42 protein-coding genes are annotated in these 52,364 nt (G+C 33.7%); 29 read left to right on the top strand and 13 right to left on the bottom strand.

Annotated features, from left to right (window positions below; genetic code table 11):
* Positions 1 to 163 precede the first annotated feature (163 nt).
* The 3 genes from ABY285_RS05295 to pheS all read right to left on the bottom strand — a co-directional run bounded on the left by ABY285_RS05295 (position 164) and on the right by pheS (position 2,826).
* The gene (locus ABY285_RS05295) at positions 164 to 1,240 is read right to left on the bottom strand and encodes a lactonase family protein (protein ID WP_372767775.1); all 1,077 of its coding nucleotides are present in this window, start codon (positions 1,238 to 1,240) and stop codon (positions 164 to 166) included.
* 15 nt (positions 1,241 to 1,255) lie between these two features.
* Positions 1,256 to 1,657, bottom strand: coding sequence for a hypothetical protein (locus ABY285_RS05290; RefSeq protein WP_372767773.1), 402 nt, complete (start codon positions 1,655 to 1,657; stop codon positions 1,256 to 1,258).
* 149 nt (positions 1,658 to 1,806) lie between these two features.
* Entirely contained in the window at positions 1,807 to 2,826 is a 1,020-nt protein-coding gene (gene pheS, locus ABY285_RS05285) for a phenylalanine--tRNA ligase subunit alpha (RefSeq protein WP_372767771.1), read from the bottom strand.
* Positions 2,827 to 3,122: 296 nt separating this feature from the next.
* Between pheS and ABY285_RS05280 the strand changes: the two genes are divergently transcribed.
* Positions 3,123 to 6,155, top strand: a complete 3,033-nt coding sequence (locus tag ABY285_RS05280; protein ID WP_372767769.1) for a PEP/pyruvate-binding domain-containing protein — start codon at positions 3,123 to 3,125, stop codon at positions 6,153 to 6,155.
* 231 nt (positions 6,156 to 6,386) lie between these two features.
* On the top strand, positions 6,387 to 7,724 hold the full coding sequence (gene gdhA, locus ABY285_RS05275) for an NADP-specific glutamate dehydrogenase (RefSeq protein ID WP_372767767.1): 1,338 nt from the start codon (positions 6,387 to 6,389) through the stop codon (positions 7,722 to 7,724).
* A gap of 67 nt (positions 7,725 to 7,791) precedes the next feature.
* Here the strand turns inward: gdhA and ABY285_RS05270 are convergent, their stop codons facing one another.
* The 3 genes from ABY285_RS05270 to ABY285_RS05260 are packed head-to-tail and all read right to left on the bottom strand — an operon-like array spanning position 7,792 to position 9,878.
* Positions 7,792 to 8,316: a hypothetical protein gene (locus ABY285_RS05270; protein WP_372767765.1), complete on the bottom strand. Its 525-nt coding sequence runs from the start codon at positions 8,314 to 8,316 to the stop codon at positions 7,792 to 7,794.
* A 10-nt stretch (positions 8,317 to 8,326) separates the two neighbouring features.
* Complete coding sequence (locus ABY285_RS05265; protein WP_372767763.1) at positions 8,327 to 8,722, bottom strand: DoxX family membrane protein; 396 nt, start codon at positions 8,720 to 8,722, stop codon at positions 8,327 to 8,329.
* Positions 8,723 to 8,738: 16 nt separating this feature from the next.
* A complete protein-coding gene (locus tag ABY285_RS05260; protein ID WP_372767761.1) occupies positions 8,739 to 9,878 on the bottom strand; it encodes an ATP-binding protein in 1,140 nt (379 codons plus the stop codon).
* Between the two features lie 220 nt (positions 9,879 to 10,098).
* Between ABY285_RS05260 and pgk the strand changes: the two genes are divergently transcribed.
* From pgk to ABY285_RS05225, 7 genes are all read left to right on the top strand, one after another.
* Positions 10,099 to 11,286, top strand: a complete 1,188-nt coding sequence (gene pgk, locus ABY285_RS05255; protein ID WP_372767759.1) for a phosphoglycerate kinase — start codon at positions 10,099 to 10,101, stop codon at positions 11,284 to 11,286.
* A gap of 340 nt (positions 11,287 to 11,626) precedes the next feature.
* Positions 11,627 to 12,664, top strand: a complete 1,038-nt coding sequence (locus tag ABY285_RS05250; RefSeq protein WP_372767757.1) for an NADP(H)-dependent aldo-keto reductase — start codon at positions 11,627 to 11,629, stop codon at positions 12,662 to 12,664.
* A 144-nt stretch (positions 12,665 to 12,808) separates the two neighbouring features.
* Positions 12,809 to 14,050 (top strand): alginate export family protein, encoded by a 1,242-nt coding sequence (locus ABY285_RS05245; RefSeq protein WP_372767754.1) that lies wholly within the window; start codon positions 12,809 to 12,811, stop codon positions 14,048 to 14,050.
* Positions 14,051 to 14,071: 21 nt separating this feature from the next.
* Positions 14,072 to 14,677 carry a cytochrome c nitrite reductase small subunit gene (gene nrfH / locus ABY285_RS05240; RefSeq protein ID WP_372767752.1) on the top strand — a complete coding sequence of 202 codons (606 nt, stop codon included), beginning with the start codon at positions 14,072 to 14,074 and terminating at the stop codon, positions 14,675 to 14,677.
* Position 14,678: 1 nt separating this feature from the next.
* A complete protein-coding gene (gene nrfA / locus ABY285_RS05235; RefSeq protein ID WP_372767750.1) occupies positions 14,679 to 16,169 on the top strand; it encodes an ammonia-forming cytochrome c nitrite reductase in 1,491 nt (496 codons plus the stop codon).
* A 175-nt stretch (positions 16,170 to 16,344) separates the two neighbouring features.
* The gene (locus tag ABY285_RS05230; RefSeq protein ID WP_372767748.1) at positions 16,345 to 17,592 is read left to right on the top strand and encodes a cytochrome c biogenesis protein ResB; all 1,248 of its coding nucleotides are present in this window, start codon (positions 16,345 to 16,347) and stop codon (positions 17,590 to 17,592) included.
* A 2-nt stretch (positions 17,593 to 17,594) separates the two neighbouring features.
* Positions 17,595 to 18,398: a cytochrome c biogenesis protein gene (locus ABY285_RS05225; RefSeq protein WP_372767745.1), complete on the top strand. Its 804-nt coding sequence runs from the start codon at positions 17,595 to 17,597 to the stop codon at positions 18,396 to 18,398.
* Here ABY285_RS05225 and trpS read toward each other — a convergent pair.
* Positions 18,395 to 19,363, bottom strand: a complete 969-nt coding sequence (gene trpS, locus ABY285_RS05220) for a tryptophan--tRNA ligase (RefSeq protein WP_372767743.1) — start codon at positions 19,361 to 19,363, stop codon at positions 18,395 to 18,397. The two genes, ABY285_RS05225 and trpS, sit on opposite strands and share 4 nt — an antisense overlap.
* Before the next feature lie 167 nt (positions 19,364 to 19,530).
* Here trpS and ABY285_RS05215 point away from each other — a divergent pair, with 167 nt between their 5' ends.
* The 7 genes from ABY285_RS05215 to ABY285_RS05185 all read left to right on the top strand — a co-directional run bounded on the left by ABY285_RS05215 (position 19,531) and on the right by ABY285_RS05185 (position 31,024).
* The gene (locus ABY285_RS05215) at positions 19,531 to 20,289 is read left to right on the top strand and encodes a lysophospholipid acyltransferase family protein (RefSeq protein ID WP_372767741.1); all 759 of its coding nucleotides are present in this window, start codon (positions 19,531 to 19,533) and stop codon (positions 20,287 to 20,289) included.
* 23 nt (positions 20,290 to 20,312) lie between these two features.
* A complete protein-coding gene (locus tag ABY285_RS05210) occupies positions 20,313 to 20,969 on the top strand; it encodes a hemolysin III family protein (protein ID WP_372767739.1) in 657 nt (218 codons plus the stop codon).
* A gap of 205 nt (positions 20,970 to 21,174) precedes the next feature.
* On the top strand, positions 21,175 to 21,915 hold the full coding sequence (locus ABY285_RS05205) for a LytR/AlgR family response regulator transcription factor (RefSeq protein WP_372767737.1): 741 nt from the start codon (positions 21,175 to 21,177) through the stop codon (positions 21,913 to 21,915).
* Entirely contained in the window at positions 21,915 to 23,246 is a 1,332-nt protein-coding gene (locus ABY285_RS05200) for a sensor histidine kinase (protein WP_372767735.1), read from the top strand. The genes ABY285_RS05205 and ABY285_RS05200 overlap by 1 nt, the downstream gene beginning before the upstream one ends.
* Positions 23,247 to 23,980: 734 nt before the next feature.
* Positions 23,981 to 24,697, top strand: coding sequence for a DNA repair protein RecO (gene recO / locus ABY285_RS05195; RefSeq protein ID WP_372767733.1), 717 nt, complete (start codon positions 23,981 to 23,983; stop codon positions 24,695 to 24,697).
* Positions 24,698 to 24,699: 2 nt separating this feature from the next.
* Positions 24,700 to 27,153 carry a TonB-dependent receptor plug domain-containing protein gene (locus ABY285_RS05190; RefSeq protein ID WP_372767731.1) on the top strand — a complete coding sequence of 818 codons (2,454 nt, stop codon included), beginning with the start codon at positions 24,700 to 24,702 and terminating at the stop codon, positions 27,151 to 27,153.
* Between the two features lie 550 nt (positions 27,154 to 27,703).
* Entirely contained in the window at positions 27,704 to 31,024 is a 3,321-nt protein-coding gene (locus ABY285_RS05185; protein ID WP_372767729.1) for a LamG-like jellyroll fold domain-containing protein, read from the top strand.
* An 85-nt stretch (positions 31,025 to 31,109) separates the two neighbouring features.
* Here ABY285_RS05185 and ABY285_RS05180 read toward each other — a convergent pair whose 3' ends face one another.
* Entirely contained in the window at positions 31,110 to 32,288 is a 1,179-nt protein-coding gene (locus ABY285_RS05180; RefSeq protein WP_372767727.1) for an acyl-CoA dehydrogenase family protein, read from the bottom strand.
* A gap of 92 nt (positions 32,289 to 32,380) precedes the next feature.
* On the opposite strand from ABY285_RS05180, the gene rnpA reads away from it, so the two are divergent.
* The 5 genes from rnpA (at position 32,381) to ABY285_RS05155 (ending at position 38,575) form a co-directional block, all read left to right on the top strand.
* Positions 32,381 to 32,767, top strand: a complete 387-nt coding sequence (gene rnpA / locus ABY285_RS05175; RefSeq protein WP_372767725.1) for a ribonuclease P protein component — start codon at positions 32,381 to 32,383, stop codon at positions 32,765 to 32,767.
* Positions 32,754 to 34,388, top strand: coding sequence for a S41 family peptidase (locus ABY285_RS05170; protein ID WP_372767723.1), 1,635 nt, complete (start codon positions 32,754 to 32,756; stop codon positions 34,386 to 34,388). The genes rnpA and ABY285_RS05170 overlap by 14 nt, the downstream gene beginning before the upstream one ends.
* 107 nt (positions 34,389 to 34,495) lie before the next feature.
* Positions 34,496 to 36,184, top strand: coding sequence for a hypothetical protein (locus ABY285_RS05165; RefSeq protein WP_372767721.1), 1,689 nt, complete (start codon positions 34,496 to 34,498; stop codon positions 36,182 to 36,184).
* Between the two features lie 72 nt (positions 36,185 to 36,256).
* The gene (gene purD / locus ABY285_RS05160) at positions 36,257 to 37,528 is read left to right on the top strand and encodes a phosphoribosylamine--glycine ligase (RefSeq protein ID WP_372767719.1); all 1,272 of its coding nucleotides are present in this window, start codon (positions 36,257 to 36,259) and stop codon (positions 37,526 to 37,528) included.
* 33 nt (positions 37,529 to 37,561) lie between these two features.
* Entirely contained in the window at positions 37,562 to 38,575 is a 1,014-nt protein-coding gene (locus tag ABY285_RS05155) for a glycosyltransferase (protein ID WP_372767717.1), read from the top strand.
* Here the strand turns inward: ABY285_RS05155 and ABY285_RS05150 are convergent.
* Positions 38,543 to 39,592, bottom strand: coding sequence for a sensor histidine kinase (locus ABY285_RS05150; RefSeq protein WP_372767715.1), 1,050 nt, complete (start codon positions 39,590 to 39,592; stop codon positions 38,543 to 38,545). The genes ABY285_RS05155 and ABY285_RS05150 overlap by 33 nt on opposite strands.
* The gene (locus ABY285_RS05145; protein ID WP_372767713.1) at positions 39,582 to 40,277 is read right to left on the bottom strand and encodes a response regulator transcription factor; all 696 of its coding nucleotides are present in this window, start codon (positions 40,275 to 40,277) and stop codon (positions 39,582 to 39,584) included. Before ABY285_RS05145 ends, ABY285_RS05150 begins: the two co-directional genes overlap by 11 nt.
* 154 nt (positions 40,278 to 40,431) lie before the next feature.
* Between ABY285_RS05145 and ABY285_RS05140 the strand changes: the two genes are divergently transcribed.
* Complete coding sequence (locus ABY285_RS05140; RefSeq protein WP_372767711.1) at positions 40,432 to 41,151, top strand: 3'-5' exonuclease; 720 nt, start codon at positions 40,432 to 40,434, stop codon at positions 41,149 to 41,151.
* Between the two features lie 355 nt (positions 41,152 to 41,506).
* Here ABY285_RS05140 and ABY285_RS05135 read toward each other — a convergent pair whose 3' ends face one another.
* A complete protein-coding gene (locus ABY285_RS05135) occupies positions 41,507 to 43,366 on the bottom strand; it encodes an ABC-F family ATP-binding cassette domain-containing protein (protein WP_372767709.1) in 1,860 nt (619 codons plus the stop codon).
* Positions 43,367 to 43,656: 290 nt separating this feature from the next.
* Between ABY285_RS05135 and ABY285_RS05130 the strand changes: the two genes are divergently transcribed.
* From ABY285_RS05130 to ABY285_RS05110, 5 genes are all read left to right on the top strand, one after another.
* Positions 43,657 to 43,908, top strand: a complete 252-nt coding sequence (locus ABY285_RS05130) for a hypothetical protein (protein WP_372767707.1) — start codon at positions 43,657 to 43,659, stop codon at positions 43,906 to 43,908.
* Between the two features lie 76 nt (positions 43,909 to 43,984).
* Positions 43,985 to 45,667 (top strand): ABC transporter ATP-binding protein, encoded by a 1,683-nt coding sequence (locus ABY285_RS05125; RefSeq protein WP_372767705.1) that lies wholly within the window; start codon positions 43,985 to 43,987, stop codon positions 45,665 to 45,667.
* 106 nt (positions 45,668 to 45,773) lie between these two features.
* Complete coding sequence (locus ABY285_RS05120; RefSeq protein WP_372767703.1) at positions 45,774 to 46,727, top strand: hypothetical protein; 954 nt, start codon at positions 45,774 to 45,776, stop codon at positions 46,725 to 46,727.
* 6 nt (positions 46,728 to 46,733) lie between these two features.
* Positions 46,734 to 47,510, top strand: coding sequence for a DUF4292 domain-containing protein (locus ABY285_RS05115; RefSeq protein WP_372767701.1), 777 nt, complete (start codon positions 46,734 to 46,736; stop codon positions 47,508 to 47,510).
* Positions 47,510 to 48,727, top strand: coding sequence for a murein hydrolase activator EnvC (locus ABY285_RS05110; RefSeq protein ID WP_372767699.1), 1,218 nt, complete (start codon positions 47,510 to 47,512; stop codon positions 48,725 to 48,727). The genes ABY285_RS05115 and ABY285_RS05110 overlap by 1 nt, the downstream gene beginning before the upstream one ends.
* A 61-nt stretch (positions 48,728 to 48,788) precedes the next feature.
* Here the strand turns inward: ABY285_RS05110 and ABY285_RS05105 are convergent, their stop codons facing one another.
* Positions 48,789 to 49,298, bottom strand: a complete 510-nt coding sequence (locus ABY285_RS05105) for an acyl-CoA thioesterase (RefSeq protein WP_372767697.1) — start codon at positions 49,296 to 49,298, stop codon at positions 48,789 to 48,791.
* Positions 49,299 to 49,364: 66 nt separating this feature from the next.
* Positions 49,365 to 50,285 (bottom strand): SPOR domain-containing protein, encoded by a 921-nt coding sequence (locus ABY285_RS05100; RefSeq protein ID WP_372767695.1) that lies wholly within the window; start codon positions 50,283 to 50,285, stop codon positions 49,365 to 49,367.
* Positions 50,286 to 50,380: 95 nt separating this feature from the next.
* On the opposite strand from ABY285_RS05100, the gene dprA reads away from it, so the two are divergent.
* A complete protein-coding gene (gene dprA / locus ABY285_RS05095) occupies positions 50,381 to 51,484 on the top strand; it encodes a DNA-processing protein DprA (protein WP_372767693.1) in 1,104 nt (367 codons plus the stop codon).
* 92 nt (positions 51,485 to 51,576) lie between these two features.
* Positions 51,577 to 52,173, top strand: a complete 597-nt coding sequence (locus ABY285_RS05090) for an HAD family hydrolase (protein WP_372767691.1) — start codon at positions 51,577 to 51,579, stop codon at positions 52,171 to 52,173.
* Positions 52,174 to 52,364: the final 191 nt, after the last annotated feature.

The following is a 52,364-nucleotide window of genomic DNA, read 5'->3' as shown; positions in this document are numbered from 1 at the left end:
TATTTATAAAATAGTCAGGATAGAAGGAAGATGGCTATTACCGGAAAAACAAACAATATTTAATTCAGATTTTGATGACTTAGGTGTTGTGTTTAAAACAGAAAAGAGCGGTTTTATAAACACTTTCAGGTATGATAATACTGATAATATATATTATTTTGAATTAAAATAACAGGCAAGCCGGCGTTGGTGAATCTACACTGTGTAAAAAAGTTAAATTCCCTGTTTTTTTGTCAACACCAAAAACACTTATATTTTTACTTCTTTGATTGGCAACTAACAAATAATTGCCATTTGGAGTCAGTGTAAAATTTCGCGGCCAGTCTCCAGAAGTGCTTGTGGTTTGTAATTTTTTAAGTTCACCACTTGTTTTATTGAGCTTAAACACCACAATGCTGTTTTCCCCCCTGTTAGATACGTATAAAAACTGACCACCTTTAGACAAATGAATATCGGCACAAAAACTTTTGCCATCAAATCCATCAGCTAATGTGCTGATGTTTTGAATAAAAGCATAACTTTCTTTTTTCTTCTTCAATACAGAAATTGTGGAATTCAATTCATTGATTACATAAATAAATTTTCCTTTTTGTGAAATTTCAAAATGGCGCGGACCTGTGTTATTTTCAACTTCATAATTGACTTTTAATTGATATTTATTATCTGTATTGTTCCATTGATATTGAGAAAAACTGCTGAGGCCAAGATCAGCAATAAAAAGGTTATTTTTAAAAAACTGGGCTGAATGCGTATGCGATTGCTGCGCTCCTTTGTTATGGTTTATGACTTGTACTGCCTGAGAAATTCCACCGTTTTTTAATACAGAATGAATAGAAACAGTTCCGCCTGTATAATTGGAAACAGCAACTTTGGAATTGTCACTGTTCAATTGAATATGGCAAGGATGTGCACCGTTACTGCTCACTTTATTAATAAACGTAAGCGTTCCGTCTTTTGAAACGGAATAAGCATTCAAAAAGCCACTTTTAGCACCCTCGAAATCATCGATTTCACCAACAGAATACATAAATTTTTTGTCGGTTGAAAAGGTTATGAATGACGGATTTACAGCTTTAACAGCTAATTTTTTATTGGTGAGTTCACCGGTTTTAAGGTTAAAATCGTAACGATATATTCCTTCACTATCTGTATCCGTATAGGTACCAACGTACATAGGAATATTTTGGGCAAAAACTATTGAAAAACAACAAAATGAGAAGATAAAAATCAAAAATTTCATAAAAAAGCAACTTAATTATTTCACTAAAATACCTTTTTTGTTTAACAAGGGAATCATTCTCAATGCACCTTCTTTTATGGTTCCTTTATTAAACAGGTACTTTTTTTCGAACATCGCATTTCCCTCAAAAAAAGTGACGTTAAAAAAATTGGACAATTTCAAAACAGATTCCTCTAACAATTCAACTTTTGCAAAGGATTTTGCAGGAAGTTTTTCAATTTTATGGCGCAATAAGGAAGTTTCCTTTAGTTGGTCCTCATCATAACCTTTTGAAACAATCAATACCATTTCAAGGACTGTATCTTTATTGTTAATTATATAGGCATTCCAATCTTCGCATTGAAAAACCTCGTTATATTCCTTGACAATTGCCATAAATACATCGGTAACTTCAGGAATTTGGATGTCTTTTTTCATTTTTTTTTATTGATATCGGGTATCAGGTACTTGTTATCAGGTATTTAGAAATTAGTTATATTTCAAACTTTCGATATTTTAACTTCCAATACCGAACGTCTAATATCGAACTTCCAATATCAAACTTCTAATATTTAATATATTTAAGTTTAATAAACCGATTTAAACTGTTCTAAAAACCGAACGTCATTTTCATAAAACATTCTGATATCAGGAATTTGGTACAACAACATCGCAATACGTTCAATTCCCATTCCAAAAGCATAGCCTGAATAGATTTCAGGATCAATATTAGCGTTTTTTAGCACATTTGGATCTACCATTCCACAACCCATAATTTCCAGCCAGCCTGTGCCCTTGGTGATTTTATAATCAGTTTCAGTTTCCAGTCCCCAATAAATATCAACTTCCGCGCTTGGTTCTGTAAATGGAAAATAAGAAGGCCTTAGGCGTATTTTTGATTTCCCAAACATTTCCTTAGTGAAATACAACAAAGTTTGTTTTAAATCAGCAAAAGAAACATCGGTATCAATATACAATCCTTCCACCTGATGAAAAATGCAATGTGCACGTGCCGAAATGTCTTCATTTCTAAAAACACGTCCCGGAGAAATTGTGCGAATGGGCGGTTTATGATTTTCCATATAGCGCACTTGTACCGATGAGGTATGCGTACGCAATAAAAGATCTGGATTTTTTTCAATAAAAAAGGTATCCTGCATATCACGTGCCGGATGATATTCCGGTAAGTTTAGTGCCGTAAAATTATGCCAGTCGTCTTCAATTTCCGGACCTTCAGAAACGGTAAAACCAATGCGTGAAAATACTTCGATAATTTTGTTTCTTACCAAAGATATTGGATGGCGAGAACCCAATTCAATTGGTTCGGCCGGGCGCGTTAAATCGCCATAAATCCCTTTTTGTTCACTTGAATTTTCTATAGCTTCTTTTAACTGGTTAACTTTATCTTGTGCAGCGTCTTTTAACGTATTTAAAGCTTGTCCAAAATCTTTTCTTTCAGCTGGAGCTACGTTTTTAAATTCAACAAATAAATCGTTAAGCAATCCTTTTTTGCCCAAAAATTTAATTCTGAAAGATTCAATTTCATCTTTGGAAGTAGTGTTAAAGGCCAATACTTCGCCAATCAGTTCTTTTACTTTATCTAACATTTTATAGAAAATTAGGATGCAAATTTACATAATTTTATGTTTATAAAATAATTAAGAACAGGGTTGTGTATTGAAGATTTTTTAAGTAAAATTTAAAAAACATCATTGTTGAATAAAAATAGGTTGAACAAATCTTAAATAATTAATTGGGAAGTAATTAAACTAATTTAGTTTATATCTTAAAAAATTTAGATAGAACAATCAACAGTATTTTGAAAATCTAATTAATCTTTATAAAAACATAAAAATTCACTCTTAAAATGATATCTTGCATTTGTAAATAGATGCCATTAAAAATGAACAGAAATCCACTGCCAGATCTAAAAAATTATGAGTTTGAAGAGGTTGCGTTTAACCAACTGATGCAAAACAGAATTAACAAAGTACTTATTGTTTGCTCTAATTATGATTTTTATATGTTGGAAGAAGACGGCAGGATTGATGAGCGTATTTTTAATGAATATATGGCGCTGAATTTAAGATATCCTCCAAGTTTTCTTCATGCCAACTCCGCCAAAAGAGCTATTGGCATTCTGAATTCAGATAAAATAGACTTAGTTATGACTTGGTTGGATATTGGCAACTATAAGGCTTTTGAAACTTCAAAATTGATAAAAGAGGCTTTTCCAGCCATACCAATTGCCGCATTGAGCCATTATTCTTCTGAATTAAGAAAAAAAGTGCTGAGCGAAAATACGGGAATTATCGACTTTGTTTTTCATTGGAATGGAAATGTTGACATTTTCTTGGCGATTATTAAACTTACCGAAGACAGCATGAATGCCGAAAAGGACATCAATCAAATTGGGGTTAAAGCCATTTTGCTTGTGGAAGATTCCTTGAAATTTTATTCGAGGTATTTGCCCATTATGTATAAAATCATTTTAAAGCAAACGCACTCATTTATGTCTGAAGGCTTAAATGAGCACAGGGCAATGATGCTTATGCGTGGTCGACCAAAAATATTGCTGGCAACAAACTATGAAGAAGGTTTATCTCTTTTTGAAAAGTATAAGCACAATCTTTTAGGAATTATTTCAGATGTCAGTTATTTTAAAGGGGGAAAACGCGATCCTAATGCCGGGTTCGAATTTTTAAAATATGTAAGAAGTTTGGAACGCTATTTTCCATTCTTAGTGCAATCTTCGGATCAATATAATGAAAAACGGGCCTTAGAACTAAAAGGAAAATTTTTATATAAGCACTCTGAAACATTAGGAAAGGAAATAAAAAATTACATCACTAAATATTTTTCTTTCGGGGCTTTTGAGTTTTGGGACCCCATTCAAATGAAAATTTTGGCAACTGTTGAAGATTTAAACAGTTTTCAAAAAGCATTAAATATGGTAACCTCAGACGCGATAGTTTATCATGCCAAAAGGAGTGAATACTCAAAATGGTTAAAATCGAGGGCGCTTTTTCCTTTGGCTAACTTATTTAGTAAGGTTGAATATGAAGACTTTGAAAATCCGGAGGAAATCAGAGAATTTTTAATTAAAGCTATTAGAGCTTATCGAGTATACAGATCAAGAGGTGTTATTTCAAAATTCAGCAAAAACACCTATGATGAATATTTAGGATTTGCAAGGATTGGAGAAGGATCTTTAGGCGGAAAAGGGCGAGGGTTGGCATTTATAGATTCCTTTTTGAAACGACATAAATTGTTCAACAAGTATAAAGATGTTAACATTTCTATACCCCGAACGGTAGTATTAAGTACAGAAGTATTTGATGAGTTTATGGAAAAACATGACCTTATCGGGTTTGTGGCCAACTGCAATGATGATGAAGAAATTTTAAATAAATTTATATCAAAACCATTACCAAAATGGGTTTTGGAAGATATTCGTGTTTTTTTAAACGTAACAAAATCACCAATTGCAGTGCGCTCTTCCAGTGTTTTGGAAGATTCCCACTATCAGCCATTTGCGGGTGTTTTTTCTACTTATATGATCCCAAATACAGACAAAGAAAGAATGGCGGACATGGTTGCCAGCGCAATTAAATCGGTAATGGCATCTGCATTTTTTCAAAACAGTAAAATGTATTTAAAAGCAACTTACCATACTGTTGAAGAAGATAAAATGGCCGTTATTTTACAAGAGGTCACAGGTAAACAATATGATGACGTTTATTATCCGAACATTTCCGGAGTAGCCCGTTCTATAAATTTTTATCCTATTGAACAGGAATTAGCCAATGAAGGTACCGCAAATATAGCGCTTGGTTTAGGCGAAATGATTGTTGGAGGAGGAAATACGTTAAGATTTTCGCCTTACCATCCAAAAAAAGTGCTGCAACTTTCATCACCGGGATCTACCCAACGCGATACACAGCAATATTTTTACGGTTTAGATATGAATCCGGACAGTTATGTTGCCTCAACAAGCGAAGCCATTAATAAAAAGAAAATTTCCATTAGAAATGCTGAAAAGCATGGTTCTTTAAAATTTGTTGCTTCCACCTATGATTTACAAAATAATATTATTAAACCGGGAGTTTTGCACGATGGTATTCGTGTAATTACTTTCGATAATATATTAAAATACAATACCTTTCCCTTACCGGAAATTTTACGGGATTTACTGCGTATTGGACAGCGTGAAATGCGTAATCCCATTGAAATGGAGTTTGCCATTAATTTGGATGTGCCAAAAGGACATCCAAAAGAATTTAGTTTTTTGCAAATTAGACCTATTGTAGAAAGCATTGAAACCCTGAGCACACTTCCCGAGAATTTTAATGTTGAAGACACCGTAATTTATTCCGAATCAGCATTGGGTAACGGTAATTATGAGCTTCTTCAAGATTTAATTTATATTAAACCCGAAACTTTTAACTCCGCAAATACAAGGAAAATAGCATTGGCAGTTGAACAAATTAATAAAAAATTTACCGCATTGGATAAAAACTATATTTTAGTTGGGCCCGGCAGATGGGGTTCAAGCGATCCATGGTTAGGAATTCCTGTAATTTGGCCACAAATAGCATCAGCAAAAATAATTATTGAAGCCGGTCTTAATAATTTTAGAATTGATCCTAGCCAGGGAACACACTTTTTTCAGAATTTAACATCGTTTAAAGTGGGCTATTTAACCATAAATCCTTTTATGGATGACGGATTTTTTGATTTGGACTATTTAAACAAACAAAAAGCGATTTATGAAGATGAGTATTTAAGGCACGTGCGTTTTGAAGAACCATTAACCGTTATTATTGAGGGAAAAAGCAATAAGGCAGCTATTTTTAAAGAGGGAATTAAATTTAACAAATTTCAAAGTCCATCGGAAAAATTTAATGATGATGTGCCTTTTGAGGGCTATATGTAAACTGTAATTAGGAAATATTAAAGAAAAAATTGCAATTCCCAGTTGTTTTTTTAAGTATAAAAAGGGTCTTATTTACGCTGTTTGTTTTTCTTTAACGAAAACGTTTGAGAAAAATGCGAAAATAAATAATAATTGGTTCTTTTTTAATTAAAAATTAATATAATATCTGTAATTTTGCACCTGATTATTTAAATATTTAATAAATTTCATATACGTTTAAATTATATTATTATGAATGTAAAAAATATATTGACAAACCTTGAAACCAAACATCCGGGTGAAAAGGAGTACTTACAGGCTGTTCATGAGGTGTTAGAGTCTATTCAAACAATTTATGATGAAAACCCTCAGTATGAAGCAGCTAAAATTATTGAACGATTGGTTGAACCTGATCGTATTTTAAGTTTTAGAATTTGCTGGGTAGATGATGAAGGAAATGTTCAGATTAATTTAGGATACAGAGTACAATTTAACAATGCTATTGGGCCATATAAAGGAGGAATTCGCCTTCATCCAAGTGTAAACTTAAGTATTCTTAAATTTTTAGGATTTGAGCAAATATTTAAAAATGCATTGACTACTTTACCTATGGGTGGCGGTAAAGGAGGATCCGATTTTAATCCTAAAGGAAAATCAGATGCAGAAATTATGCGTTTTTGTCAGGCCTTTATGTTAGAGTTATGGCGTATCATTGGCCCTAGCCAGGATGTTCCTGCTGGAGATATTGGAACAGGAGGCAGAGAGATAGGCTTTATGTATGGAATGTATAAAAAATTACAGTTTGAAAATACTGGTGTTTTCACGGGTAAAGGTTTAAATTGGGGAGGAAGTTTAATAAGACCTGAAGCAACAGGTTTTGGTGCAACTTATTTTACAAAACAAATGTTAGAAACTCAAAACGATACTTTTAAAGGTAAAACGGTTTCTGTTTCAGGTTTTGGTAATGTTGCATGGGGTGTTGCTTTAAAAGTTTTAGAACTTGGTGGTAAAGTGATTACCATTTCTGGACCTGATGGATATATTTACGATGAGAATGGTTTAAATGCAGAAAAAATTGATTATTTATTGATGCTTAGAGCGTCAAATAATGATATTGTTTCTCCTTATGCAGAAGCATTTCCGGAAGCTAAATTTGTTGCAGGTAAAAAACCTTGGGAAGTTGCTTGCGATATTGCAATGCCTAGTGCAATCCAAAATGAATTGGATGGGGAGGACGCTAAATTATTAGTTGAAAATGGCGTAAAATATATTGTTGAGGTGTCCAACATGGGTTGTACTCCAGAAGCTGTTGATTTGTTTCATAAACACAGATTGCCATTTGCTCCGGGTAAGGCTGCAAATGCAGGAGGCGTAGGTGTATCTGGTTTAGAGATGTCACAAAATGCCATGAAATTAAACTGGACTGCTGAAGAGGTGGATGCAAAATTGCATCAAATTATGTCTTCAATTCATACCGCTTGTTCTAAATATGGAACGGAGCAAGATGGATATATCAACTATGTTAAAGGAGCGAATATAGCCGGCTTTATAAAAGTTGCCGATGCTATGCTTGATCAAGGTATAATATAGTTTAAATTTAAAAAGAGAAAGCCGGTCTGAAATTATTTCAGACCGGCTTTTTTTATTTTAAATGGTATTATTCTGATTTTGAACCTTCAAATTGCTGTTCTTTAATTTTAAACAAAATGTTGAAGGTGGTTAAACTTCCATAAATTCGGGTGATGTATTGTTGCAAATCAACTTTATCCAAATCATCTAATTTACTCGAATTTATTTTTTGTTCCATCACTCTCAGCCGGTCTCTTACCATCACAATTTTATGAAAAAAAGTATCGATTGGAATTTCTTTGCTGGCCAATTTTGGGTCTTTCGGTTCCATAATTAATTTCCCACCTTTCCATTTGTCGCCAATATGAACATCTTCAGAAATATCTGACCATTGTTTTAGCAAATTTTTCAAGGTAGTTTCAATATCGTAAAAACTAACGGTATCAACCTCATTTTCAACACATTCAATAATTTCAAATTTGCTTTCAATCGCGATTGTTTCCAGTCCGTTTTCAATAAAAGTAACCCAATAATCTTTTGTGCTCACGTTGGTTACTACGCCCAAACCGAATTCCTCGTGATTAATTCGAGAACCTATTCCCAATATTTTCATTTTTGAAGTTTTAATTTAACAAATAGAGTCCTAAAATAGTTAAAATAAAATAAACGGTAATAGACATTGCACCAGCATAATCTTTAGCCAAACGCTGTCCTATTAATAACATGAGCAAAGTAATGGCGGCTAATTCCAGCCCAATTTTAGCTACTGTTGAAGTGCTTTCTGTAAGAAGATAATAACCTCCAAAGATCATTAAAATACCTGCTGAAACTTCAAAAATTAACACAGTCATCAACAATAGCGGGACCATTTTTTGAAGCGGGGAATTTTTAAAATGACTGGTGATAAAATCAACATTTCCTTTCCAATCGGTTAATTTATCGATTCCCGATTGTAAAAAAGTGATGATTAGGAACAGCAAAACCAAAATTTCAGCGGAGTGATTGTTGAATATAGACATAATAGAATGTGATTGGTTATTCTTCTTTTATATGTAAAAGTCGGGTTAATTTTATGGACAAATCAAGTAAAATTATTTTAGCGTTTCCATTTCTTTCTATGTGGTAAATGGCCTCATTTAATTCTTTGTCAATTTCTATAATATTACCGCTGTGTACAAAAGGCGCAAAATTCTCCAGATTAAAATTTGGCGTTTTCGGTTGTAAAAACACCAGCGATTCCGCATTGTAATTCAGCAACAACGCTTGTCTGAAAAATTGCAGGCAATAATTTAAAAATCGTTTCTGGGTTTCCCTTCCGGTTTTTGAAATGGTATCGCTCCATTCAATTAACAATTGAATAACTGCAGCATTTCCTTTTGCCTTAAATGCTGCTCTTACCCATGTGATAAACCATTGCTCAAATTGTTCATCAGAAGTGTCGTTGTGCAATAAATGCAGCGCTTTATTGAAATCACCATCAGCCTGAATGGCAATTTGTTTTGCAATTGGCGGGTCGGTTCCTTCTATTTCAATTAAGCCATTTACAATATCATTTTCCGACAATAAAGGAAAACGTAATACCTGACAGCGCGATTTTATGGTTGAAATAATTTGCTCTTCGTTTTCAGCTACCAAAATAAAAACCGTTTTTTCGGGAGGTTCTTCGAGCAGTTTCAATAATTTATTTGCTGCGGAAGTATTCATTTTTTCAGCCATCCATATAATCATAATTTTAAAACCGCCTTCGTAAGATTTCAGTTTTAACGCTTTTACAATTTCTTCGGCCTCATCAACGCCAATTTGCCCTTGTTTATTTTCGACACCAATCGATTGCAGCCATTCAAATAAATTTCCATACAGATTCAAAGCCACAAAACTTCTCCATTCCTCCAAAAATAAATTACTGACAGGCTTGCTTTTTACCACGTCATTTGTTGCCACCGGAAAAGCAAAATGTAAATCGGGATGCATTAATTTTGAACATCTCAAATTGCATGATTCCACGTCATTACTACCCTTGCACAAAATATATTGAGCATAAGCAATGGCAATCGGCAAAGTTCCGGTGCCTTCTTTGCCAATAAATAGTTGGGCATGAGAAATTCTGCCATTATCGGTAGATTTCATCAAGTGATTTTTCAAATGCGTTTGTCCTAAAATTTTTGAAAATTCCATTGAAGCGAAAGTAAAACTTTTTCAGCAAAGAAAAAATCTTAAGTAGTTAGAAAATAAAGTGATTTATAAACGCTTAGCGTTCTTTGCATTTAAGTTTCTTTTTTAGCTTTTCAACTTCCGACTTCCGACTTCCGACTTTCTGCAATGAAATCGGTTTCGTAAAAAACTAAATTCTTCAAGGCAAATTGACTTATATTTGTAACCTAAATATTTTTTTAAGATGAAAACGATTCAAGACATTAATTTTAAGGGTAAAAAAGCACTAATCCGTGTTGATTTTAACGTGCCGTTAGACGAAAATTATAATGTTACTGATGCTACAAGAATTGAGGCCGCAAAACCAACAATTGATAAAATTTTAAAAGATGGCGGGGCTGTTATTTTAATGTCGCATTTGGGTAGGCCAAAAGGTATTGAAGCTAAATATTCCTTAAAACATATTGTTGACGAAGTTTCTGAAATACTTGGTGTTCCCGTGAAATTTGTTTCAGATTGCGTAGGGGAAGTAGCGGAAAAATCTTCAGCGGATTTAAAAATTGGAGAAGTTTTATTGCTTGAAAACCTGCGCTTTCATGTGGAAGAAGAAAAAGGAGATGAGGTATTTGCAAAACAGCTTTCAAATCTCGGTGACGTATATGTGAATGATGCATTTGGAACAGCTCACAGAGCCCATGCTTCCACCACAATTGTGGCTAAATTCTTTCCTAAAAATAAATGTTTCGGAAGTTTACTGGCTCAAGAAATTATCAGCATAAAAAAGGTATTGGAAGATAGTGAAAAACCTGTACTTGCAATTTTGGGAGGCGCAAAAGTGTCTTCAAAAATAACTATAATTGAAAATATTTTAGATAAAGTAGATCATTTAATTTTAGGTGGAGGAATGAGTTTTACCTTTGTTAAAGCACTTGGAGGAAAAGTTGGAGATTCAATTTGTGAAGATGATAAAATGGAATTGGCACTTGAAATTTTAAAGAAAGCAAAAGAAAAAGGTGTTCAGGTTCATATACCTGTTGATGTAATTGCCGCAAATGATTTCAGCAATGATACAAATACACAAATATGTGATATTAATAAAATTCCTGATGGATGGCAAGGTTTAGATGCAGGACCAAAATCGAGAGAAATTTTCCATAAAGTAGTCATGGAATCTAAAACAATACTTTGGAACGGACCTTTAGGGGTTTTTGAAATGGAAAATTTTTCCAAAGGAACAATTGCTTTAGGAAATTCTATTGCTGAAGCCACAAAAAAAGGTGCTTTTTCTTTAATTGGTGGCGGAGATTCTGTTGCGGCTGTTAAACAATTTGGTTTTGAAGACAAAGTAAGTTATGTTTCTACTGGCGGTGGAGCTATGTTAGAGAGTTTAGAAGGAAAAACATTGCCGGGCATTGAAGCTATTTTAAAGTAATGTTGAACTGTTGATTTTTTGAAATGTTTATTCATCAAATTTTCAAACACAAAATTTTTGAGAACCATTTTCATGTATAATGAAAATGGTTTTTTATTGTTATCCACCAACTTTGAAGGATTAATACCAATTAAACATTCAAAATTCGTTTCTTTTTTTTCATTGGTCGTCATAAAATGGAATCGGAGCTTAGGCTATTCTTATTTTATTTCTAAACTAAAAATAATTCAAATTTTTCATTTAACATTTAAAAATTCAAATGTATAATTATTTATACATTTGAATTCGATTTTTAATTAAACGATTAAACAAATAAACGTTTCAACAATTCAACAAAAAAATGAAATACACTACGCTGCCAAATACCAACATTAAAGTGAGTAAAATTTGTTTGGGAACCATGACCTTCGGACAACAAAATACTGAAAGTGATGCTCATGAGCAATTGAATTATGCCGTAGAAAATGGAATAAATTTTATTGACACTGCCGAAATGTATTCAATACCCGGAAGAAAAGAAACGCAGGGAAGCACTGAGCGATTTATTGGTACTTGGCTAAAAAATCAAAAAAGAGAAGAATTAGTTGTAGCCTCCAAAGTAGTTGGTCCTAATGATTATTTTAAGTATATAAGAGAAAATTTAGGTTTTTCTAAACAGGTTCTTCAAGAAGCTTTAGAAAAAAGTTTAGTCCGATTACAAACCGACTACGTAGATCTTTACCAATTGCACTGGCCTGAAAGAAATACCAATTTTTTTGGAAAACGAAATTACAAACATGATGCAAATGAAAAATGGGCAGACAATTTTAAAGAAGTTATAGAAGTTTTGGACGGATTTGTGAAAGATGGAAAAATTCGCCACTATGGGGTTTCAAATGAAACTTCCTGGGGATTGATGCGTCATTTAGAAGAAAGCAAAATCAATAAAAAAACGCGTTGTAAAACCATTCAAAATCCATACTCATTATTAAATAGAACTTTTGAAATTAATTTGGCAGAAGTTTCTCAACGAGAAAATGTTGGCTTATTGGCTTATTCACCTTTGGGATTCGGAATGTTATCAGGAAAATATTTAAATGGTAATATGCCGGAGGGATCACGGTTAAAATTATTTTCAAATTATTCACGCTACAGCAACATACAATCCTATTTGCTCACAGAAAAATATTTGGAATTGGCCAACGAATTAAATATTAGTCTGGCGCAATTTGCATTGGCCTTTGTAAATCAGCAACCATTTGTAACCTCAAATATTATTGGCGCTACAACAATGGAACAACTTAAAGAAAATATAAAAAGTATTCAAGTAGAACTTTCAAAAGAATCAATTGAAAAAATAGATAAAATTCAAGATTTACAACCAAATCCGGCACCTTAAAAAACCATCTAAATAAACAATGTTTATTGGGTAAACAAAAAAGATAAAAGCACCTTATTACCTGACATAAATCATTTTTTTATTTTGAATCATATTGTTATTTTGTAACAATTATTACAGATACATTAATTCAATCTAAAGAACATGAAAATTAAGAATTTATTACTTATTATTTTAACATTAGTAGCAGTACAAAGTTTTGCCCAGGTAACAATTAGTGGTGAATTAAGACCACGTGCAGAATACAGAAACGGATACAAAACATTAACAGCAGACAGGGCAGATGCAGCCTTATTTGTATCTCAACGCACACGTTTAAACACCCAATTTATCTCGGAAGATTACACTTTTTTTATTAGTTTTCAAGATGTTAGGGTTTGGGGAGATGTTGCACAACTAAACACTTCTGATAAAAACGGAATAGCTATTCACGAAGCTTGGGGAAAAATAAAATTCAGCCCTAACTTTTCTGCAAAATTAGGTCGTCAGGAAATAATTTATGATGACCACCGTATATTTGGAAATGTTGGCTGGACACAGCAGGCACGCAGCCATGATGCCGCAATTTTTGAATTCGGAAATGGAAACTACAAATTAGATTTAGGGATTGCTTATAACCAAGAAACAGAAGCTTTATTTGGCGACTTGTATACAATTTCAGGTAATTACAAAGCAATGCAATATGCTTGGTTCCATAAAGACTGGAGTAACTTTAACGCAAGTTTTTTAGTACTAAATAACGGTTTACAAAATATTGATGCAGAAAAAATTCGTTACAGTCAAACTTACGGAACTCATTTAAAATACAAAGCTAGTAATGTATTAAGCTTCAGTGCAAATGCTTATTTACAAGCGGGTAAAGATGTTGTAAATAATGATTTAAACGCCTATTTAGTTGGATTAGACCTAGGGTATAAAGCTTCAGAAATATTTAATTTAGGTCTAGGTTTAGAAATTCAATCAGGAAATGGTTACGATGGTGATGCTTCTGAAAACAAAGCTTTTACACCTTTTTATGGAACTAATCATAAATTCAATGGTTTTATGGATTATTTCTATGTTGGAAACCACGCAAACAGTGTTGGGTTGGTTGATATTTATGCTAAAATTGGAACTAAATTAGGAGAAAAATCTAGTTTAACAGCTTTTGTACATAACTTTTTAGCACAAGCTGATATTGCACAAGATGTTGAAAAACATTTGGGAACTGAAATTGATTTAGTATATTCACATAAACTAAATAAAGATGTTACCATAGGAGCTGGATATTCTCAAATGTTTGCTTCAGAAGGATTAAAAGTGATTAAAAACAATTCAGACGGAAATAGAAATAACTGGGCTTGGTTAATGATTACAATCAAACCAACATTGTTTACATCGAAATAATAGAATTCTTAATTCAAGATTATGAGCATTTTTAAAAAATTAATTCCACCACCTGAATGGCGCTTACCAGTGCTAATTTTAATGGGTGCTATGACTGGACTTACATTGTATGCGCTTATCGAATCTAAAGCTGTATCGTATTTATCAGACGACCCTAAAACTTGTGCAAATTGCCATGTAATGACGCCTCAATATACAACTTGGCAAAATAGTTCTCATAGAGAATGGGCTAGTTGTAACGATTGTCATGTACCACAAGAAAATTTTTTCAAAAAATACGCATTTAAAGCAAAGGATGGTTTGTACCATGCCTCTGTATTTATAACACGTGGAGAGCCTGAAGTAATTAGAATGAAAGAGGCTGGAGTTGAAGTAGTGCAAAGTAATTGCATTAGATGCCATGAAAATCAAGTAACAGATGGGCAATTATCCGCAACGGTTGAAGATCATAAAGAGAACAGAACTACGCGTAAATGTTGGGACTGTCATAAAGAAGTTCCACATGGAAGTATCCATAGTTTATCTTCGGTAAAGTACTATGGAAAAATTGATGAGGAGCATCAAGAAACAGTACCAGAATGGCTAAGTAAATATTTAAAAGAATCAGACAATAAAAAAGATAAATAAAATGAGTACAGAAAGAAAACCTTGGAAAAACTGGGTGTTATTTTTAGCATCCTTAGTAGTAGTGTTTTTGTTAGGACTGTTAGTTTCTTCAATAACAACGCGTAAAATGGAAGCGAAATTTGCATACACTCCACTTGCAAATATTAATAAATTAGAACCTAGAAATGAAATTTGGGGTGAAAATTTCCCAAGAGAATTTCAATCCTATTATAAAACAGCAGACACTTCTTTTCAATCAAAGTATAATGGAAATGCTATGATCGATATGTTAGATGTAGATCCTCGCTTAGTGGTACTTTGGGCAGGATATGGTTTTTCAAAAGATTACAATCAAGGTCGTGGTCACGTATATGCTATTGATGATGTAAGAAACACATTACGTACCGGTGGTCCAACAGGACCTGATGACGGGCCAATGCCTTCAACTTGCTGGACTTGTAAATCTCCAGATGTACCTCGTTTAATGAATGAAATTGGTGTAGACGATTATTACAAAGGAAAATGGGCGAGCAAAGGAGAACAAATTGTAAATCCAATTGGTTGCGCAAACTGTCACGACGAAAAATCGATGAAATTAACAATTACACAACCAGCTTTAATAGAGGCTTTTGAACGTCAAGGAAAAGACATTACGAAGTCTTCACATAATGATATGCGTTCTTTGGTTTGTGCACAATGTCACGTTGAATATTACTTCAACAAAAATTTACCTGAAAAGGAAGGGATTCCTTATTTAGTTTTTCCTTGGGATGATGGACAAACGGTTGAAGATATGGAAAGATATTACGACAGAATCGGTCATGTAGATTGGGTACATTCCATAAGTAAAGCACCTATGTTAAAAGCACAACACCCAGGTTACGAAGTTTATAAAATGGGTATTCACGGGAAAAGAGGCGTGTCTTGTGCAGACTGCCATATGCCTTACAAAACGGAAGGTGGACAAAAATTTACAGATCACCATATCCAATCTCCTTTAAACAACGTTGCGAACTCTTGTCAGGTTTGTCATAGAGAAGAAAAAGAAGAGTTAATTAAAAATGTGTTTGATAATCAAGATCGTATTATTGAAAATCGTGATCAATTAGAACGTTTATTAGTGCGTGCACATGTTGAAGCTGGTAAATGTTGGGAGTTAGGGGCAACTGAAGCTCAAATGGCAGCTATTTTACAAGGTATTCGTTACGGACAATGGCGTTGGGATTATGCAGCAGCATCGCACGGAGGCTCTTTTCACGCACCGGTTGAATTAGGTAGAGTTGTTGGAACAGGAATTGATATTACACAAGAAACCAGAATTAAATTAGCTAAATTGTTAATGGAATTAGGCTTTAAGGGTGACGTTCCTTATCCGGCAATTGAAACAAAAGAAGCAGCTCAAAAGTTTATAGGCCTGGATATGGAAAAATTAAAAGCAGAAAAAGCCACATTCAAAAAAGAGTTGTTGCCAAAATGGGAAGCAGCCGCCAAAGAAAGAGAAGCTAAATATTAATTAAAGTATCAGGTAACAAGTATCAAGTATTTAAATTTTTTACGATACTTTGAACGAATAGTTTTAAATACAAAAGTTTAATTAAATTGTAAATTGTAAATTACAATTACTATCAAGTATTAAGTGAAATAACTTTTACCCGCTACAAGATACAAACTACCAACTACTAATTAATATGAGTGATAATAATAACAAAATTCAACGTAATCTTTGGGAAAACCCCTGGGGTTACGTTGAATCTTTTTTTATAGGGTTTGGTTTAATTATAACAGGCCTTTTTTTAGAAGTGTTTTCCACTTCTAAAAATACTTTTACGATTTCATATCCTTACAATGTTATTTTTTTAGTAGGTTATATATTGCTGTTATTTGTGTTGTTCAAATGGTTTTCAAATAGTCAAATTATTAGATGGCTAACTAAAGTTCCAGCATCAATTTCAAGCATTGCTTTAGTTACTTTAATGGTGATGATTATGGGAATTATTCCTCAGGTTTCTTCACAAAATGATCTTATTAATAACTTAGGCTTGAATCACATTACAAGTAATTGGGCTTTTCTATTAATTCTGTTTCAATTTTTAACATGTTTAGGTTTAATTTCAATCAAAAGAATCCTTCAATTCAAATGGTCTAACTTTGGGTTTATTTTAAATCATGTTGGATTATTTTTAGCATTAACAGCAGGGATTTTAGGAACTGGAGATTTACAGCGTTTGTCAATAAATGTGTATGAAAACGAACCAAGTTGGGTAGCTACAGATGCTCAAAAAAATGAAGTTGAATTACCTTTTGCTTTTTACTTAAAAGATTTTTTAATTGATGAATACAATCCGAAATTGGCGTTGGTTGATAATAAAACAGGAAGTATTGCTCATAATGATGGGAAGAATTTGTATTTGGTTGAAAAAGGAGAAACTTACTTTTTTAAGAATTTTGAAGTTAAAATTGATGACTTTTTACCAAATGCGATCCGTTTTGGAATGCGTTATGAAACGGTAAACGAAATAGGTTCACCCCCAGCGGCAAAAATATCAGTCAAAAATATAGCAACCGATGCTACCCAAACAGGTTGGATTAGCAGTGGAAGTTTCAGATATCCTTATGAATCACTAAAAATTAGTGAGGATTATTCTGTAGTAATGACCATTCCTGAAGTAAAAAAATTTAGTTCAGATATTGATATTTTAACTAAAGAAGGAGAACGTATCAGTACTGTTTTAGAAGTAAACAAACCATTCAACTACAAAGGTTGGGAAATTTACCAGCTAAGCTACGATGATAAAATGGGGAAGTGGAGTGATTTAAGCGTTTTAGAACTTGTAAGAGATCCGTGGTTACCTGTTATATATATTGGAATATTTATGATGATTGCAGGCGCTATTTATATGTTTTGGATGGGAAATAAAATAACTAAAAATCAATAGAAATGACTTGGATAGATTTTCCTTTATACAGTTCAATTACTGCTATTCTTTGGGTATTAGGACTGCTCTTTTTATTGATTTTATATAAAAAACAACCTCTTTTTAAATTTGCAAACATATTGTTTGTACTTGGTTGGCTAGCTTTAATTGTTTTTGTAGTTAAATTGTGGATGGAATTGGACAGACCGCCAATGCGAACCTTGGGTGAAACTCGTTTATGGTACGCCACATTCTTACCCCTTATTGGTTTTGTAACTTATATCCGATGGAAATACAAATGGTTTTTAGCATATAGTATTGCAATGGCAGGAATGTTTCTTACAATTAACTATTTAAACCCAGAAACGTATTCAAAAACCTTAATGCCCGCGTTGCAAAGTCCGTGGTTTATTCCACACGTGTTGGTTTATTTATTTTCATATGCAGTATTAGCAGCATCAAGCATAGTTGCTATAAAAGGTTGGTGGGATAGTTATAAGGGAAATTTTAATACTGAAACCTTAAAACTGGCAGATAACTTAGTTTATATAGGTTTCGCTTTCTTAACTTTAGGGTTACTTTTTGGAGCACTTTGGGCAAAAGAAGCTTGGGGGCATTATTGGACCTGGGATCCTAAAGAAGTTTGGGCATTTTTAACATGGATGGGCTATTTAATATATATCCATTATCGAAATTTTCATATGCACAAAACAAAACAGGCACTTACAATTTTAGCATTGGCTTTTGTGGTATTATTGGTTTGTTGGTTTGGCGTAAATTATTTGCCAGTTGCAACTACAAGCGTTCATACCTATACAAATTATTAATACCCCAATTTTTCTCTAACTCTTTTTAATACTTCAAAAGCGACTTTTCGTGCTTTTTCGGCGCCAATTTCTAAAGCTTTATCCACTTCTTCCAAATGAGTGATATAATAGTTGTAGCGTTCTCTTTCAACAGCATATTTAGTAACCAACAATTCATAAAAAGATTGTTTGGCGGTTCCGTAGCCGTAATTTCCGCCTTCATAATTCGACCTCATTTCAGTGATTTGCGACTGTGTAGCGATTAATTTATACAAAGCAAATAAATTACAGATATCAGGATTTTTAGGATCTTCAAGTGGTGTGGAATCTGTTTGAATTTTCATGATTTGTTTGCGCAATTCCTTATCCGGCAAAAATAAATTGATGATATTCCCGCTTGATTTGCTCATTTTTCCGCCATCTGTTCCTGGAACGTACATCGTGCCTTCCTGTATTTTTGCTTCCGGCGGAACCAGAGTTTCACCCATTTGATGATTGAATCTATTGGCAACATCACGAGTCATTTCTAAATGCTGCAATTGATCTTTCCCAACAGGGACAATTTCTGCATCATACAATAAAATATCGGCAGCCATCAACATTGGATAAGAAAATAAACCAGCATTCACATCTTCCAACCGGTCTGCTTTATCTTTAAAACCATGTGCCAGGGTTAAGCGTTGGTATGGAAAAAAACAACTTAAATACCAAGAAAGTTCAGTCACTTCAGGAATATCGCTTTGACGATAGAATACGGTTTTGTTAACATCCAAACCAAAAGCAAGCCATGTTGCGGCTGTGCTATAGGTATTTCGGCGCAATTCTTCTCCATTTTTAATCTGCGTTAATGAATGCAAATCGGCTATAAATAAAAACGAATCGTTGTTGGCATCGTTTGCCATATTAATTGCAGGTATAATTGCCCCTAATAAATTTCCTAAATGTGGTGTTCCGGTACTTTGAACCCCTGTTAAAATTCTTGACATTTATTTCAAATTTTAGCAGCAAAAATACATATTTCAAAAAGAAAATAAGAATAGAATTTAAATTACTATTTTTGGAGCTGATGAATCGAGCATTCCAAATTTTGAATCGTAAAATAATTATAAATGACGAACAGCATATGTTACCGCAAAAAATAAAATGAAAACATATGAAATTTTTTAGATATTTTTTTATTCTTATTTGGCGTATCTGGTTTTATGCTTGGTTATTGTTGAGTATAATTCCGGTGTTTCCGGTATTACTAATTGTTACCTCGTCGGAAAAATTCTATCCTGCTTTTTTTAAAATTGCAAGAGCATGGGCTAAAACCCTGCTATTTGTTATGGGCTTCAAAATAGAATCGGAAGAAGAAGAATTTTTGAAAAGAGAAAAAAGTTTCATGTTTTGCCCAAATCACACTTCTATGATTGATGTTTTCGTTTTGCTGGCAATTACAAAGAATCCGTTTGTTTTTGTGGGAAAAATCGAGTTAACAAAAATACCAATTTTTGGATTTTTTTATAAGAGAACCTGCATTATAGTCGACAGAAGTGATTCAAAAAGCAGAAATGCTGTTTTTGATAAAGCCAGATTAAGATTAGACGATGGTCTCGATATTTGTATTTTCCCTGAAGGGTTAGTTCCTAGTGATGAAAGTGTGGTGCTAAGCGATTTTAAAAATGGTGCATTTAGACTGGCAATTGAATATCAAATTCCTATTGTTCCTATTACGATGTACAATTGTAAACAACTATTTTCCTATACTTTTTTTAGCGGAAGTCCCGGAAAATTACGTGTTAAAATTCATTCAATTATTAAAACCGAAGGATTAACTTTAAAAGAAAGTAATTCATTAAAAAAACAAACTTTTAATATCATTCATAATGAGTTGATAAGTGATATGAAACAATTGAAAATAAGTACTTAAATTTACCATTTACTTGATTCGAAATGAAGCTAAATAAAATAACCTTTTACGAACCGAAAGAGGAAAAATTCAATGTAATTTCTCATGCAATTGGATTGGTTTTAAGTATTGTGGCCTTCGTTTTATTGGTAATATATTCAAGTTTAAATGGAAGTGGCTGGCACATTGTGAGTTTTAGTATTTATGGCGCAAGCTTAATTTTATTATACTCGGCATCAACTTTTTACCATTATTCCCAAAATCCGAAACTGCGTCACAGATTGAATATTTTTGATCATTCGGCAATTTATGTTTTAATCGCAGGAACCTATACGCCTTTTACTTTGGTTGTTTTAAATGGCTGGGTTGGGTGGACCATTTTTGGAGTTTCTTGGGGATTGGCAATTGTTGGCGTTGTGTTAAAACTCTTCTTTACCGGAAAATATGATAAAATCTCTACTTTCGCCTATGTTTTAATGGGATGGTTAATTATATTTGCAGTAAAACCGCTTGTAACAAATTTTTCTTCTGAAGGGTTAATGTGGTTGTTATCCGGAGGCATTTTTTATACTGTTGGCGCAATTTTATACAGTATAAAAAAAATAAAATATAACCATGCCGTTTTCCATATTTTTGTGTTATTGGGAAGTTTTTCTCATTTTATCGCCGTGTTTTTTTATGTTTTACCTATTAAAAAATAGCACCCTTATTAATTCTAAGATTTTATTGCAAAAATGGTTATAAAAACCTAAGTCCAAAATGAGTGGAACTCAAGATTATTCTTTTTAATTAATCCTGCGAATAAGTTCGAGATTAAGTAAAAAAATAAAAAAATCGCAACTTTTTGAACATATATTCAAAAGTTGTATCTTGCATACAAATTTAACCAAAGTCAACCCATTAACCATGCTACAAATTTTACTAGTTGATGACGAAAATGATGCTTTAGAAGCATTAGAATGGAAATTAAACAACTACATTGAAAATGTGGAAGTTAAAACATGCAATTCACCAATAAAAGCCATAGATATCATCAATAATGAAAAACCAGATGTGGTTTTTTTAGACATACAAATGCCGGAGATGGATGGTTTTACCATGATTGAAAAGTTAGAAAACAGAGACTTTAATCTTATTTTCACAACTGCCCATGATGAATTTGCATTAAAAGCAATTAAAGTTTCGGCAATTGACTATTTATTAAAACCTGTTGATAAGGATGAATTATTGGCAGCAATGGATAAAATTAAAAAATCCAAGAAAGGAGATTTATTGGAAAATAAACTACAATTATTGTTGAACAATATTAATGAAAATTCTGATAAAATTAATATTTCTGCAGATGGCAAAGTTTACTTATTGGACAAAGATGATGTTGTCATGTTGAAATCTGATAAAAGCTACACCACAATTTTTTTAAAGTCGGAGCAGCAAATTGTAGTTTCGAAAACACTTAAAGAAGTGGAGAAAAAATTTATGTTCCCTGAATTTTTTAGAGTTCATAATTCATATTTAGTAAATTTAAATCACGTTAAGGAATACCTTAAAGGGTTAGGAGGGGAACTTATAATGACCAACGGTTTAACAGCGAGTATTAGCAGAAACAGAAAAATTGAATTGTTTAAAAGATTATACCTTGATAGCTAATGCTTTTAGATTTTAATGCTGAAATATATTCCTGGATAAGAGGTGGGCTTTTCGTCTTATTTCTTTACCACTTTCTAATTTTTTTTCAAAATAAAAACAAACTGTATTTGTACTACAGTCTATATTTATTGGCATTAACTATTTATTTATTGCAACACGTTATTTCTGTAGAATTCAAGCCTTTTTTCAACTATGCCAATTTTTCAATTCAATTTTTAGCATATGCCGCTTATGTGGCTTTTGCGAGGGATTTGTTGGATACAAGATCTCATTTAATTAAATGGGATAAGTATTTTGAGATTGAAATTAAAGTTTTGGTTTTATTGGCACCCATATTCATTCTTATTCAATTCTTTTTAGGCTATGACTTTCAAGTAAAAGCCTTTACTGCAATTGTGCCCGCTTTAACAATATTTACCCTCATTTCTTATTATATTATACTTACCCGAATTAACGATAATTTCTCCTTATATTTTGTTGTTGGTTCTTTAATTTACGTTGTTTTGGCCAATGTGAGTTTTCTGGAAGTATTTGTTGGATCCGATTTTTTTATAAATAACGGCGTTCAGCCAATGTTCTTTGTTTATCTGGGCGCTTTGCTGCAAAGTATCATATTTTCAATTCTTCTTGGATTGATTATTAAGAGAATTGAGCAAAAAAGTAAAAATGCAGAAGTTAAATTGGCTGTAAAATTAAAAGAAATGGAGGAACTTAAAATGACGGCTTTGCAAAGTCAGATGAATCCTCACTTTTTGTTTAATTCCTTAAATTCAATTAATAATTTCGTGTTAAAAAATGACATAGAAAAAGCATCGGATTATATCACAAAGTTTTCTAAGCTTGTGCGAGTTATTCTAAACAGTTCATCAAGCCCAACATCAACACTTTCAGAAGAATTAGACGTTTTATTATTATACGTTAAATTAGAGCAGATGCGTGTAAATGGAGGTTTTGATTATATTGTAAATGTGGACAAAAACCTAGATTTAGAAAAAATAAAAGTACCTACGCTATTTTTACAGCCTTTTATTGAAAACGCGATTTGGCATGGAATCATGAAAAAAGAGAATGAGAAAAATAAAAAGATTCAATTAAGCATAAAAAAGGATCAAAGCAATGTGGTATGTGTAATTCGCGACAATGGCATTGGTATCAATAAAGCCAAGGAAATAAACCAAATAACACAGAAACGCAGATTTTTTGGGACAGAAGCGACAGAAAACAGAATTAAAATTTTGCACCAAAATAAAGGTGTTCATATTGAAACCAAGGATATTTCTGTTGGCGCAGAAACAGGCACTCAAGTTACCATAAGTTTTCCTTTAGCTTAGGATAAACTTTGTAAACTTCCCTATTGAATCAATATGATTTAATTTAGTTATAATTGGCATTAAAAATGTAGTTTTAAAAAAGGATGGAACAAATGACGCTTCAAGGTAATTAGGTATTTGAATATAAATAAGTAACATGTTTTTTATTAAAAGCATACAATTTAAACATTGTAAAAAACCATTTGTTGTTAAAAACTTACCATTTGTATATTTTTTAGGCGTATTTGCAAAGTTTTGTAAAAAGTAACGGGTATCAATGCTATCTTTGAATTGTATTAATGTCAAGAGGGGTTTTGGCACTTTACACTAAAAACATTAAATAAGTCTTTGGGGTTGATTTATTTATTCCTTAAACATTATAAATATATTTATATATTATAATGTTTAAGGTTTTTTTTTGCATAAAATTTTAATTATTGATTACTCTTCAAATTTTTAGAACGACTCAGCACTTCGTTATTTTCTTCAACAAAAAATAATAAATTTATTCATATTGATGCTCGGAAATGGAATACATTTACGCTATATTACTGCATGAGAATTTTAGCAGTAACTCAAAAAATTAGTGTCTGAAATATCAAAGGGAAAATCAATAAAAAATTGACGCAAAAATAACTTTGAATAAAACAAACTTATTGCGGAATATGGTGGCTATGATTAATTATCTTTTTGCAATCAAAATAAAATAACAAATAAGAAACTACCATAATAGAAATTGGCATGATTAATTAGTTATGATTCAAAACACAAAGGCAATAGTCATTAATTCCATAAAATATGGGGATACAAGTTTAATTGCAACTTGTTACACCGAAAATTATGGCATAAAAACGTATATGCTTAAAGGTATTTTAACATCAAAAAAGTCGAATGTAAAACTGGCCTATTTTCAGCCTTTAATGGTCCTTAATCTAACGGCAAATCATAATAACAAAGGGGCCTTAAATTTTATTAAAGATGTTGAAGTGCTTAACTTTAACCATTCCATTTATTCCACAATAAAAAAACAGACAATAGCTTTATTTTTGGCGGAAATAGTGTATTTTTCTATACGAGAAGAAGAACAAAATAGCCAACTTTATCAATATCTGGAAACGTCCTTTTTGTGGTTGGAAACCCATGACAACTGCTCAAATTTTCATTTGCTTTTTTTATTGAATTTAACCAAATTTTTAGGGTTTTATCCTGAAATGAAAGCGGTTAATACATCTTATTTTGATTTGATTGAAGGAAATTTTACAAACCAGAATAAATTTAATGCAGTTTCGGGTGAAAACTTAGTGCAGTTTAAGAAGCTATTAGGCATAAATTTTGATGTGTTGCATGAGGTTGATTTTAGTGCCGCGAACAGGCAAGCGATATTATCAATTTTAATTCAATATTTCGAATTGCACCTGAGTGGCTTTAAAAAGCCAAAATCATTAACTGTTTTAAAAGCTGTTTTTATTTAATTATGAGATTTTTTGTATTATTATTACTTTTTTTAATTACACTATCAGCAAAATCACAAGAGGTTAAGGTTCTTGATAGGGAAACAGGTTTCCCAATACAAAATGTTACCATTTACAATGACAACAGGGACTTGGTTGTTTATTCCAATAAACACGGAATTGCCGATTTATCAGCTTTTAAAGATACTGATGTCATTTCATTCAACCATTTGGCTTTTATTGAATTTGAAATCCTAAAAAAGGAGCTGGGCATAATTAACTTTAAAGTTAAATTAACCAATAGATCGGAGCTATTGGATGAAGTTGTGTTATCAGCATCAAGAGGAAAGGAAACTCGGAGCAGAATTGCCGAAACAATTTCAATTACATCAAGGGAAGACATCAAAAAAATTGCACCCCAAACTTCAGCCGATCTGTTGGCAAACCTGCCGGGAATAAAAGTGCAAAAAACCCAAATGGGAGGAGGAAGCCCGGTTATTAGAGGAATGGAAGCGAATAGGGTTCTTTTGGTAGTTGATGGTGTCCGTATGAATAACGCGATTTATAGAACCGGACATCTTCAAAATTCGATTACCGTATCTCCAACTGTTTTAGAACGCACCGAAATTATTTATGGACCTTCTTCTGTAATTTATGGCTCGGATGCTTTGGGAGGTGTAATCAATTATTTCACCAAAATACCTGAAATAAATAAAGAAAATACGGTAAATACTTCAATTTCATCAAGGTTTAGTTCCGTAAATGACGAAAAAACGATGCATTTAGATTTGGAGCTGGGTTTTAGTAAATGGGCATCCTTTACCGCAGTTTCATATTCAGATTTTGGCGATTTAAAAATGGGGAAAACCCGAAATCACGGATTTGACAATTGGGGAAAGGTGTATCAGTATTCCAACAATACAAATACATTTTACAACCCCGTTGGCGTGCCAAATTCCAATCCGAATTTACAAAAAAACACGGGATACAACCAATTGGACTTACTGCAAAAATTTTATGTACCGCTCAATAAAAAGACTGATATTTCCTTTAACTTTCAATACTCAACATCTTCTGACATTCCTAATTTTGATAATTTAGCGGAGGTTTCCAGTGGAAAATTGCGATATGCAGAAGCCTATTATGGTCCGCAAAATCGATTTTTAGCATCCACCTATTTACACATTAATCCGGATTATTCGTGGTTGGAAAAAGGCAGTTTGGTTTTTGCATTTCAACAAATTGAAGAATCGCGTATTGAACGACGAATGAATAGTTTAGACCGATACTATCGTTACGAAAATGTTGATGTTTATAGTTTAAACGGCGATTTTACGGTTCCATTAAACAAAGCAAAAAACAGGAATCTTTCTTACGGATTTGAATTTACGCACAATGATGTAAGTTCCAATGCAATTGGCAGAAAAATAGCGGTTAACGGTAATGAGATTAACGGCTTTACAAATGATTTTGTAATCCAGTCACGTTATCCCGATGGCGGAAGCCAATATTCAAGCGCTGCATTATATACAAACTATCGTCAAGATCTTAGTAGCAAATCAACGTTAAATACAGGAATAAGATTTACATCCACTTTTTTAAAGGCACTTTGGGTAGATGATACCTTTATCACCCTACCGGATATGGATATTTACACGGATAATAAGGCGGTATCGGCTACCGCTGGCTATGTTTACAAACCATCTGCCAATTGGCAGATTAGCACCCTGGTTTCATCAGGATTTCGCTCGCCAAATATTGATGACATTGGAAAAATTCGCTATAAAAACGGCCAGGTTACAGTTCCAAATATCTACTTAAAACCAGAATATGTTTATAATTCTGAACTTGGTATAATGCGTTATTTCAACGAAAAAAATTTTTTAGTTAGCGCCAATGTTTACTATACCTTACTGCATAATTATATTGCTCGTGGTACTTTTGAAATGAACGGCGAAAAAACTTTAGGATATGATGGTGTAATGGCTACAACAATGGCAAATATCAACAATAAGAATGCTTATATTACAGGTGGAACTTTCAGTTTTCAGGGAACAATAGCCAATCATTTTAAAAGCAACGGGTCGGTAACATACACAAAAGGAAGAAGTTACGACAAAAAATTACCGCTATCTTCCATTCCGCCGCTATTTGGAAATTTGGAAGTTAGCTACAATTTTAACAAATTCCAAACAGGTTTAAATTACCGATTTAATGCTGCGAAAAAATTAAATGATTATAATTTGGAAGAAGGCATTGACAATATAGAACAAACGCCTTTTATTGCTGAAACTGGAAATTATTATGGAACGCCAAAATGGAGTACCTTAAATTTAAACACGAATTATCAGTTTTCAGATAAGGTCTCAATATCATTCAGAATTGACAATATATTTGATGTCCACTTCAAAGAGTTTGCCTCTTCCATTAGTTCTCCAGGAAGAAATTATATGGGAAGCGTGTTGCTGAAGTTGTAAAAAAAATCAACTGTTGACCGCATTTTTAATATTTATCTCAAAAAATTTACTTCAGAAATAAGTTTCCAAACGAAATTTAATGGCAGCCGTTTTTGGGGAGATTTTGATTTAATTACCTATAAATGTATAAGTTAAATAAATATTTAATATATTTATTCCCTAATAAACGCTACGCTATGAAAAAAACGAACTGTTTTGCTTCGCAAACCTTAATAATAAGGTGTCTTTTTAAATTTTTTATTTTTTTGCATTCAAATAATTAAGCAACATTTTTTTAATGATGTTATTTCTCTATGGCTTTTTACGTCATAAATATTAGTCCCTAAATGAAAAATGCAGTCGGATAATTTTTTTATGATTTTTTATGATTCACAAAATTAAAATAATTGACTATGAAAAATACGATACCCTTTTTGCATTTATGTTCTTTTGCTTTTAATTCAAAGACCGAAGGCGTTACAGTAATAAAAACAGTTATTAGTACTGGCTCTAAGATGCTAAGTTTATGAAAAGAGATGTGCCTATAAATAAAAAAGGGTTTTTATTTATAATGAGTACAATGCTTTTTTTTGCATTCACCATTGAGAGCTTTGGACAAAGTATTTGGACAAACCCAATCACCGGTGAAGACCCTTCTACTTCTAACCCATATAAAACCGGAGAAACATTTGATGCTGACATCACTGTTTCCGGAATTGGTCGCGGTGCAGGAATCTTTGCAAAGGACGCGAATAATCGATACAATGCCAGAGGATGGAGTTCAGTAACATTGGATTCAACTTATTATTTCACACTCATCCTAACGGCAAAATCGGGATACCAAATTAATTTAACAAATTTTAATTATACTGGGCAGATAAGTTCAACCGGCCCAATAAATTTTGCTTTTCGTTCGAGTCTCGATAATTTTGGTACTGACATTGGTACCCCAACCGCAACCCAGAATCCAGGGACAAACATGACAATAGTCCTAACAAATCCAACCTATCAGAATATTTCAACACCAATAGAGTTTAGAATTTATGCTTGGGGAGCATCAAATGGCCTAGGAACATTCAGCGTAAATGATTTTACATTTAATGGTACTATTTCAAAAAGCAATATTGATTTTGACGGTATTGATGATTATGTGGATTTTGGAGATAAACATGGTTATACAAGCTCCTTTTCATTGGAAGCTTGGGTATTGCAAAAAGCAATGGTTACTTCGGGTACAATTATTTCAAAAGGAGATATAAAAACATCAAATAAAAGAGGTTATCATTTGGCATTAAATAATGGCAAACCAAATTTAACTTGGTATAATAATTTTGGGTTACCAATTTTAAATATTACATCAGATTACGTAATAACAACTGACAAATGGCACCATATTGCTGCAACTTATGATGGTACAACGGCAAAATTATTTGTTGACGGACTTGAAGTTTCAAAAGGAACACCTTCTGGTGCACCAACAAACGGAGCAGAAAAATTCCTTATTGGCGCTATGAATGACAGCGGCACGCCAACGATTCCTAAAAATTATTTTAAAGGCTATATTGATGAAGTTCGTATTTGGAATACCGCTTTAACGACACAACAAATCCGTGAAATGATGAACCAGGAAATAGAAATTAATGGAATGGCGGTTAAAGGAAAAACAATTCCATTAAATATTTCAGGCGCATTATTTTGGAGAAATTTAGTGGGTTATTATCCAATGAATGATAATAATGTAAATGACGAATCTGGTAATGCCATAAAAATAGTTGGCTCTGCTAAAAACATGACAACAAACCAATTACAAACCGCACCATTACCTTATGTTTCTAATGATAACGGAACTTGGGATGCCAATGCAACCTGGTTAAATGGAACTGTACAGAATTTGCCAAATACGGTTGGCATTGATGGTTTAACGCCAATATATTGGAATATTGTTGAAACCAAACATGACATTACTTCAGGAAGCAGAAACATTACTTTATTGGGAATGTTTTCAGAATCGGGAAAATTAGCGATGGATGGAACTACCGATATTTCATCAGGAACGGGAACAGGCCAAAGTCTCAGAATAACTCGTTATTTGGAATTAGATGGCGTTATTGATCTGGCGGGTGAATCTCAATTAATTCAAGATGAAGGCTGTGTTTTGGACCAAGACAGCGGTGGTTATATAGAACGTGATCAACAAGGAACTGCAAATAGTTTTAATTACAATTATTGGTCGTCATCTGTTGGACCAATTATTGGTAATTCGAGCACAAAAGGAACTGGCACCCCAAGCAAAAATGATAATTTTACATTATTTGGTGTTTTAAAAGACGGTACGGATGCGAGTAATCCAAATAAAAATGGAGCGATTCAATTTTTAGCTCCTTATGCCTCAGCCGATTCAGGAGTAACGTCTCCAATAAAAATCAGCACCTATTGGCTATATACTTTTAACGGAGCCGACAACAACTACAATTCCTGGAAATCTATTAATCAAAATACGGCTTTACTTCCGGGAGAAGGATATACCATGAAAGGAACTTCGGGCGCTGTAACAATCACAAATCTACAAAATTACGTGTTTAAAGGAAAACCGTATAATGGTGATTTTACTTTACCAATTGCAAAAGGCGGTGACCGACTTATTGGGAACCCATATCCATCCGCTATGGATGCGGATAAATTTATTGATGACAATATTAAAGATGGAGGAAGCAATTCAGTAGGAAATGTTTTTAACGGCGCCTTATATTTTTGGGATCATTTTGGCCAAAAAAACTCGCATAATTTAAGAGAATATGTGGGCGGTTATGCAACCTATACTAAAATGGGTGGTGCCAAAGCATATTCAAACGACGAGCGAATAAATAGTAACGGAACTTATGGAAACAAAAAACCCGGACGCTATATTCCCGTAAATCAAGGGTTTTTTGTGATTGCCGTGATGGATACTTTATCAAATTCAATTAAAGATCGGATTGTAATTGACGGCGGAAATATCGTTTTTAAAAACAGTCAGCGCGTATTTATGCCTGAAACCTTAGGGAATTCCATATTTATGAAAGGCGTTCAGTCTAAATCTGTAAGTCTGGAAAGGGGAAAAGAAAAAACTCTTATTAAAACCAATGCCGATCTTGATAAAAGATCAAAAATTTGGTTGCAATTCGATTCTTCAACCGGGTATCACCGTCAGTTATTGGTGGGCGTTGATAAAAATGCCTCAAACAATTTCGATTTAGGCTATGATGCACCTATTCCCGATATTGGCAAAGAAGATATGTACTGGACTTTTAGCGGGAGTAAATTTGTGATTCAAGGCGTTAACAATTTCAATAACGACCAAGAATTGCCTTTAGGTCTTAAAATTAGTAAACCCGGTTTGGTTCGCATAAAAATAGACATGATTGAAAATTTGAATAAAAATCTCTTATTAGGCATAAAAGATAAATTAACAAATGAAACCTTTGACATTACTGAAAAACCTTTTGAAATGATGCTGGATGCGGGAGAATATGCCGATAGATTTGCGCTGACATTTAAAATTAAACTGATTGCCGATGAAAATGCTTTATTAATGGATGAAGATATTTTGGTCACCGTAAAAAATCCTTTAATAGCAGAAGATGTTTCCATGGTGCAAAATAAACAACTCATGGATACAGGCGTTCACGTATTTATGAACAACAATATTTCTGAGCTGCAAATTAAAAATGTTATGAATACTGAAATAATAAGCATAAACCTCTACAACAATATTGGGCAATGTGTTAACAGTTGGAACTCCAACCTTAATAAACAAGATATTTCTTTGCCAATAAACAAAGCCACAGGCATCTATTTTGTGCAAATAAACACAAAAAACGGTAAGACAGTCAAGAAAATTAGTGTTGAATAAATAAAAAAGAGGCTTCTAATTTTGAAGCCTCTTTTTTATTTACGTCATTTTGAAACAAGATTAGAATCTCATAAATGATTAGTTTTTATTTAAAAGCAGAAATTCCAGTAATATCCATTCCGGTAATTAACAAGTGAATATCGTGAGTTCCTTCATAAGTAATTACACTTTCTAAATTCATCATATGGCGCATAATAGAATATTCGCCGGTAATTCCCATAGCGCCAAGTATTTGGCGGGCTTCACGCGCAATGTGAATTGCCATATCAACATTGTTTCTTTTTGCCATTGAAATTTGCGCGGTAGTTGCTCTGTTTTCGTTTTTTAAAACCCCCAAACGCCAAGTCAACAATTGTGCTTTGGTAATTTCAGTAATCATTTCGGCCAATTTTTTTTGCTGAAGTTGCATTCCTGCTATAGGTTTTCCAAACTGAATACGTTGTTTGGCGTAACGCAATGCGGTATCATAACAATCCATAGCCGCGCCAATAGCGCCCCAGGCAATTCCATAACGCGCAGAATCCAAGCAGCCAAGCGGTGCACCCAATCCGTCTTTGTTAGGCAATATATTTTCTTTAGGAATTTTCACATTGTCAAAAATCAATTCACCGGTTGCAGAAGCACGCAACGACCATTTGTTATGTGTTTCAGGAGTTGTAAATCCTTCCATACCTCGTTCCACAAGCACTCCTTTAATTCTTCCCTCTTCATTTTTAGCCCAAACCACAGCGATATCTGCAAAAGGGGCGTTTGAGATCCACATTTTTGCGCCGTTTAACAAATAATAATCACCCATATCTTTAATATTGGTGGTCATTCCGCCAGGATTGGAACCGTGATCAGGCTCTGTCAATCCAAAACAGCCCAAAAATTCTCCGCTTGCCAATTTTGGCAAATATTTTTGTCGTTGTGCCTCATTGCCATATTTCCAAATAGGATACATCACCAAAGAAGATTGCACTGAAGCCGTTGAACGAACTCCCGAATCACCGCGTTCAATTTCTTGCATAATCAATCCATAGGAAATTTGATCTAAGCCCGCACCGCCATATTCTTCAGGAATATAAGGTCCGAATGCGCCGATTTCAGCCAGTCCTGAAATAATGGATATCGGAAATTTTGCTTGTTGCGCGAACTCTTCAATAATTGGAGAAACTTCTCTTTTCACCCATTCTCTTGCGGCATTTCGAACTAATATATGCTCTTCAGTTAACAATTCATCCAATTGATAATAATCCGGAGCCTGAAATAAATCTTGTGACATTGATTTTTATTTTTTGTTGTCCACAAATTTAACTAATTAAAGTCTTTTGGAAATTGATTTTTCAAAATCTTTTATTCCTTACATTTGTGTTGATGAAATTTACTTTAGGAAAAGACGAAAAATTAAAAAGCCGCACATTAATTGAGCAACTTTTTTCTCAGGGAAAAAGAGTGAAATCATTTCCGATACAACTTATTTACCTGCAAATCGACCATCCTTCGGAATTTCCTGTAAAAGTCGGGTTTTCAGTACCAAAAAGGGTGGTGAAACTCGCGGTTGACAGAAACAGAATTAAAAGAATGATGCGGGAAGTGTACCGAAAAAATAAATATTTAATTTCTGAAAACATAAAGGAACCCTATATTTTTATGTTTATTTTTACTGCTAAAGATGAATTAAAATATACCGATTTGGAGGAAACTTTCAAAAAAGTGTTCACTAAATTTTTAAGTAAAATTGAAGAAGATGGGCAAAATTAAAAAATGGACCATAGGTGTTTTGGTGGGGTTGGCACTTTTGGTAACCACAGCATTTCAATCTGATTTTTTTGAAATAGCCAAACAAATTGATATTTATACCACCTTGTTTAAAGAATTGAACATGTATTATATTGATGAGGTGAATCCGGCAAAATTGTCGAATAAAGCAATCAGTTCCATGCTCGAAAGTTTAGATCCCTACACGCGTTATTACGACGAGCAGGGGGTTATAGATGCCCGTATTGCCGCTACAGGTGAATATGGCGGAATTGGCGTTGTTACCCGTTATAAAAACAACATGTTAACCATTCGGGAACTGCTCAAAAATTCACCGGCCGAAAAAGCGGGACTTAAACCGGGCGACAAAATTTTAAAAATTAACGATATTGAAGTCAAGGATTTTGATGAAAGAGGTGTTGCTGCATTGCTAAACGGACTTCCAAACACCAAAGTAACCCTTCAAATTGAACGCCAGAATAAAAAAATGGAACTGGCAGTAAATCGTGAAAAAATAATAGTGAATCCAGTTCCGTATTTTACCATGCTCGCTAATGAGGTGGGCTATATTTCTTTCACCACTTTCAATGAAAAAGCTTCAACCGAAGTGAAAAGAGCTTTTTCAGACCTTAAAGAACAAGGAATGAAAAAACTGATTATTGATGTAAGGGGAAATCCTGGCGGATTGCTGAATGAGGCGGTTTCCATTGCCAATTTTTTTATTCCGAAAGATAAAATTGTGGTGACCACAAAAGCGAAAATTAAAAAATGGAGCGACACTTACAAAACATTGCAAGCACCAATGGATTTAGAAATACCTATTGCCATTTTAATAAACAACCGTTCGGCCTCTGCTTCTGAAATTTTAGCGGGTTCGCTGCAAGATTACGACAGGGCGGTTATTATTGGCGAACGTTCTTTTGGTAAAGGGTTGGTACAGCTCAATTTACCGCTTTCTTACGGAACTCTAATGAAAATTACGATTTCCAAATATTACACGCCAAGCGGTCGCTGTATTCAGGAATTGGATTATACCAACAGGGATGAAAAAGGAAATATTCCCAAATTTTCTGAAAGTACCCAAACTTTTAAAACTGAAAAAGGAAGAATCGTTTATGGCGGCGGAGGCATTTTACCAGATGTTGAAATTGAAAAGCCGGTAACTACCAAAACAACAGAAACCCTGTTGAATTCAGATGCGTTTTTTAACTATGCAACCCAGTATTTTTATGAAAACAAAGCGATTTCAGAACCTTCAAAATTTAAGTTGATGAATTCAGACTATGCTTCTTTTATAGACTATTTGACTAAAAACCAGACCGCTTTCGAAACAAAAACAGAGGCTGAATTTAAAAAAGCTTTGGAAATGGCTGCTACAGAAAATTTAAACGAAAATTTATCCAAAGGCTATTCGGAACTTTTAACGGATATTCAGGCTGAAAAATTCAAGGAACTGAACAAAAATAAGGAGGAGATCATCAATGAATTATCAGAAGAAATTATAAAAAGGTATTATTATGCAGAAGGTGCTTATCAACAAAAAGCAATCTTTGACAATACGATTTTAAAAGCCGTTTCAATTTTGAATAATTCAAAAGAATATAATAGCATATTAAAAAATTAGCCAATTGGGCAATCAGCTAATTTTGAATTTTAAATTAAACAGTTAAATAATTACGCAACTATACGACCAAACAGATAAATTGTATATTTACCCATCAAAACCAAACAATGAAAAATTCAAAAATAAAAGAAAGAACGCGTGCACAGGAATCGTCAGGCGCTATTGAGCGTTTGTACATTTCCATGCGTCACATATTTACCAGAGGATTTTACAAGCCTATGGGGATTTCAGGAGAAACTTTAAGGCAAGCATTATTATTGCTTCGCCCTGAAATTTACGGCACCATCGCCGATGAAAAAGTGGAGTTAAATGGATTAGTCTATGTGATTGAAAGGCTTCCTATTGGAATTGAAGAATGTCAATTTATCAATTTAACTTCCGAAGAAGGTTTCGGAAAATCGCATTTTAAAGCCATTGTTCCTCCAAAACGAAAAAGAAATTGTTACCGCATAGACAAAGATCAAATGAATATTGAGGTGACACGTGGAAGGTCGGAAATCTACGATGTTTTAACACATTTAACTTTTTTATTCATTGAGTCCCATAAAATAGCTGACAAAGTGCTGATAAGTGAGGGCAGTGAAACCAATAGAGAATGGAAAAAATTGGAAGAGGTTGTTTTAAACAATATAAAACTGTCAAGAGATGAACGTGATATAATGTTGGCGCATTTGGCAAGCATTTTAGGACGAACTTTTGAAGAAACGCAACGGGTTTATGACATTTTAGGAGAGAAAAATAATCCGGACCGGTTTTTTCAAATTATTTTTTGGCTGGGATATTTGGCCATCAATGAAAAAGTGCACGACTTAAAAAGGACCATTACTTTTAGTCCGGTATTGCGTGAACGTATAGGACATCATATTTATGGCGAAATGTGGGCAAATAACATTAAAGAAGTTTTATTGGAAAATAACCTGATGGAACGGCCAATTCATATTATAAGCGCCAATATGCACAGCGTCATGAATTCCATTTATGCGCCGGTTGTATTACCAAAGCAAATAAAAGACAATGACAACATTTCCCTTTTCGAATTGTTAAGTGACTCCGAAAATGAAGATTTACGCAAACAGGTGGAAGATTATGCATTAAAAAATGGGATGGTTCATATAAAAGACACTTCAGGAACCTACATTGATGTTCAAATTATTGATACAGAAAAAATAAACCTCAGAAAAACGAATTATAAGTTTGAAAACACCTTAATTACCGATGAAAAACCGGTACTTATTGTGATGGATTATGCTTTTGGGGAACAGGCATATGAAACGATGGACGAGTTGTTAAAACCGTATAATGGTGAGAATGGCAAAAATTATCACTTAAATGTGGAGTCTGTTTCAATTATGGGTAAAGCGGGAATTTTAGAAGGCGGAAAAGGTGATATTATGATTCCTTCCTCGCATATTTATGAAGGGACAGCCGATAATTATCCGTTTAAAAATCAGCTTAAAAAGAAAATGTTTGAAGGTTGTGGTGTTGATGTGTATACCGGCGCGATGATCACCGTTTTGGGAACATCGCTTCAAAACAAAGACATTTTAAATTTCTTTCACGATTCAACATGGAAAGTTACCGGACTTGAAATGGAAGGAGCACATTATCAAAAAGCGATACAGGCCGCTTCAAAAATAAGGGGAAATATTTCTGAAAAAGTGAAGGTTCGTTATGCCTATTATGCATCAGACAATCCTTTGGAAACTGGAAGCACATTGGCTTCAGGCGGACTGGGAACAACAGGTGTTCGCCCAACTTATGTAATTACCCAAAAAATATTGGAACAAATATTTTAAGGTTTTCATGAACTTGAAGGAGGCTCTTTTTTGATTGCTTTAATTTAAAGAATGACAAAATAAAATGACAAAATGAATGTATTAATTTTAGGTTCGGGAGGACGGGAACATGCAATGGCTTGGAAAATAGCACAAAGTGATTTGTTAGCGCAATTATTTATCGCACCAGGAAATGAAGGAACCGATCAATTGGGCACAAATATTAACATTCAGCCAACCGATTTTGAATCGGTAAAACAAATTGTTTTGGAGCACAATATTGAGCTGGTGGTTGTTGGTCCGGAAGATCCTTTGGTAAAAGGAATCCACGATTTCTTTTTAAACAATCCGGAATTAAAAAATGTGGCCGTAATAGGACCCCAAAAATATGCAGCCCAATTGGAGGGAAGCAAAGAATTCGCCAAAGAATTTATGTACCGTCATAACATTCCAACAGCTGCCTATAAAAGTTTTACAAAAAATAATTTAACAGAAGGTTATCAATTTTTGGAAACTTTGAATCCGCCATATGTGTTAAAAGCAGACGGATTGGCACAAGGAAAAGGGGTGTTAATTTTAAATGATTTGCAGGAAGCCAAAGATGAATTGAAAGAAATGTTGGCGAACCAAAAATTTGGTGCAGCGAGCAGCAAAGTGGTCATAGAAGAGTTTTTAGACGGTATTGAATTGAGTTGTTTTGTGTTGACCGATGGAAAAAGTTATGTAAATTTTCCGAACGCAAAAGATTACAAACGCATTGGCGAAGGCGACAAAGGATTAAATACGGGTGGAATGGGCGCGGTTTCTCCAGTTCCTTTTGCAGATGAGGTGTTTATGAATAAAATTGAGGAGCAGGTTATAAAACCAACAGTAGAAGGTTTGCAAAAAGACCATATTCCGTACAAAGGATTTATTTTCTTTGGAATCATTAAAGTTGGTAACGAGCCAAAAGTAATAGAATACAATTGCCGAATGGGCGATCCGGAAAGTGAAGTGGTTATTCCAAGAATTAAAAGTGATTTTCTTGAATTGCTTATCGCTGCCGGAAAAAATGATTTAAACACCAAAACTATTGAATTTGTTGATGAAAGTGCTTGTACCGTGATGCTGGTTTCAGGTGGCTATCCTGAAGCTTATGAAAAGGGAAAAGTAATTTATGGTTTGGATAAGATTGAAGGTTCCATCGCTTTTCATGCTGGAACAACCAATAAAAATAATGAAGTGGTTACCAATGGCGGACGAGTTTTGGCGATTACTTCTTATGGAACCGATTTTAAACAGGCGCTTAAAAAATCGTATCAAAACATAGAGAAAATTTGTTTTGATCAAATGAATTTCAGAAAAGATATAGGTTTTGACCTCTAAAAAAAAATTCTTGTTGCGCCATTAAATTGGGGATTGGGACACGCAACACGTTGTATTCCCGTCATTAATGCCTTGCTACAAGCCAATTTTGAACCGGTTTTGGCAAGTGATGGCAGTGCCTTGCTGTTGCTTCAAAAAGAATTTCCTTTTTTAAAAAGTATTGAATTACCTAGTTATAACATTAGCTACCCCAAAAACGGAAAAAACCTGATATTTAAACTGTTGCGTCAACTTCCTTTTATCTTTTCGGTCATCAAAAAGGAGAGAAAAATGGTTTCTCAGCTTATTGATAAAGAAAATATTGCCGGAATTATTTCTGATAACCGATTTGGAGTTTACAGCAAAAAAGTGCCTTCGGTTTATATTACACATCAGTTAAAAGTATTGTCGGGTAAAACCACTTTTATCACATCAAAAATTCATCAAAAATTCATCAAAAAATTCGATGAATGTTGGGTGCCCGATGTGGAAGGAATTGCTAATTTTTCTGGAGAATTGGGGCATTTGAAAAATCATCATTTCAACCTGAAATACTTAGGGATATTAAGCAGGTTTAAGACAAAAAAACTTGAATCCACCTATGATTTATTGGTACTGCTTTCCGGTGTGGAACCGCAAAGAACGCTGCTTGAAAATAAATTACTGCTTGAATTACGGAATTTTAATGGCAAAATTTTAATGGTTAGGGGCATTTTAAATAATACCGATGAAATTAAGATGCCATATAATTTCAACATCATTAATTATTTATTGGCTGGGGATTTGGAAGATGCCATAAACCAAAGCAATTTGGTTATTGCACGATCTGGGTATTCAACAATAATGGATATGGCGGTATTGGGGAAAAAGGCTTTTTTTATTCCAACACCGGGGCAATTTGAGCAGGAATATTTGGCGAAAATGTTAGCGAAAAAATTAAGGGTGCCTTATGCAAAACAGGATGAATTTACGTTAGCCAAATTAGCGCATTTAGAAAAGTATTCCGGATTTAAGAAAATGACTTCAACAGTTGATTTAGAGTTGTTCAAGCTTTTCGAGTGTAAATGAAAATGTTGACCCTTTTTTAAATTCGCTCTCCACAAAAATGGCTTCATCGTGTGCTTCAATAATGTGTTTTACAATGGCAAGTCCTAAACCCGAACCACCTTGTTCTCTTGATCTGCTCTGATCAACTCTGTAAAACCGTTCAAAAATTCTTGGCAGGTTTTTGGCTTCAATGCCTTCCCCATTGTCCGAAACTTTAACGAGCACCTTGTTTTTATTTAGTGATTCGATGCTTACAGTAGTGGTGCCAACAATTTTTCCGTATTTTATGGAGTTAACCAAAAGATTAATAAGCACTTGTTCAATGCGTTCTTCATCTCCGATTGCCATAATTGGGAACAGGTAATTTTTATTGAAAATTAAGGAGATATTTCTTTTTTTTGCCTTCATTTCAAGCAATTCAAATACATTTTGAATCAACTCAACCATATCAAAAGGTTCTTTGTTTAAATTTAAGTCAGCAGATTCCAGTTTTGAGATTAAATCCAAATCCTTTACAATGGCAATGAGTCTTTCGACTCCTTTATTGGCTCTTTTTAGGTATTTTTTACTGATTTTTTTGTTATTAATGGCACCATCAGACAAGGTTAATAAGTAGCCTTGGACAGTAAACAACGGCGTTTTCAATTCGTGTGAAATATTGCCCAAAAACTCTCTTCTATAGCCTTCTCTTAAATTTAAATTCTTAATTTGTTGTTGTTTATTTTTTGCAAATGTTTGCACGTCTCTTGATAGGGTATCAATATCTGTGGTAATTGGTGTTTTATTAAAATCGGAGGTGTCTAAAATAGAAACACTGTCGTAAATTTTTTTGATGCGCTGAAAAATAAATCTTTCCAGGCGGAATTGTGTAATTAAAAATGTAACAGTAAAAACAACAGAGACATTAAGCAATATATAGGTAAAATTAAGCGAAATGTCTAAAAAAAAATAAGCCAAAAAAACAAGCGCAAGAGATGTGAAAACAGTGATGTAAACTGAGGTCCAAAACGCAAAAGAATATGTTTTTTTAATCTTCATCAATCACAAATTTATACCCGACACCTTTTATGGTTTTAAAATGATTATCACCCAATTTTTCTCGCAATTTCCGAATATGAACATCGATCGTTCTCCCTCCCACAACTACTTCATTTCCCCAAACCTGATTCAAAATATCATCGCGTTTAAATACTTTTCCCGGTTTTGATGCCAACAACGCAAAAAGTTCAAATTCTTTTCTGGGAAGTGACATTTTTTTGCAATTTTTAATAATCACATATTCTTCCCGGTCAATAATAAATTCGCCAATAGTAATTTGTTCTGACGCTTCTGTATTTACATCGTCAACCCTCCTCAAAAGTGCTTTTATTTTACTTATCAGCACCTTGGGTTTAATTGGTTTTGTGACATAATCATCTGCACCAACTTCAAAACCAGCCATTTGTGAATAATCTTCATTGCGTGCGGTAAAAAAAGTGATCAGCACATTTTCCAAACCTTTTGTTGCCCTTATTTTTTCACAGGCTTCAATCCCGTCCATTTCAGGCATCATAATATCTAAAATAATTAAATGAGGAATATGTTCTTTTGCTTTTTCAATGGCCTCAAACCCGTTTTTGGCAGTATAAATTTTATAGCCTTCATTTTTTAGGTTATATCCAACAATTTCTAAAATATCCGGTTCATCATCAACCAAAAGTATTCTAATATCTGAATTTTTCATATTTGGTGCTATTTTAAATCATAAAAGCAGTCAAAAGTAGTCATAATATTTTCTCACGATGCAAAACATGTCCAGTTTTTAAAATTATAACATTAAGATAACATAAACCTTACAATAGCTTAATTTTTAGTACATTTATCTTTAAAAAAAAGCCATGAATACAAAGTTGAATTTTGAAAACATCCTGTTTTTAGATATTGAAACCGTACCTGAAGTTGAAAATTTTTCAGAACTGTCTGAAGAAAAACAAGAACTTTTCTCCCAAAAAACAGCGTACCAGCGCAAAGACGAAGTGACTTCAGCTGAATTTTATGAGCGTGCGGGAATTTGGGCCGAATTTGGTAAAATAGTCTGTATTTCAGTCGGGTATTTTATCAATTTTAATTCAAAAGACAGAATGTTTCGCGTTACCTCTTTTTTTGGTGATGATGAAGTGGTTATTTTAAAAGGGTTTAAAAAGTTGCTGGAAAGTCATTTTAACAAACCAGAGCACGTTTTATGTGCGCACAACGGCAAAGAATTTGATTTTCCTTACATCGCCAGGCGCATGATTGTTAACCAAATAACCTTGCCAGAAAAATTGAATTTATTCGGAAAAAAACCTTGGGAAATAGCACATTTAGATACGTTGGAAATGTGGAAATTTGGAGATTATAAACATTACACTTCCTTAAAACTACTCACGTTAATTTTAAACATTCCTTCGCCAAAAGATGACATAAGCGGTAGCGAAGTTTGCGGTGTGTATTATAAAGAAAAAGATGTGGCGCGCATTGCAATCTATTGCGAAAAAGACACCATCGCCGTTGCCCAATTACTCTTGCGATTTAACAATGAACCGTTAATCGATGAGTTGAACATTGTTCATGTGTAAGCTTTTTTGTGGTATTTTGGATTGTTGGTATTTTAGAAAAAGTATAATTTTTAAATTATCAATTCCCCCTTTGGGGGCTAGAGGGCTTTATTGCTTAGCGTGCTTTGCGTAAACCTTTTGCGTCTTTGCGTTTAAGTTTTTGTGGTATTTTGGATTGTTGGTATTTTAGAAAAAGTATAATTTTATAAATTATCAATTCCCCCTTTGGGGGCTAGAGGGCTTTATTGCTTAGCGCGCTTTGCGTAAACTTTTTGCGTCTTTGTGTTTAAGTTTTTGTGGTATTTTGGATTGTTGGTATTTTAGAAAAAGTATAATTTTATAAATTATCAATTTCCCCTTTGGGGGTTAGGGGGCTTTATTCTTCCAGCATCGATGAAAGCTCAAACCAACGCCCTTCTTTTTGATCAATTTTCTTGTTGATTTCCTGAAGTTTTAAAGACAGCTCATTAATTTCTTCCACAGAAAGTGCCGCTTCCAAAAATTTGGCTTCAATGTTGCTTTTTTGAATTGTTAAAGCTTCAATTTCACCTTCAATATTGTTGAATTCCTTTTTTTCTTTAAAGGATAATTTTGTTTTGTTTGCTGGTTTGCTTCTTGTATCAGTATTTTTTGTTGAAGTATTTTCTTCCGCAGGTTTTGAATCTTCATACACTTTGTAATCGGTATAATTTCCTGGGAAATCTACAATAACGCCATCGCCTTGAAATACAAAAAGATGGTCCACAATTTTGTCCATAAAATACCTGTCGTGAGAAACAACAATTAAACATCCGGGGAAATCAAGCAAAAAGTTTTCCAGCACGTTCAATGTCACAATATCCAAATCGTTAGTAGGCTCATCTAATATTAAAAAGTTCGGATTTTGAATTAAAACGGTACACAAATACAAGCGTTTTCGTTCGCCACCGCTTAATTTCTCCACAAAATCATACTGTCTTGATCTGCTGAACATAAATCGCTCCAACAATTGTGCGGCCGAAATTTTACGTCCTTTGGTCAGCGGAATATATTCCCCAAATTCCTTAATCACTTCAATCACTTTTTGGCCGGGTTTTACCACAATGCCATCTTGGGAGTAATGTCCGAATTTTATGGTTTCTCCAATCACCACTTTGCCAGAATCAACAGGTATTTGGCCTGTGAGCATTTTTATGAATGATGATTTTCCGGTGCCGTTTTTTCCTATAATTCCAATGCGCTCGTTTCTTTTGAAAACATAATCAAACTTGTTCAAAATTTTCAAATCTCCAAACGATTTTGAAACATGATGAAATTCTGCAATTTTAGAACCCAAACGCTCCATATCAATTTCCAGCTGCACTTTATGGTTGTCTCTTCGTTTATGCGCTTCTTCTTTTATGATGAAAAAATCGTCAATTCTTGATTTAGATTTTGTGGTGCGTGCTTTTGGCTGGCGGCGCATCCATTCCAACTCTTTAACAAACAGGTTTTTGGCTTTGTCCACACTCGCTTGTTCTATCGCCAATCGCTCTTCTTTTTTCTCTAAAAAGTAAGAGTAATTTCCTTTGTAAGTATATAAATTGCCTTGATCTAATTCTATGATTTCATTGCACACACGCTCTAAAAAATACCTATCGTGCGTCACCATTAAAAGGGTGATTTTCTCTTTCTTAAAATAGTCTTCAAGCCATTCAATCATTTCTAAATCCAAATGGTTTGTGGGCTCATCCAGGATTAACATATCAGATTTGTGGATAAGAATCACTGCCAAAGACAATCTTTTGCGCTGTCCTCCCGAAAGGGACGACACTTTTTGCGTTAAATCGTCTAATTTTAATTTGGATAAAATTTGTTTGTACTGGGTTTCAAAATCCCACGCGTTGAGCCTTTCCATTTTTTCAAAAGCCACTTGGTAAGCATCCTCATCATTGGGATTATTTATGGCTTTTTCATATTCCTCAATCGCTTTTAATGTCTCGTTATCCGAATTAAAAATGGTTTCCTCAACCGTTAAATGATCGTCTAAATTATCTTCCTGCGATAAATACTCAATCTTTATGTCCTTGCGCGATACCACTTGCCCGCTGTCCGGACTTTCAAGTCCCGCAATAATATTTAATATGGTGGTTTTTCCGGTGCCGTTTTTGGCGATAAATGCAATTTTTTGATCTTTATTTATGCCGAATGAAACATTGCTAAAAAGCGCCACTTCACCAAACGACTTCGATATATTTTCAACGGATAAATAATTCATATTTCAAATTTTTGCAAAAGTACGCAATAAAAGCCGAGAAACAATTTTAGGAACAGCTACTTGAAATTTTTGGGCGTTCCCCTCAGATTTTGGCTGTCGCTACTCGCTATTTAAGCAAAGAATTAGTTTACCCTGAGCGTAGCCAAAGGGCTCCATCCCTAACGCAAATTGAATTAGGATAAATTAAAATAACCTAATTTTACGTTTGCAATGCGTTGTTCATTAAACAAACATTCAAACGATAGCTTTGGAACAAAACACAAAAGAACATTTCTTTAAATAAAACAAGCATGAACTATATAGACTGGACCGGATTTATTGGCGTAACCTTGCTTTTATTGGCGTTTTTTCTGAATTTAAATGACAAGATTAAATCCGACAGTTTACCCTATTTGTTGTTAAATTTTCTGGGTGCCGGTATTGCCTGTTTCGCATCCGTACTATTAAATTATATACCATTTGTTATTTTGGAAGGCTGTTGGGCGCTAGTTTCGGCAGTGGGATTGGTAAAATTAGCCGCTAAAAATAAAGTGACGTCCTAAATTTGTTCAAATTTGGCTATATTCGTAACCCAAAGAAACACGTTTCCCGTTTTGCGGAAACAACAATGTTAACCATATGGAATCTATTTTAAAAGTAAAAAATTTATCTGTTTCATTTAGCACTGACAATGATCTAAATAAGGTGGTAAATGAGGTTTCATTTGAATTGAACCAACAACAAATTTTGGGAATTGTTGGCGAATCTGGTAGCGGAAAATCGGTTACCGCATTAGCTGTTTTAGGATTGCTTCCAAAAAACACTGCCATAAACGGCACTATTTTATTTGATAACACCAATTTACAAAACACTTCAGAAAAAGATTTTCAAAAAATAAGGGGAAACAAAATTTCCATGATTTTTCAAGAACCTATGAGTTCTTTAAATCCAAGTTTAACTTGTGGTTATCAGGTTCAGGAAATTTTATTGCAGCACAAAGAACTATCAAAAAAAGCCGCTAAAAATCAGGTTATTGAACTTTTTCATAAAGTGAAATTGCCAAGGACTGAAACGATGTATAACCAATACCCGCATCAGCTTTCGGGTGGACAAAAACAGCGGGTCATGATTGCGATGGCCATTGCATGCAAACCGCAAATCTTAATTGCCGACGAACCCACCACAGCACTTGATGTCACCATTCAAAAAGAAATTATTGAACTGTTGAAAGCGATTCAGCAGGAAACTGAAATGAGCATTATTTTTATTACCCATGATTTGGCCCTGGTTTCAGAAATAGCGGATACCATTTTGGTGATGTATCAAGGAGAAATTGTGGAGCAGGGAAATGTTAATCAGGTTTTTAAACATCCGGTTCACAACTATACCAAAGCGCTTATAAATTCCAAACCCAACTTAAAAGAGCGCTTAAAAAAGTTACCTACCATAAAAGATTTTATAGAGAACAAGATCGATAATGAAGTGTATACAAAAGAACAGCGCGATAATTTTCATGCGAAAATCTATAGCACAAAACCATTGTTGGAGGTTAAAAATGTAGCTACTTATTTCAACACAGAAAAGTCAAACTTTTTTGGGAAAGCAACGCCCCTAAAAGCCGTTAATAATGTGTCATTTCAACTTTTTGAAGGAGAAACTTTAGGTTTGGTTGGAGAATCTGGTTGTGGTAAAACAACTTTAGGGCGCACCATTTTGCATCTGGAAAAAGCCACAAAAGGACAAGTCTTTTACAAACAAAAGGATGTTACCAATCTTTCAAAAATGGAATTGAAAAATTTCAGAAAAGAAGTACAGATTATTTTCCAAGATCCGTTTTCATCACTTAATCCGAGAATTCCAGTAGGTGAAGCATTGGTGGAGCCTATGAAAGTTCACGGAATATTAAATTCGTCCGAAGAACGAAAAAAATATGTTTTTGAACTGTTGGAACGCGTTGGATTGCAAGCGGAGCATTTTTACCGTTATCCCCATGAATTTTCTGGCGGACAACGGCAGCGAATTGGCATTGCACGAACCATTGTTTTAAATCCGAAGTTGATTATTTGCGACGAATCAGTTTCGGCACTTGATGTTTCTGTGCAAGCGCAGGTACTGAATTTGTTGAATGAATTAAAAGATGATTTTGGTTTTACCTATATTTTTATTTCTCACGATTTGGCGGTGGTAAAATATATGGCCGATCAGTTGATGGTAATGAACAACGGCAGAATTGAGGAAATTGGCGACGCTGATGCCATTTACGAATCGCCAAAAACAGCCTACGCCCAAAAATTAATAGATGCAATTCCAAAAGGAATATAAAAGCCCTCTAACCCCCAAAGGGGGAATCTAAAATTAAAAAACGAATTTATTCAAATCCAAGTCTGACTTATTTTTCATTTGAATAAATTGTATATTGCGATGCTTTATGAGAACTGTTAATTTGCATCGGATAATTGCTGTTGGAATGATATTCATTTCAGGTTTTTCCTATGCCCAAATAATAAATACAGAAGAAGAAAACAGCTTAAAATTTCAAACCCATTTTTTTGAAGCGTTAAAGCAAAAAGCCATAAAAAACTATGGAAAAGCTATTGAAAGCCTTGAATTATGCAATAAAATAGATACTGCAAATGTTTCTGTTTTTTTTGAATTTTCAAAAAATCATTTAGAATTAAACAATTATTTTGAAGCGGAATTATTTATCAATAAAGCCCTGGCATTTGAGCCGGAAAACCGGTATTTGTTGCAACATAAAGTAGTTGTTTTAAAAGCACAGCGAAATTTCAGCAAAGCTATTGATGTTCAAAAAAAGATTCTTCAAATTCATCCAAAAAATATTGAGGAATTGGTGTTTCTTTACATTCAAAACCAAAATTTTATGGAGGCTGAAGCATTGATTTCAAAAATGGAAGAAAACGCCTTGGCAACTTTAAAATTAAAATCTTTTAAAAGTTATTTGGAAAACAGAAAATCACTTCCGATAAACGCTAAAAAACAGTCTGATAATGCCAATGAAAATATGGATATTGAATCCTTAAAAAAATTATATTCGAAAAATAAGGAATTTAAAATAGTGCAGGAAATTTTAACCAAAGAAGCAGCATCCGAACTTTTTGAACAGGTTTATGCCGACAGCAAAGAGGCATTGGAGTTATTTCCGGAGCAGCCCTATTTGTATAAAATGAATAGTTTTGCTCTAAATAAACTGGGAAAATATAAGGAAGCGATCGCCATTTTAAGTATTGGCATTGATTTTGTTATTGATAACAGCGCAATGGAAGCCGAATTTTATGAGCAACTTTCTGTAAACCATGAAAAGTTGGGCAATAAAAGTGAAGCATTAAAATACAAACAAAGAGCCGCTGCGTTAAGAAAATAAATTTAGATGAAACATTATTTTAAAATAGCAATATTGATATTATTTGCAATTACATCGTGTAAAAGCAAAAAAAACGTAACGGATATGGATATTATTGAAAATATTTCCGCAAAAAAAATAATCAGCAATCACTACGACAACAATTTTAACCAAAAAACAGTGAATGCCAATTTAAATGCAAAATATTCCGACAGTAAAATGTCAACTTCCATTAATATTAAACTACGTATAGAATTGGATAAAACCATTTGGATGAGCGCCACAAAGTTGGGTTTTCCTGTGGCTAAAGTTAAAATTACGCCAGACAGAGTAAGTTATTATGAAAAATTAAAAGGGACTTATTATGATGGTGACTTTTCAATGTTAAGTAAATGGCTGGGAACGGAATTGGATTATGAAAAAGTTCAAAACATCTTATTGGGGCAAGCTGTTTTAAACTTAAGAAAAGAAAAATATGATTCAAAAATAGACAATAGATTATATCAGTTATCGCCAAAAAAAGAAAACGTACTATTTGGTATGCTGTTTTTTATGAATCCTGATAATTTTAAACTTAACCGACAAGAAATGACCAATGCGGAAAAACAGCAATTGCTTTCGGTTTCCTACGCAAATTATAAAAATATTAAAGGAGAACAGTTTCCTGAAAACATTAACATAAAAGCCACAGACCACCAAAACTTAACCACTATAAATCTTGAATATCGGTCGGTTGAATTTAATGAAGAATTAACATTTCCGTTTGAAATACCTAACGGTTACAAAGAAATTAGTTTAAAATAATGCAGTTTAAATTTAAGTACATTTTTATTGTTTCAGCACTATTTATAAGTGTATCAATATCGTCTCAAAACAAAAAGCAAGAGGGTTTAGAGGCTCGCCGAACGCAAATTCAAAAAGATATTGTTTATATAAATGCCTTGCTGTCTAATACAAAAAGGGCGGAAAATAATTTACTTATTGATGTAAAGGATTTAAATGATAAAATAGGGAAAAGGGAAGAATTAATTGCTGTTATTTCTCGTGAATCTGCTGAACTTGGAAACGAAATTTACTTAAATCAGCTTGAAATAAACAAAAATCAACGATATTTAGAAGCGCTAAAAAAAGACTATGCCCAAATGATTTATAAATCATATAAAAGCAAGTCACAAAACAGCCGTATTATGTTTTTGCTTTCTTCTGAAAATTTTTATCAAGGATATAAACGTTTTCAGTATATGAAACAATACTCCAGTTTCAGAAAAAATCAGGGAGAAGAAATTCAACAAAAAATATTTGAAATTCAGGAATTAACAGGGACTTTAGTATCAAAAAAGAAGCGAAAACAAGAATTGTTAACTATAAAACTGCAAGAACAAACGGTTATTCAAAAAGAAAAAAAGGAGCAGGAAGGCTTATTGAGCCAGGTAAAGAACAAGGAGAATAAATATAAAAAGCAAATTCGTCAATTTCAAAAAGAAGAGCGAAAAATTGAAGCTCAAATTGACAGAATAATTAGAGAGGCTATTGCGGCTTCAAATAAAAATACTTCAAACACAACATCTGCAACTTTTACACTTACAGCAGAAGCAAAGGAATTGGCATCAAAATTTACGTCGAACAAAGGGCAATTGCCCTGGCCTGTTGAAAAAGGGTACGTGTCTACTTATTACGGAAAACAACCGCACCCTATTGTAAAAACGGCCACCATACAAAGCAATGGCGTTAGAATCACTACAGATAACGGCAGTAAAGCTCGTGCTGTATTTGAGGGGACTGTATTGTCCGTTCAAGTCATGGGAGGTAATTTAAAAGCCATATTAATTCAGCATGGGGATTATATTACCGTCTATAAAAATTTGGAAAGCGTATTTGTAAATACCGGCGATAAAGTAAAAACAAAGGAAGAAATTGGCACCATTTATACGGATAAAATTACGGGAAAAACTATTTTGGGATTTGTATTGTCGCGAAATGTAACTACTGAAAATCCGGCTTCCTGGATTTATAAGATGTAATGGTATTTTAAATTATGGGTATGTTGGATTTTATGTGACTCGAACTTATAACAGATCGCTTTTACCCAATAAATAATGTACGCAGTTCGTAGGCATCACTAGGTTTCATTTTTCCTGAAAGGATTAAACTCAATTGTTTTCTTCGTAAAGCACCTTCATAGCGTTCTTTCTCGAGGGCGGTTTCCGGTTTAATATGCGGAACAGCGATAGGCTTACCATCTTTATCAACAGCCACAAAGGTATAAATGCCTTCATTTACTTTGGAACGTACCTGAGATTTCCGGTCTTCAATCCAAACATCCACATAAATTTCCATTGATGATTTAAAAGCACGCGAAACTTTTGCTTCAATAGTCACTACACTTCCCACAGGTACAGCATTGTTAAAAGCCACATGATTTACAGATGCAGTAACAACTATTTGATGTGAATGACGGCGTGCCGAAATACTGCAGGCCCTGTCCATTCGCGCCAATAATTCCCCTCCAAATAAATTACCCAAGGGATTGGTGTCTGCGGGCAAAACAATATCAGTTAATATTGTTAAAGATTCTTTGGGTGTTTTTACCATGGTTAATTGATTTTTTAGCAAATGTTTTGCTCTTTTATGAAAAGAAAGGTTACAAAAAAGTAGAAATTAGAATTCTTTAACCAACAGCCAAGCATCTTCAGACTCAGTTTTATGAATGTTGTGCAATTTGTTTATCGCTTCATTTTCGTTAGTAAAGCTTTCAAAGGCAACTTCAGTTAAGTTCCACTTGTTAACGCCTAAAATTTTAGCATTGTAACCTTTTTCAAGCAATTGCTGCAATTTTTTCTCTGCATTTTCAGGTTCCCTAAAAGCGCCTGCTATAATATGGTAATTATAAGTTTCTTTGTTGATGTTTAAGGTAATTGCAGGCAATGGGTTGGAAATCACAAAGGTAGCTTCCTGAATTGTTTTTACCAATTTCTTTTGTTGCTGTTCGGTTTCGGCAACTAAATTTTTGTATTCTATTTTTTGGTATTCGTTCCAGCTAACGGTACCCAATGCAAAAAGAATTGCCGCAGTTGCTGCATATTTAATAAATGCAGGCGTTTTTCGTTTTGTTTCTTCAGCAGAAAAAGGTTCCAACTGCTTAATTTTTTCTTTATAAACCGCACGTTTTATGGCCGGCGAAACATAAGTCCCCAAACCAAAAGAGGAAGTTAAATAATTAAGTGAATTTACGGGTTGAAAAATTATTTTCTGTTCCTTATTTATTTTAAACGACCCAATATTTTCCAGTTCAAGAATTTCGGAATTCAGTAGCAATTTCCAAGAATTCACCTCTTTTTCAATAGCTTTCATAGCTTCCAAATAGGAAATATTTTCGGCCGTAGCGACATAGTTTGCCAGCAAACCATCATTATTTTGTATATGGGAATTAAAGGTCAACTGTTTGAATGGCGGGGAAAAAGTGTGTGTAAAATGATTCACTTTTGCCGAAATTTCGTTGGTTACAAATCCGCCAAAATTGGGTACAATCACACATTCGTATCGGTACAATAAATCGCTTATGTAGGTTGCTAATGTCATTGAAACAAATATAGTAAAATCCACTTTTAAATTTAAGAATTTGCACAATTTTTATTAACAATAATTTTATATATTGACACTCAAATTGTTAAAATATGCTTGAAGAAGATTTATTGTACGTTTTGGCGTTGCAGCGCGTGAAAGGTATTGGGGACATTAATGCAAAAAAGTTGCTGGCACACTGTGGAAGCGCAAAAAACGTGTTTAAGGAAAAACGCAGAAATATTGAAAACATTTTTGGTTTTGGTCTTCTTTCTGTCCAACATTTATTCGATCCTGACAATTTAAAAGAAGCTGAAAAAGAACTAAAATACATTCAGAATAACAATATTAAAACACTCTATTTTACTGATAATAATTATCCGGAAAAATTAAAACATTGCATTGATGGCCCAATTTTGCTTTTTAATGAAGGAAATATTGATTTAAGCAAAGGACCAATCATTAGCATTGTCGGTACGCGTCAAATGACCGGTTATGGAAGGGATTTTTGTGAAAAATTTATTGCGGACTTAAAAGAATTCAATCCCGTTATTGTAAGTGGTTTTGCGTATGGAGTTGATATATGTGCCCACAAAGCTTCCCTTAAAAACGAACTGCAAACAATTGGTGTTTTGGCGCACGGATTTGAAGAAATTTATCCAAAAGTCCATAAAAAGTATATTTCTGAAATCAATAAAAATGGCGGATTTCTAACCGATTTTTGGCATAATGACCAGCCTCAGCGTGAAAACTTTTTAAAACGAAACAGAATTGTTGCTGGGATGTCTGAAGCAACAATCATTATTGAATCTGCCGAAAAGGGAGGCTCTTTAGTCACCGCCGATATTGCGAATTCTTACAGTCGGGATGTTTTTGCAGTTCCCGGAAGAAGCACAGACTTGTACAGTAGAGGCTGCAATGATTTAATCAAGAATAACAAAGCGGCTATTTTAACATCAGCAAAGGATTTAATTGATATGATGAATTGGCGATTAGAGAAAAGCAGCCCCAAACCTATTCAAAAACAACTTTTTGTTGAATTAACGGAAAACGAACAGTTAATTTATAATTTTTTGACTCAAAACGGAAAAGAATTGATCGATTTAATTTCCCTGAACTGTAAATTGCCTATCCATCAAACCACAGCATTGTTGTTTAATTTAGAAATGAAAGGGATGGTAAAACCATTGCCAGGGAAATTGTACGAAGCTATTTAAAGGGATTGGCGTAACGTTAAAATAATTTTAAATCTTAAAACAAAACTGTCAAATTTTGCTAAAAGCTGTATTTTTACACCTTAAAACAACTTATGATTAAAATACCCCAACAGGCAAAAGCACTTATTTTTGATTTAGACGGCACCATCGCCAACACCATGCCAAATCATTTTATGTCATGGAGAAAGGCAGTTTCGCCTTACGGAATAAACTTTGATGCAGCTTTGTTTATGCAATTGACAGGAATGCCGAGAACGGCAACAATTGAAAAACTAAATGAAATGTTCGGGACCAAAATGAATGCTGTTGCCGTTGGAAAAGTAAAAGAAGCCCATTTTAAAACCTTGGTAAATTTAACTGAGGAAATAGAGGTGGTTACAGATGTTATTAGGAAATATCACACTATTTTACCGATGTCCATCGGAACCGGAAGCACTAAAAAAGGCGCGAAAAAAACTTTGGAAATCATTAAAATGCAAAACTATTTTGAGATTGTTATTACTGCAGATGATATTTTAAAACACAAACCACATCCTGAAACTTTTTTAAAATGCGCTGAATTAATGGGCGTAAATCCTAAAGATTGCGTTGTTTTTGAAGATGGAATACTGGGGATGAATGCAGCTGAAGAAGCCGGAATGATGGTGATTGACGTAAACGATTATTTTAAAATAGGGTTTGCTGTTTAAGTATCTCAATAATTTTTATTTTCAGCAAACTTATTTTAAAAAAGGCTTTAAAAAAATCGCCTAAAAAATTAATTTCAGGCGATTTTTATTTTATACTTTATAAAGTTTTATTCGATTACTTTTTTAAAGTAACTTCAGTACGTCTGTTGTTATGACGACCTGCAGCTGTTTTATTAGTGTCAATTGGTTTG

The organism is Lutibacter sp. (genome assembly GCF_041555395.1).
Classification (GTDB): Bacteria; Bacteroidota; Bacteroidia; order Flavobacteriales; family Flavobacteriaceae; genus Lutibacter.
Note: the sequence above shows the minus strand (reverse complement) of the source record. Positions and strands in the feature narration are given on the sequence as shown.

What these genes read in the sequence shown, in the direction of transcription:
- ABY285_RS05295 (WP_372767775.1), bottom strand. Translation starts at nt 1,240, where the DNA reads ATGAAATTTTTGATTTTTATCTTCTCATTTTGTTGTTTTTCAATAGTT.
- ABY285_RS05290 (WP_372767773.1), bottom strand. Translation starts at nt 1,657, where the DNA reads ATGAAAAAAGACATCCAAATTCCTGAAGTTACCGATGTATTTATGGCA.
- pheS (WP_372767771.1), bottom strand. Translation starts at nt 2,826, where the DNA reads ATGTTAGATAAAGTAAAAGAACTGATTGGCGAAGTATTGGCCTTTAAC.
- ABY285_RS05280 (WP_372767769.1), top strand. Translation starts at nt 3,123, where the DNA reads ATGAACAGAAATCCACTGCCAGATCTAAAAAATTATGAGTTTGAAGAG.
- gdhA (WP_372767767.1), top strand. Translation starts at nt 6,387, where the DNA reads ATGAATGTAAAAAATATATTGACAAACCTTGAAACCAAACATCCGGGT.
- ABY285_RS05270 (WP_372767765.1), bottom strand. Translation starts at nt 8,316, where the DNA reads ATGAAAATATTGGGAATAGGTTCTCGAATTAATCACGAGGAATTCGGT.
- ABY285_RS05265 (WP_372767763.1), bottom strand. Translation starts at nt 8,722, where the DNA reads ATGTCTATATTCAACAATCACTCCGCTGAAATTTTGGTTTTGCTGTTC.
- ABY285_RS05260 (WP_372767761.1), bottom strand. Translation starts at nt 9,878, where the DNA reads ATGGAATTTTCAAAAATTTTAGGACAAACGCATTTGAAAAATCACTTG.
- pgk (WP_372767759.1), top strand. Translation starts at nt 10,099, where the DNA reads ATGAAAACGATTCAAGACATTAATTTTAAGGGTAAAAAAGCACTAATC.
- ABY285_RS05250 (WP_372767757.1), top strand. Translation starts at nt 11,627, where the DNA reads ATGAAATACACTACGCTGCCAAATACCAACATTAAAGTGAGTAAAATT.
- ABY285_RS05245 (WP_372767754.1), top strand. Translation starts at nt 12,809, where the DNA reads ATGAAAATTAAGAATTTATTACTTATTATTTTAACATTAGTAGCAGTA.
- nrfH (WP_372767752.1), top strand. Translation starts at nt 14,072, where the DNA reads ATGAGCATTTTTAAAAAATTAATTCCACCACCTGAATGGCGCTTACCA.
- nrfA (WP_372767750.1), top strand. Translation starts at nt 14,679, where the DNA reads ATGAGTACAGAAAGAAAACCTTGGAAAAACTGGGTGTTATTTTTAGCA.
- ABY285_RS05230 (WP_372767748.1), top strand. Translation starts at nt 16,345, where the DNA reads ATGAGTGATAATAATAACAAAATTCAACGTAATCTTTGGGAAAACCCC.
- ABY285_RS05225 (WP_372767745.1), top strand. Translation starts at nt 17,595, where the DNA reads ATGACTTGGATAGATTTTCCTTTATACAGTTCAATTACTGCTATTCTT.
- trpS (WP_372767743.1), bottom strand. Translation starts at nt 19,363, where the DNA reads ATGTCAAGAATTTTAACAGGGGTTCAAAGTACCGGAACACCACATTTA.
- ABY285_RS05215 (WP_372767741.1), top strand. Translation starts at nt 19,531, where the DNA reads ATGAAATTTTTTAGATATTTTTTTATTCTTATTTGGCGTATCTGGTTT.
- ABY285_RS05210 (WP_372767739.1), top strand. Translation starts at nt 20,313, where the DNA reads ATGAAGCTAAATAAAATAACCTTTTACGAACCGAAAGAGGAAAAATTC.
- ABY285_RS05205 (WP_372767737.1), top strand. Translation starts at nt 21,175, where the DNA reads ATGCTACAAATTTTACTAGTTGATGACGAAAATGATGCTTTAGAAGCA.
- ABY285_RS05200 (WP_372767735.1), top strand. Translation starts at nt 21,915, where the DNA reads ATGCTTTTAGATTTTAATGCTGAAATATATTCCTGGATAAGAGGTGGG.
- recO (WP_372767733.1), top strand. Translation starts at nt 23,981, where the DNA reads ATGATTCAAAACACAAAGGCAATAGTCATTAATTCCATAAAATATGGG.
- ABY285_RS05190 (WP_372767731.1), top strand. Translation starts at nt 24,700, where the DNA reads ATGAGATTTTTTGTATTATTATTACTTTTTTTAATTACACTATCAGCA.
- ABY285_RS05185 (WP_372767729.1), top strand. Translation starts at nt 27,704, where the DNA reads ATGAGTACAATGCTTTTTTTTGCATTCACCATTGAGAGCTTTGGACAA.
- ABY285_RS05180 (WP_372767727.1), bottom strand. Translation starts at nt 32,288, where the DNA reads ATGTCACAAGATTTATTTCAGGCTCCGGATTATTATCAATTGGATGAA.
- rnpA (WP_372767725.1), top strand. Translation starts at nt 32,381, where the DNA reads ATGAAATTTACTTTAGGAAAAGACGAAAAATTAAAAAGCCGCACATTA.
- ABY285_RS05170 (WP_372767723.1), top strand. Translation starts at nt 32,754, where the DNA reads ATGGGCAAAATTAAAAAATGGACCATAGGTGTTTTGGTGGGGTTGGCA.
- ABY285_RS05165 (WP_372767721.1), top strand. Translation starts at nt 34,496, where the DNA reads ATGAAAAATTCAAAAATAAAAGAAAGAACGCGTGCACAGGAATCGTCA.
- purD (WP_372767719.1), top strand. Translation starts at nt 36,257, where the DNA reads ATGAATGTATTAATTTTAGGTTCGGGAGGACGGGAACATGCAATGGCT.
- ABY285_RS05150 (WP_372767715.1), bottom strand. Translation starts at nt 39,592, where the DNA reads ATGAAGATTAAAAAAACATATTCTTTTGCGTTTTGGACCTCAGTTTAC.
- ABY285_RS05145 (WP_372767713.1), bottom strand. Translation starts at nt 40,277, where the DNA reads ATGAAAAATTCAGATATTAGAATACTTTTGGTTGATGATGAACCGGAT.
- ABY285_RS05140 (WP_372767711.1), top strand. Translation starts at nt 40,432, where the DNA reads ATGAATACAAAGTTGAATTTTGAAAACATCCTGTTTTTAGATATTGAA.
- ABY285_RS05135 (WP_372767709.1), bottom strand. Translation starts at nt 43,366, where the DNA reads ATGAATTATTTATCCGTTGAAAATATATCGAAGTCGTTTGGTGAAGTG.
- ABY285_RS05130 (WP_372767707.1), top strand. Translation starts at nt 43,657, where the DNA reads ATGAACTATATAGACTGGACCGGATTTATTGGCGTAACCTTGCTTTTA.
- ABY285_RS05125 (WP_372767705.1), top strand. Translation starts at nt 43,985, where the DNA reads ATGGAATCTATTTTAAAAGTAAAAAATTTATCTGTTTCATTTAGCACT.
- ABY285_RS05120 (WP_372767703.1), top strand. Translation starts at nt 45,774, where the DNA reads ATGAGAACTGTTAATTTGCATCGGATAATTGCTGTTGGAATGATATTC.
- ABY285_RS05115 (WP_372767701.1), top strand. Translation starts at nt 46,734, where the DNA reads ATGAAACATTATTTTAAAATAGCAATATTGATATTATTTGCAATTACA.
- ABY285_RS05110 (WP_372767699.1), top strand. Translation starts at nt 47,510, where the DNA reads ATGCAGTTTAAATTTAAGTACATTTTTATTGTTTCAGCACTATTTATA.
- ABY285_RS05105 (WP_372767697.1), bottom strand. Translation starts at nt 49,298, where the DNA reads ATGGTAAAAACACCCAAAGAATCTTTAACAATATTAACTGATATTGTT.
- ABY285_RS05100 (WP_372767695.1), bottom strand. Translation starts at nt 50,285, where the DNA reads ATGACATTAGCAACCTACATAAGCGATTTATTGTACCGATACGAATGT.
- dprA (WP_372767693.1), top strand. Translation starts at nt 50,381, where the DNA reads ATGCTTGAAGAAGATTTATTGTACGTTTTGGCGTTGCAGCGCGTGAAA.
- ABY285_RS05090 (WP_372767691.1), top strand. Translation starts at nt 51,577, where the DNA reads ATGATTAAAATACCCCAACAGGCAAAAGCACTTATTTTTGATTTAGAC.